Origin of the sequence: Psychrobacillus sp. NPDC093180 (genome assembly GCF_044754065.1) — a bacterium.
In the GTDB taxonomy this organism is placed as follows: domain Bacteria; phylum Bacillota; class Bacilli; order Bacillales_A; family Planococcaceae; genus Psychrobacillus.
This window is the reverse complement of the sequence record NZ_JBIVOJ010000006.1, coordinates 173,015-230,685: the sequence shown is the minus strand read 5'-3', so window position 1 is coordinate 230,685 and position 57,671 is coordinate 173,015. Positions and strand designations below refer to the sequence as shown.

At 38.1% G+C, this 57,671-nt stretch carries 57 protein-coding genes, 1 tRNA gene and 1 other RNA gene (2 of these 59 running past the window's edge); 50 read left to right on the top strand and 9 right to left on the bottom strand.

Going from position 1 to position 57,671, the window contains the following annotated elements; all coding sequences use genetic code 11:
• The 6 genes in view from ACIP9W_RS11180 to ACIP9W_RS11155 are tightly spaced (at most 56 nt apart) and all read left to right on the top strand, a layout consistent with a single transcriptional unit that may run on beyond the window.
• Nucleotides 1–177 carry the 3' end of a serine hydrolase domain-containing protein gene (locus ACIP9W_RS11180; protein ID WP_400789225.1) on the top strand. 840 nt of this gene lie to the left of the window's left edge, so only the last 177 of its 1,017 coding nucleotides appear in the window; its start codon lies beyond the left edge, outside the window; it ends in the stop codon at nucleotides 175–177.
• A 35-nt stretch (nucleotides 178–212) separates the two neighbouring features.
• On the top strand, nucleotides 213–650 hold the full coding sequence (locus ACIP9W_RS11175) for a GNAT family N-acetyltransferase (protein ID WP_400789222.1): 438 nt from the start codon (nucleotides 213–215) through the stop codon (nucleotides 648–650).
• Nucleotides 651–706: 56 nt separating this feature from the next.
• Complete coding sequence (locus ACIP9W_RS11170) at nucleotides 707–1,270, top strand: DJ-1/PfpI family protein (RefSeq protein WP_400789221.1); 564 nt, start codon at nucleotides 707–709, stop codon at nucleotides 1,268–1,270.
• A gap of 15 nt (nucleotides 1,271–1,285) precedes the next feature.
• Nucleotides 1,286–2,083: an aminoglycoside adenylyltransferase domain-containing protein gene (locus ACIP9W_RS11165; protein ID WP_400789219.1), complete on the top strand. Its 798-nt coding sequence runs from the start codon at nucleotides 1,286–1,288 to the stop codon at nucleotides 2,081–2,083.
• A complete protein-coding gene (locus ACIP9W_RS11160; RefSeq protein WP_400789216.1) occupies nucleotides 2,074–2,514 on the top strand; it encodes a GNAT family N-acetyltransferase in 441 nt (146 codons plus the stop codon). Before ACIP9W_RS11165 ends, ACIP9W_RS11160 begins: the two co-directional genes overlap by 10 nt.
• A gap of 10 nt (nucleotides 2,515–2,524) precedes the next feature.
• Nucleotides 2,525–3,325, top strand: a complete 801-nt coding sequence (locus tag ACIP9W_RS11155; protein ID WP_400789214.1) for a class I SAM-dependent methyltransferase — start codon at nucleotides 2,525–2,527, stop codon at nucleotides 3,323–3,325.
• A gap of 135 nt (nucleotides 3,326–3,460) precedes the next feature.
• Here the strand turns inward: ACIP9W_RS11155 and ACIP9W_RS11150 are convergent, their stop codons facing one another.
• Nucleotides 3,461–3,991: an MFS transporter gene (locus tag ACIP9W_RS11150; protein ID WP_400789211.1), complete on the bottom strand. Its 531-nt coding sequence runs from the start codon at nucleotides 3,989–3,991 to the stop codon at nucleotides 3,461–3,463.
• On the bottom strand, nucleotides 3,988–5,424 hold the full coding sequence (locus tag ACIP9W_RS11145) for an FAD-binding protein (protein ID WP_400789209.1): 1,437 nt from the start codon (nucleotides 5,422–5,424) through the stop codon (nucleotides 3,988–3,990). Before ACIP9W_RS11145 ends, ACIP9W_RS11150 begins: the two co-directional genes overlap by 4 nt.
• Nucleotides 5,425–5,708: 284 nt before the next feature.
• Between ACIP9W_RS11145 and ACIP9W_RS11140 the strand changes: the two genes are divergently transcribed.
• Together ACIP9W_RS11140 and ACIP9W_RS11135 are read left to right on the top strand one after the other, a co-directional pair.
• The gene (locus ACIP9W_RS11140; protein ID WP_400789206.1) at nucleotides 5,709–6,938 is read left to right on the top strand and encodes an EAL and HDOD domain-containing protein; all 1,230 of its coding nucleotides are present in this window, start codon (nucleotides 5,709–5,711) and stop codon (nucleotides 6,936–6,938) included.
• 257 nt (nucleotides 6,939–7,195) lie between these two features.
• On the top strand, nucleotides 7,196–7,561 hold the full coding sequence (locus ACIP9W_RS11135) for a YhjD family protein (RefSeq protein ID WP_400789204.1): 366 nt from the start codon (nucleotides 7,196–7,198) through the stop codon (nucleotides 7,559–7,561).
• Here ACIP9W_RS11135 and ACIP9W_RS11130 read toward each other — a convergent pair.
• Nucleotides 7,558–8,100 carry a competence protein ComK gene (locus tag ACIP9W_RS11130; protein ID WP_282241934.1) on the bottom strand — a complete coding sequence of 181 codons (543 nt, stop codon included), beginning with the start codon at nucleotides 8,098–8,100 and terminating at the stop codon, nucleotides 7,558–7,560. The genes ACIP9W_RS11135 and ACIP9W_RS11130 overlap by 4 nt on opposite strands.
• Before the next feature lie 178 nt (nucleotides 8,101–8,278).
• On the opposite strand from ACIP9W_RS11130, the gene ACIP9W_RS11125 reads away from it, so the two are divergent.
• From ACIP9W_RS11125 to ACIP9W_RS11015, 23 genes are all read left to right on the top strand, one after another.
• The gene (locus ACIP9W_RS11125; RefSeq protein ID WP_282241933.1) at nucleotides 8,279–8,518 is read left to right on the top strand and encodes an IDEAL domain-containing protein; all 240 of its coding nucleotides are present in this window, start codon (nucleotides 8,279–8,281) and stop codon (nucleotides 8,516–8,518) included.
• A 133-nt stretch (nucleotides 8,519–8,651) separates the two neighbouring features.
• Nucleotides 8,652–10,634 carry an excinuclease ABC subunit UvrB gene (gene uvrB, locus ACIP9W_RS11120; RefSeq protein WP_400789201.1) on the top strand — a complete coding sequence of 661 codons (1,983 nt, stop codon included), beginning with the start codon at nucleotides 8,652–8,654 and terminating at the stop codon, nucleotides 10,632–10,634.
• Between the two features lie 5 nt (nucleotides 10,635–10,639).
• Nucleotides 10,640–13,507 (top strand): excinuclease ABC subunit UvrA, encoded by a 2,868-nt coding sequence (uvrA, locus tag ACIP9W_RS11115; protein WP_400789198.1) that lies wholly within the window; start codon nucleotides 10,640–10,642, stop codon nucleotides 13,505–13,507.
• Nucleotides 13,508–13,609: 102 nt separating this feature from the next.
• Complete coding sequence (locus ACIP9W_RS11110) at nucleotides 13,610–14,731, top strand: DUF4097 family beta strand repeat-containing protein (protein WP_400789195.1); 1,122 nt, start codon at nucleotides 13,610–13,612, stop codon at nucleotides 14,729–14,731.
• A 1,103-nt stretch (nucleotides 14,732–15,834) separates the two neighbouring features.
• Nucleotides 15,835–16,770 carry an HPr(Ser) kinase/phosphatase gene (gene hprK, locus ACIP9W_RS11105; protein ID WP_400789193.1) on the top strand — a complete coding sequence of 312 codons (936 nt, stop codon included), beginning with the start codon at nucleotides 15,835–15,837 and terminating at the stop codon, nucleotides 16,768–16,770.
• Between the two features lie 24 nt (nucleotides 16,771–16,794).
• Complete coding sequence (lgt, locus tag ACIP9W_RS11100) at nucleotides 16,795–17,604, top strand: prolipoprotein diacylglyceryl transferase (RefSeq protein WP_282241928.1); 810 nt, start codon at nucleotides 16,795–16,797, stop codon at nucleotides 17,602–17,604.
• 18 nt (nucleotides 17,605–17,622) lie between these two features.
• Nucleotides 17,623–18,561, top strand: coding sequence for a nucleoside recognition domain-containing protein (locus ACIP9W_RS11095; protein ID WP_282241927.1), 939 nt, complete (start codon nucleotides 17,623–17,625; stop codon nucleotides 18,559–18,561).
• Complete coding sequence (gene ppaX / locus ACIP9W_RS11090; RefSeq protein WP_400789190.1) at nucleotides 18,558–19,214, top strand: pyrophosphatase PpaX; 657 nt, start codon at nucleotides 18,558–18,560, stop codon at nucleotides 19,212–19,214. Before ACIP9W_RS11095 ends, ppaX begins: the two co-directional genes overlap by 4 nt.
• Nucleotides 19,211–19,720 carry an acyltransferase gene (locus ACIP9W_RS11085; RefSeq protein ID WP_400789188.1) on the top strand — a complete coding sequence of 170 codons (510 nt, stop codon included), beginning with the start codon at nucleotides 19,211–19,213 and terminating at the stop codon, nucleotides 19,718–19,720. The genes ppaX and ACIP9W_RS11085 overlap by 4 nt, the downstream gene beginning before the upstream one ends.
• A gap of 179 nt (nucleotides 19,721–19,899) precedes the next feature.
• Nucleotides 19,900–21,078 (top strand): ATP phosphoribosyltransferase regulatory subunit, encoded by a 1,179-nt coding sequence (locus ACIP9W_RS11080; protein ID WP_400789185.1) that lies wholly within the window; start codon nucleotides 19,900–19,902, stop codon nucleotides 21,076–21,078.
• Nucleotides 21,071–21,700 (top strand): ATP phosphoribosyltransferase, encoded by a 630-nt coding sequence (gene hisG / locus ACIP9W_RS11075; protein ID WP_400789183.1) that lies wholly within the window; start codon nucleotides 21,071–21,073, stop codon nucleotides 21,698–21,700. The genes ACIP9W_RS11080 and hisG overlap by 8 nt, the downstream gene beginning before the upstream one ends.
• Before the next feature lie 9 nt (nucleotides 21,701–21,709).
• Nucleotides 21,710–22,993 (top strand): histidinol dehydrogenase, encoded by a 1,284-nt coding sequence (gene hisD / locus ACIP9W_RS11070; RefSeq protein WP_400789181.1) that lies wholly within the window; start codon nucleotides 21,710–21,712, stop codon nucleotides 22,991–22,993.
• On the top strand, nucleotides 22,990–23,586 hold the full coding sequence (hisB, locus tag ACIP9W_RS11065) for an imidazoleglycerol-phosphate dehydratase HisB (RefSeq protein ID WP_282241922.1): 597 nt from the start codon (nucleotides 22,990–22,992) through the stop codon (nucleotides 23,584–23,586). The genes hisD and hisB overlap by 4 nt, the downstream gene beginning before the upstream one ends.
• A 271-nt stretch (nucleotides 23,587–23,857) precedes the next feature.
• On the top strand, nucleotides 23,858–24,601 hold the full coding sequence (gene hisA, locus ACIP9W_RS11060; RefSeq protein ID WP_400789178.1) for a 1-(5-phosphoribosyl)-5-[(5-phosphoribosylamino)methylideneamino]imidazole-4-carboxamide isomerase: 744 nt from the start codon (nucleotides 23,858–23,860) through the stop codon (nucleotides 24,599–24,601).
• Nucleotides 24,595–25,350: an imidazole glycerol phosphate synthase subunit HisF gene (gene hisF / locus ACIP9W_RS11055; RefSeq protein WP_400789175.1), complete on the top strand. Its 756-nt coding sequence runs from the start codon at nucleotides 24,595–24,597 to the stop codon at nucleotides 25,348–25,350. The genes hisA and hisF overlap by 7 nt, the downstream gene beginning before the upstream one ends.
• The gene (gene hisIE / locus ACIP9W_RS11050) at nucleotides 25,347–25,973 is read left to right on the top strand and encodes a bifunctional phosphoribosyl-AMP cyclohydrolase/phosphoribosyl-ATP diphosphatase HisIE (RefSeq protein WP_400789172.1); all 627 of its coding nucleotides are present in this window, start codon (nucleotides 25,347–25,349) and stop codon (nucleotides 25,971–25,973) included. The genes hisF and hisIE overlap by 4 nt, the downstream gene beginning before the upstream one ends.
• A gap of 75 nt (nucleotides 25,974–26,048) precedes the next feature.
• Nucleotides 26,049–27,575, top strand: coding sequence for a tetratricopeptide repeat protein (locus ACIP9W_RS11045; RefSeq protein WP_400789169.1), 1,527 nt, complete (start codon nucleotides 26,049–26,051; stop codon nucleotides 27,573–27,575).
• Nucleotides 27,576–27,644: 69 nt separating this feature from the next.
• Nucleotides 27,645–28,595, top strand: a complete 951-nt coding sequence (trxB, locus tag ACIP9W_RS11040) for a thioredoxin-disulfide reductase (protein ID WP_400789166.1) — start codon at nucleotides 27,645–27,647, stop codon at nucleotides 28,593–28,595.
• Between the two features lie 198 nt (nucleotides 28,596–28,793).
• On the top strand, nucleotides 28,794–29,276 hold the full coding sequence (locus tag ACIP9W_RS11035) for an NUDIX domain-containing protein (protein ID WP_400789163.1): 483 nt from the start codon (nucleotides 28,794–28,796) through the stop codon (nucleotides 29,274–29,276).
• Nucleotides 29,269–30,153 (top strand): RNase adapter RapZ, encoded by an 885-nt coding sequence (gene rapZ, locus ACIP9W_RS11030; protein ID WP_142539983.1) that lies wholly within the window; start codon nucleotides 29,269–29,271, stop codon nucleotides 30,151–30,153. The genes ACIP9W_RS11035 and rapZ overlap by 8 nt, the downstream gene beginning before the upstream one ends.
• A gap of 4 nt (nucleotides 30,154–30,157) precedes the next feature.
• A complete protein-coding gene (locus ACIP9W_RS11025) occupies nucleotides 30,158–31,114 on the top strand; it encodes a gluconeogenesis factor YvcK family protein (protein ID WP_282241914.1) in 957 nt (318 codons plus the stop codon).
• A 63-nt stretch (nucleotides 31,115–31,177) separates the two neighbouring features.
• Complete coding sequence (whiA, locus tag ACIP9W_RS11020; RefSeq protein WP_142539985.1) at nucleotides 31,178–32,119, top strand: DNA-binding protein WhiA; 942 nt, start codon at nucleotides 31,178–31,180, stop codon at nucleotides 32,117–32,119.
• A 19-nt stretch (nucleotides 32,120–32,138) separates the two neighbouring features.
• Entirely contained in the window at nucleotides 32,139–32,396 is a 258-nt protein-coding gene (locus tag ACIP9W_RS11015; RefSeq protein ID WP_282241912.1) for an HPr family phosphocarrier protein, read from the top strand.
• Nucleotides 32,397–32,673: 277 nt separating this feature from the next.
• Here the strand turns inward: ACIP9W_RS11015 and clpP are convergent, their stop codons facing one another.
• Nucleotides 32,674–33,270, bottom strand: coding sequence for an ATP-dependent Clp endopeptidase proteolytic subunit ClpP (gene clpP, locus ACIP9W_RS11010; protein ID WP_400789158.1), 597 nt, complete (start codon nucleotides 33,268–33,270; stop codon nucleotides 32,674–32,676).
• Between the two features lie 165 nt (nucleotides 33,271–33,435).
• Between clpP and ACIP9W_RS11005 the strand changes: the two genes are divergently transcribed.
• A tRNA-Arg gene (locus ACIP9W_RS11005) sits at nucleotides 33,436–33,507 on the top strand.
• A gap of 70 nt (nucleotides 33,508–33,577) precedes the next feature.
• Here the strand turns inward: ACIP9W_RS11005 and ACIP9W_RS11000 are convergent.
• Both ACIP9W_RS11000 and ACIP9W_RS10995 read right to left on the bottom strand, forming a co-directional pair.
• Nucleotides 33,578–34,354, bottom strand: a complete 777-nt coding sequence (locus ACIP9W_RS11000) for a catalase (RefSeq protein WP_400789359.1) — start codon at nucleotides 34,352–34,354, stop codon at nucleotides 33,578–33,580.
• Nucleotides 34,269–34,523 (bottom strand): hypothetical protein, encoded by a 255-nt coding sequence (locus ACIP9W_RS10995; RefSeq protein ID WP_400789155.1) that lies wholly within the window; start codon nucleotides 34,521–34,523, stop codon nucleotides 34,269–34,271. Before ACIP9W_RS10995 ends, ACIP9W_RS11000 begins: the two co-directional genes overlap by 86 nt.
• Nucleotides 34,524–34,669: 146 nt before the next feature.
• Between ACIP9W_RS10995 and ACIP9W_RS10990 the strand changes: the two genes are divergently transcribed.
• From ACIP9W_RS10990 to ACIP9W_RS10980, 3 genes are all read left to right on the top strand, one after another.
• Entirely contained in the window at nucleotides 34,670–35,248 is a 579-nt protein-coding gene (locus ACIP9W_RS10990) for a LemA family protein (protein WP_400789152.1), read from the top strand.
• Complete coding sequence (locus tag ACIP9W_RS10985) at nucleotides 35,248–36,069, top strand: TPM domain-containing protein (RefSeq protein WP_400789149.1); 822 nt, start codon at nucleotides 35,248–35,250, stop codon at nucleotides 36,067–36,069. Before ACIP9W_RS10990 ends, ACIP9W_RS10985 begins: the two co-directional genes overlap by 1 nt.
• 105 nt (nucleotides 36,070–36,174) lie before the next feature.
• Nucleotides 36,175–36,651, top strand: coding sequence for a GNAT family N-acetyltransferase (locus ACIP9W_RS10980; protein ID WP_400789146.1), 477 nt, complete (start codon nucleotides 36,175–36,177; stop codon nucleotides 36,649–36,651).
• Nucleotides 36,652–36,663: 12 nt separating this feature from the next.
• Here ACIP9W_RS10980 and ACIP9W_RS10975 read toward each other — a convergent pair whose 3' ends face one another.
• Both ACIP9W_RS10975 and ACIP9W_RS10970 read right to left on the bottom strand, forming a co-directional pair.
• Nucleotides 36,664–37,824 (bottom strand): hypothetical protein, encoded by a 1,161-nt coding sequence (locus tag ACIP9W_RS10975; protein WP_400789143.1) that lies wholly within the window; start codon nucleotides 37,822–37,824, stop codon nucleotides 36,664–36,666.
• Nucleotides 37,799–38,323 (bottom strand): RNA polymerase sigma factor, encoded by a 525-nt coding sequence (locus tag ACIP9W_RS10970; RefSeq protein WP_400789140.1) that lies wholly within the window; start codon nucleotides 38,321–38,323, stop codon nucleotides 37,799–37,801. Before ACIP9W_RS10970 ends, ACIP9W_RS10975 begins: the two co-directional genes overlap by 26 nt.
• Before the next feature lie 109 nt (nucleotides 38,324–38,432).
• Between ACIP9W_RS10970 and ACIP9W_RS10965 the strand changes: the two genes are divergently transcribed.
• The 8 genes from ACIP9W_RS10965 (at nucleotide 38,433) to ACIP9W_RS10930 (ending at nucleotide 46,874) form a co-directional block, all read left to right on the top strand.
• On the top strand, nucleotides 38,433–38,663 hold the full coding sequence (locus ACIP9W_RS10965; protein WP_400789137.1) for a glutaredoxin family protein: 231 nt from the start codon (nucleotides 38,433–38,435) through the stop codon (nucleotides 38,661–38,663).
• Between the two features lie 289 nt (nucleotides 38,664–38,952).
• Complete coding sequence (locus ACIP9W_RS10960; RefSeq protein WP_400789134.1) at nucleotides 38,953–39,990, top strand: sugar-binding transcriptional regulator; 1,038 nt, start codon at nucleotides 38,953–38,955, stop codon at nucleotides 39,988–39,990.
• A 12-nt stretch (nucleotides 39,991–40,002) separates the two neighbouring features.
• The gene (gene gap / locus ACIP9W_RS10955) at nucleotides 40,003–41,010 is read left to right on the top strand and encodes a type I glyceraldehyde-3-phosphate dehydrogenase (RefSeq protein ID WP_400789131.1); all 1,008 of its coding nucleotides are present in this window, start codon (nucleotides 40,003–40,005) and stop codon (nucleotides 41,008–41,010) included.
• 103 nt (nucleotides 41,011–41,113) lie between these two features.
• The gene (locus tag ACIP9W_RS10950) at nucleotides 41,114–42,298 is read left to right on the top strand and encodes a phosphoglycerate kinase (protein WP_400789128.1); all 1,185 of its coding nucleotides are present in this window, start codon (nucleotides 41,114–41,116) and stop codon (nucleotides 42,296–42,298) included.
• Nucleotides 42,299–42,313: 15 nt separating this feature from the next.
• Nucleotides 42,314–43,075, top strand: a complete 762-nt coding sequence (gene tpiA, locus ACIP9W_RS10945) for a triose-phosphate isomerase (protein ID WP_400789125.1) — start codon at nucleotides 42,314–42,316, stop codon at nucleotides 43,073–43,075.
• Nucleotides 43,068–44,606: a 2,3-bisphosphoglycerate-independent phosphoglycerate mutase gene (gene gpmI, locus ACIP9W_RS10940; protein WP_400789122.1), complete on the top strand. Its 1,539-nt coding sequence runs from the start codon at nucleotides 43,068–43,070 to the stop codon at nucleotides 44,604–44,606. Before tpiA ends, gpmI begins: the two co-directional genes overlap by 8 nt.
• Before the next feature lie 2 nt (nucleotides 44,607–44,608).
• Nucleotides 44,609–45,901: a phosphopyruvate hydratase gene (eno, locus tag ACIP9W_RS10935; RefSeq protein WP_400789120.1), complete on the top strand. Its 1,293-nt coding sequence runs from the start codon at nucleotides 44,609–44,611 to the stop codon at nucleotides 45,899–45,901.
• A gap of 169 nt (nucleotides 45,902–46,070) precedes the next feature.
• On the top strand, nucleotides 46,071–46,874 hold the full coding sequence (locus tag ACIP9W_RS10930) for an alpha/beta fold hydrolase (protein WP_400789117.1): 804 nt from the start codon (nucleotides 46,071–46,073) through the stop codon (nucleotides 46,872–46,874).
• A 94-nt stretch (nucleotides 46,875–46,968) separates the two neighbouring features.
• Here ACIP9W_RS10930 and ACIP9W_RS10925 read toward each other — a convergent pair whose 3' ends face one another.
• The gene (locus ACIP9W_RS10925; protein ID WP_400789114.1) at nucleotides 46,969–48,507 is read right to left on the bottom strand and encodes a hypothetical protein; all 1,539 of its coding nucleotides are present in this window, start codon (nucleotides 48,505–48,507) and stop codon (nucleotides 46,969–46,971) included.
• A 271-nt stretch (nucleotides 48,508–48,778) separates the two neighbouring features.
• Here ACIP9W_RS10925 and secG point away from each other — a divergent pair, with 271 nt between their 5' ends.
• The 7 genes from secG to ACIP9W_RS10890 form a co-directional block, all read left to right on the top strand.
• The gene (gene secG / locus ACIP9W_RS10920) at nucleotides 48,779–49,006 is read left to right on the top strand and encodes a preprotein translocase subunit SecG (protein WP_400789111.1); all 228 of its coding nucleotides are present in this window, start codon (nucleotides 48,779–48,781) and stop codon (nucleotides 49,004–49,006) included.
• 96 nt (nucleotides 49,007–49,102) lie between these two features.
• The gene (locus ACIP9W_RS10915) at nucleotides 49,103–49,849 is read left to right on the top strand and encodes an alpha/beta hydrolase (RefSeq protein WP_400789108.1); all 747 of its coding nucleotides are present in this window, start codon (nucleotides 49,103–49,105) and stop codon (nucleotides 49,847–49,849) included.
• Between the two features lie 42 nt (nucleotides 49,850–49,891).
• On the top strand, nucleotides 49,892–52,198 hold the full coding sequence (rnr, locus tag ACIP9W_RS10910; RefSeq protein ID WP_400789105.1) for a ribonuclease R: 2,307 nt from the start codon (nucleotides 49,892–49,894) through the stop codon (nucleotides 52,196–52,198).
• A gap of 45 nt (nucleotides 52,199–52,243) precedes the next feature.
• Complete coding sequence (smpB, locus tag ACIP9W_RS10905) at nucleotides 52,244–52,714, top strand: SsrA-binding protein SmpB (RefSeq protein WP_142540004.1); 471 nt, start codon at nucleotides 52,244–52,246, stop codon at nucleotides 52,712–52,714.
• A 94-nt stretch (nucleotides 52,715–52,808) separates the two neighbouring features.
• Nucleotides 52,809–53,162, top strand: a transfer-messenger RNA (tmRNA) gene (ssrA, locus tag ACIP9W_RS10900).
• A 751-nt stretch (nucleotides 53,163–53,913) separates the two neighbouring features.
• Nucleotides 53,914–57,045, top strand: coding sequence for a Z1 domain-containing protein (locus tag ACIP9W_RS10895; RefSeq protein WP_400789101.1), 3,132 nt, complete (start codon nucleotides 53,914–53,916; stop codon nucleotides 57,043–57,045).
• Between the two features lie 160 nt (nucleotides 57,046–57,205).
• Nucleotides 57,206–57,671 carry the 5' portion of a PD-(D/E)XK motif protein gene (locus ACIP9W_RS10890; RefSeq protein WP_400789357.1) on the top strand. It continues 395 nt past the right edge of the window, so 466 of the gene's 861 nt are visible here — the first part of the coding sequence; it begins with the start codon at nucleotides 57,206–57,208; its stop codon lies beyond the right edge, outside the window.

Below are 57,671 nucleotides of genomic sequence, written 5' to 3'. Positions count from 1 at the left end.
TTTGTACCGAAGAGCTCCTATCAAATTTTGGGGTATACAGGTGTCGCAGTATTAGTTATTCCTGAGCATGATGTGGTAGCAGTTAGAATGTTTAATAGTTTTGGTTCCCCAGATGGATTTGACTATTTAGCGGATATAAGAGCATTTGGAGATACAGTGATGGAGTGCTTGTCATAAGACAAAATATAATGGAAATAAGGAGTTTATCATACATGAACATTCATCAAGCAACGAGTAATGATCTTGATTCCCTAGTGGAACTTTTCGACTTATACAGAAAATTTTACAAACAAGCATCAGATCTTAAAGGCGCAAGAGAGTTTTTAGAAGAAAGATTAATAAAAAATGAATCCGTTATTTTCCTAGCCTTCGATGAAGGGAATCCTGTTGGCTTTACACAATTATTTCCATCTTTTTCATCAGTGAGCATGCAAAAGTCTTGGGTGCTAAATGATTTATATGTGAAAGAAACGGCACGAAGAAAAGGAGTAGCTGAAAAGTTAATAAGAAAGGCAATTGCATTCGCTGAAGAAACCGGTTCAAAAGGTATTTTACTGGAGACGGCTGCAGATAATGTGAATGCGCAAAAGCTATATGAGAAAATCGGATTTATAAAAGAGTCCACTTACTTTTATTATTTTTCGATTTGATGAGTGTAAGTCAATATTTCAAAGCTAGAAATATTATTGTAGGAGGAGTTTTATAAATGAAAAAGATATTATTCTTTGCCTATCCTCAATATGCAGATTTTGAAATTGCACATGCTCTATTTTTACTAAGAAAGATCGGTAAATATACGGTTACTACAGTATCCGTTGATGGAGAAGATGTAGAAAGTGTTGGTGGACTATGGACAAAAGCAGAGGGAGCTTTGTCGGATATCAATGTATCTGATTTTTCATTAATTCTTATTCCAGGGGGAGATGGCGTCCCCGATATTATAAATGAAGAGAGTATTACTGCTAAATTAGTAGAAGCATTTAATTTATCTATTCCTATCGCTTCCATATGTGGTTCTGCAGTATTACTAGGTAAAGCAGGGGTTTTGGAAGGACGAGAATTCACATGTAACCAGAGCACCTTTGATTATAATGAAAACATTTTTTCACGCTCCCTTTATACTGGAAAAGATATAGAAGTTAGTGATCAGATTATTACAGCTAAAGGTACAGCATTTGCTGAGTTTGCAGTTTCGGTAGGACAAATGCTTGACCTATTCCAGGATGAAAAGCAATATGATTCGCTTTTGAAGTTTTGCAAAGGTATGTAAGAAGGGGAATTATACATGGGCTATAATTGGGAAACTTGTACAAAGGAAACGAGAGGGTTTGTTTATCATTTACTTAAGAGAACAAAGGAAATTGTTGCAGAGGAATTAGTAGGATTCTATATACACGGTTCACTAGCGCTAGGAGGATTTAATCCTAAAAGTAGTGATATAGATATATTAGTTGTGACTACAACGCCCCTCTCCATAGAAAGAAAAAAACTGCTAGCAAAGATGTTTCTAAAATGCTCCAATCATCCATTTCCTGTGGAAGTCAGCTTTTTAAACGAAGCACAACTGAAAGATTGGGAATATCCTACTCCATTTGATTTTCATTTTAGTGAATATTGGAGAAGTAGTTATGAAGAAGAAACGGTTTTATTGAACGAGATGCCAAAGAATGATGCTGATTTAGCTGCCCATATTATGATTACGAATTATTGTGGAATATGTATATGGGGAAAGCCGATTAACAAAGTATTTCCCACCGTTCCAAAAGCCGATTATCTTTCATCCATCCTTACTGACTATGAATACTGTCTAAATAACATCACGCTAAATCCTGTTTACTGTACGTTAAATTTGATTAGAGTCTATTGGTATTTAAAAGAAGATAAAATTTCCTCTAAAGAAGAAGCGGGAAAATGGGGTCTTCGTCATCTTCCGCAAGAGTTTAACTGGACAATTCGACAAGTTGTCGCAGCGTATGCTAGTACCGAACAAAATCCTCTTATTCAATCAACACATTTATTACTTATAAGAGATTATTTGAAAAGAGAAGTGGAAGAGCTGTTGGGGGGAGCGAATTGGAAGTAAAACAAATAGAGAACTTGTTAGCTGTGGATCTAATCCCTTTAGTAAAAGAGAGTAAGGAAGAAGGTTTTCGATTTCTAGAAAGGCTTACCAATGAGTATAAGGAGGGTACAAATACTTTTGAGAAGCCAGGGGAATGTTTATACGGAGTTTATAACCGAGATAAAATTCTTGTAGCTATCGGAGGACTTACGATAGATCCATATACGGTAGATCAAAAAATTGGTAGGCTGAGAAGGTTTTATGTTGCGACCGATTATCGGCGGAAGGGATTAGGAGCGCTTTTATTAAACGAGATTATTTCCAATGCAAGGCGCTATTTTGATGTATTGGTATTGCATACAGATACGGAAAGAGCAGATAGGTTTTATACTTCATTGGGATTTAGCAAAGAAGGAAAATATAAAAAATCTACTCATTATTTATATTTATAGGAGGTGTAAAATGGAACAAAAAACAATTAGTCATGTAAACCAAATAGGGTGGAACCAATCTGCCTATCAAGCTTGGACAAACCGCCATGGCACCCCAAAAGAATATGCTAAAAAGTTAATAGCAAACCCTACGAATGCAGTAGCACACTATTTAAAGTTCATAGGTGAGGTAAAAGGTAAAAAAATTGCTAATCTTTTAGGGTCAAAAGGAAATAAAGCAGTATCTTTTGCTTTATTAGGAGCAGAGGTTACGGTCGTAGATATTTCGCAAGAGAATAAGAAATATGCGATGGAATTGGCGAATGAAGCAAAAGTGAATATAAAATACATAGTTTCGGATATATTAGAAGTTCCTGACGATGAAGCGCTAATCGATTTTGATGTCGTTCTTTTAGAATTAGGAGTATTACATTATTTTGTAGATTTATTTCCTTTATTTAAAGTAGTTTATGATTCACTAAAACCTGGTGGACAATTCATCTTAAGAGATTATCATCCTTTTGTTTCGAAGTTGGTGAACATTGAAGAAGGTAAGATGATTGCGAACGGCGATTATTTTAGTGAAGAAGTTGTGGAAGAAGATGTTGCTTATAGTTTTCTGCTGTCAGAGGAAGAGCGGGCTAATTTGAAGAAAGTGACTATTCGAAGATGGACTTTAGGTGAAATTGTTACGGCCATTTCAAATGCTGGATTCCATATTAATTATCTGGAGGAAGAAGCGGGGGTGAGGTGGGCATTTCCAGCTGATTCAGCTGAAGGAATTGAGAACAAGATGCCAGGGTTATATACGTTAATTGCTAAAAAGGTCTGAGTACCACATAACTGTACCTGAATGCCACATAAACCTATTTGAGTACCACATAAACCTATTTGAGTACCACATAACTATATTTGACCACCGCATAACTTCATAGTTCTAACAGGAAAGAGGGATGAAATCATTAGATCACCCCTCTTTCCATATATAAAACCCGCTCCAAGCAAATACAATCGAAGCTAAATAAAAAATACTGCCGATTGTTAAAAAATCTACTAAATACCCCGTTCCTATAATAGCGATTGCAGCACTGACAGACGTCCAAATATGATACTGCCCGATTTCCCTTCCGGCCGTTTCCTTTTGAACATTTCGGGCTAGGACTGTTTTTTCCGAGTTTTTTTGAACGGCACCGAGCAATCCCATCACCACTTGAAGGATATAAACATGCCAAATCTCAAAAGCGAGCGGAAAAATGAGTAAAATCAGCGCCATTCCCCAAGAATAAATAATCAATAGAACTTTATCACCTGTTTTATCTGCGAGCTTACCGATTATTGGGTAGCTCACAGCCGCTGTAAGGGCAAATAGTCCATATGCCCAACCAAACTGTGAATAACTGTGACCGACATTTTTTAGAAGCAGCACATAAAATGGAAATATCATACTGGATGCCATTCCGATGCTGCCTTGATAGATAATAAATCTTCTGTAATTCATTTATGATACTCCTCATAGAAAAGATTCATGAACCGACCATCAGGATCATATTCTTTCTTCATGTTAAAGAACTCCTCTGTTCTAGGGTACGCTTCTTCCAATTGTTCTTGAGTAGGAAAGTGATAGTAGGGAAGATAATAACTCCCATCGTGATCTAAAGTGATATCAATCATTTTGCGAATAATTCTACCAGATTCTTCGATGCTTTCTTCACTTGATCCTTGATTGATAAGCATTACAAGTCCAAACATATCCTCTTTTGCGTAGGACATGACCGCTTCTTCATTTTTCTTTACATAGCGCACGGTAATATTCAATAAATTAAAATCTTCTTCCTGTTCAAGGGTCTGTCTTAAATCGTCAATATAAGAAGTAAATTGATCGACTGGCACAAAATATTCTTGTAATACTTCCGTTTTGTTTACATTTTCATACTCCATAAAGGTAGACTCAGAACGCATAACATTATTCCTCGATATATAGGAATCATCTATTCGGTGATTGTATGCTTCTTGCGTCTTCCAAAGTAGATTTTTCCCCCAGCCGTTTAATCTGGATAAACCAAGAAAGAATTTTGGGATGGCAATTAGACTTTCCCGTTTTAATGTGCTATTAAATTCCAGCTGTCCTGGATCATCGGCCCTGTAGTAATCGGTTGTATACATTTCGGTTAGAAAGCCTTCTGGTGCAACAGAGATTCTTGCTAAATGCATTTTAACAGCCTCATCTTGAAGGACATTCGTTTTAAAATAAGCACTGTATTCATCATAAGCTAGGGATGTTGTCCGAATTTGATAAAGTTCATCGTCTGTTAATTGCAAACTAACATCAAGAATGACTCCAAATAATCCATAACCACCAATGACGAGCTTGAAGAGCTCAGGATTTTCTTGTCGACTGACATGCAAAATATTGCCTTCCGCATTCAATAATCTAAAAGATTCTACAGACTCAATCAAAGAGGTATATGCAATATCCCGACCATGTACATTCACACTTAAGGAACCGCCAACAGTGAAAATATTTTGAGACTGACTTACCTTTAATGCAAGGCCATATGGATTGATATAAGACTGAATATCGGCCCAAGTTGTGCCACTTTGTACAGTGATAAGCTTTTTCTCTTGATCAAGCTCTAAAATGTTATTATAGCTTTTCATATCGAGGAGAATTCCATTTGGGTAGAGTGTTTGCCCGCCTTGGCTATGCTGCATCCCGCCAATAGAAATCGGATCATTATTTTTATTAGCATCTAGTATAACTTTTCGTAACTTCTCTTCATCATTACTTGATTTTATTGCTTTCATTTTAACAGGCAAAAGACGTCCGTGATCTTCTATAATTGGATTGGACAGTTGGATTTGAAATAAGTGATAAGAGCCAATAAATATCGTGACATATAAAATAATCGCAAAATAGCGATATTTATACATTTGCCTCTCCTCCTTTTCAAATAAAACTTTACTTTACCATTTTAATAAATCTACTAAATTAGTAAAAGCTACCAATTAACTATTTGGTAGCTTTTACTAGATGATAATTAAGCCAAGAACACCCGTGACTTAATTCCATAGGATACAAGCGGTTCCCCCTACACAACATATCGTTTTAGTAATAGTCTGTCATATTCCATTAATCCTTCTAACTGTTGATCGATTTTCATATTCTGATTTGTTACAATTATATTAATGAAATTTAAAGGATTAGAGGTATTCACTTGGACATTTTCGTTGCAAGACAGCCGATTTTTACTCAAGATGAACATATATTTGCATATGAACTATTGTATAGAAATGGACAGGACAATTCTTTTCCTACGATAGCAGGGGATGAAGCAACTTTAGATGTTCTAACGCATTCCTTTTTAACAATAGGTATTAATGAACTAGCAGGGGAAAAATTATGTTTTATTAACTTTACGGAGAATTTATTAAAAAAAGAAGTGTTTTCTAAATTTCCGGCGAATCGAATTGTGGTTGAAATTTTGGAGGATATTCCGATTACGACAGCTTTAATTGAGGATCTGCGAGAGATTAAATCCCTTGGCTTTTTGATCGCCTTGGATGATTTTGTCCTACAAAAGAACGTGAATTTATACGGAGAATTATTTTCTCTTGTAGACTATATTAAAGTAGATTTTCTATTAAGCACTCGAACGGAACGATATGCCATTGAACGAATCGTCAAAGCCAATTATCCGAACATCGTGTTGCTAGCTGAAAAAGTGGAAACAAGAGAACAGTTTCATGAAGCGAGGGCTGCCGGTTATAAACTTTTTCAAGGTTACTTCTTTGCAAAGCCTGAAGTGATAAAAGGATCAGAGATTCCAGCAAATTTAGCGCAATATTTTCGGATTATCAATTTGCTGCGGAATAACTCTGTTTCCGTAGAAGAAATTTCTAATGAAATCGAACGAGATGTATCACTTTCTTTCAAAGTATTAAAAATGATTAATTCCCCTGCAGTCCGTTCCAAATCTAAAGTCCGTTCCATCAAGCAAGGTGTGCTCATCCTTGGACTGGAGGAATTGAACCATTGGTTATATGTTTTATTACTACGTGAATCTAAAAAGAATCATTCAGGTGATGGTATGGCTCTTATTGAAGCATCATTGTTTCGAGCAAAACTCTGTGAATTATTAGCAAGGCGTAAATTTTTACAAAATGCTTCTGAGTATTTCCTAGTAGGTATGTTTTCTTTAATAGACACATTATTACATCGGCCGATGATTCATTTACTGCAAGATCTACCACTTTCGGATGAAGTGGCAGAAACACTTTCTGGAACTAAAACGGAAATGACTCCTTTTCTGGAACTTGCGATTGCATGTGATGAGGTCCGCTGGAATGATATGATCGTTGGAGCAGCCTTGCTTAGCATCGATCATTCCACATTAAATGCTCTCTATCTAGAAGCAAGACGCTTTGCAACTGAAATCACAAACTAACTCCCAGTCATGTTGGCTAGGAGTTTTTTTGTTGTACTCAAATAAATATGTTAAGACATATTAACAAGGACCGTACCGTATAGAAATAACATGCCTTATTAAATTTATCATCAAGATTTAGGGAGGCGGCTTACGAATACTCTACTAGTAATCGTTATTCATTTTTTCCAAAAAGTAACGTTTTTAAATTGTTGCATTTTCTTCTAAAAGTAGTACAATATAATGAGAACAAATGTTCCTTAAAAGGAGAATGCGATATGCCATTGATACCGGAAGAGGCCATCCCTTATTTAGAAAACATGATTTATCTCCCAATGGTATTAACTATTTTAGAAAAGGATCGAATGATTTTTGAAAGAGGCCCCTTTAAGTTAAAACGTCCATATGTAGCTATGGTAGAAGGAGCCACAAAGCATGTTCAAAGTGAATTAAAAAAGACGCATATTTATATGAAAAGGCACAGTATGAAAGTTCTTCGCGGAGAAGGTGATGATATGTTCACCGAATATGTATTTTTTCATGGAGGCTATGAAGAACATCGTCGTTACTTAAATGTCCGACTCCGCAATCGGGTGGAAGAACTACTCACCGTGTATTTGGCGATTGTAGAGACTGCACATTAATTAAAAAAGTTTTTTTGAAATAAAGGTCCGCGAGAAGGAACAAGTCCATTATTCACCAGGTGACTCATTCTTCTTAACAAGTGCATATTTAGTAGGTTAGCAAATCCAACTTGTCGGCTAATCGTATGTGGAGAAGAAGGTACTTGGATTGTTTGTCCATTTGTTAAAACGATTGTAGAGCCTCCTTCAGAAGGATAAAATGATTCGATGGCTCCAAGAGAAAACCATACGTTTAAATCAGATTTTGGAGAAAGAATGGGAAGTAAAATGCAGGGATTTCCATAGTCATATGCGATAAGAATTGGTAATTTTAAATAGTTTCCAATAGCTTGTTTCGATAATTTAGTGGATAGTTGAATGTTAGAACCATAATGGGAACAGGAAGAGCGGACAATATCATATGGCCTTTTACCTATTATTTTGGTTTCGCCCGAATAGCTAATGGCTTTGGTAAAAACTTTGTTATTAATTACAACTGGTTGAAGTACAGCGGTATCAAATGAAACTAGGAAAGGTTTTTCGTCTTTTTTATTGAACATATACATTCACTCCTTAGGCTGTTATAACTCGATTATAGATAAATATGGGAAAAAATCAAGTAAATTTGTCGAATTTTTAAAATTGTTATTTTTGGCTATAAAATCTAAATTTTCTAAAAATGATTGCAACTCACGTTCAGCTTTTATATAATGGAAAAAAGGCATCGGGGTGATGGAAATGGACAAACAATATTCATATGCAGAATTTTTAAGAGCAATGGGTCAGCCTGGGAAAGAAAGCTCTGCAGAAAAACTGTTGAACGAAATTTATCTTGATATGTTTTTGAACATTATCCACCGGGAACAAAGTAGTAATCGATTATTGAGATTGATAGACGAGGCGCTGGATCAGAAAGACAAAAAAGCATTTATGCAATATACAAATGCTTTGCAGCAGTTAAATAATCCAAAGCAATAGAAGGAAGCCGCTTACACTTAAGCGGCTTTTATTCTGCGCAAATAATAAAGTGAAAAAACATACGTTCGTTTTATTAGTGTTCAAAAAAAGAGTATGTTAAACTGAAAATATTCAAATCGTGGGAGGCTTATGTATGGAACAAATTTTTGATTTGCAAGCTCCGTATGAGCCAGCAGGGGATCAAATAGAAGCAATAAAAGAATTAGTAAAAGGTGTACAAGAAGGAAAAAAACATCAAACATTGCTCGGGGCAACGGGTACTGGGAAAACATTTACGATTTCAAATGTCATCCAGCAAACAAATAAGCCAACCCTTATAATGGCGCATAATAAAACACTTGCAGGACAGCTATATAGCGAGTTTAAAGAGTTCTTTCCTAATAATGCTGTCGAATACTTTGTTAGTTATTACGACTATTTCCAACCGGAAGCATACGTACCTCAAACAGATACGTATATTGAAAAGGATTCCAGCATTAACGAGGAAATTGATAAACTTCGACACTCTGCTACATCATCTTTATTTGAAAGAAAAGATGTCATCATTATTGCATCTGTTTCTTGTATATATGGGCTCGGGAATCCAGAGGAATACAGAGAACTGGTCGTTTCTTTGCGGACAGGAATGGAAATTGAGCGAAACCAACTGCTTAGAAAACTAGTCGACATCCAATATGAACGAAACGACATTAATTTTACAAGAGGAACTTTCCGTGTACGTGGGGATGTTGTCGAAATCTTCCCAGCATCCAGAGATGAAAAATGTCTTCGTGTCGAGTTTTTTGGTGATGAAATTGATCGAATTCGTGAAGTAGACGCACTCACAGGAGAAATAATGGCAGAGCGTGAACATGTAGCCATATTCCCGGCATCTCACTTCGTTACAAGAGAAGAAAAGATGAAGATTGCAATAGAGAATATTGAAAAAGAATTAGAAGAACAATTAAAAATCCTACGTGATGAGGATAAATTACTAGAAGCGCAGCGACTAGAGCAGCGTACACGCTATGATTTAGAAATGATGCAGGAGATGGGATTTTGTTCGGGGATCGAAAACTATTCTCGCCATCTTACTTTAAGAGAAGCAGGCGCAACTCCATATACATTATTAGACTATTTTCCAAAAGACTTTTTATTAGTAGTGGATGAGAGCCATGTTTCGTTACCACAAGTAAGAGGAATGTTTAATGGAGACCAAGCAAGGAAATCAGTATTAGTAAACCATGGTTTTCGCTTGCCGTCAGCACTTGATAACAGACCACTTACTTTTAGTGAATTTGAAGACCATATCCATCAAGCAGTGTATGTATCTGCAACCCCAGGTCCTTATGAGCTAGAACATACACCTGAAATGGTCGAACAAATCATTCGCCCGACTGGGTTATTGGATCCGATTATTACATTGAAGCCGATTGAAGGACAAATTGATGATCTGATCAATGAAATTCAGGAACGCACGGCAAAAGATGAGCGTGTCTTAATTACGACATTAACGAAGAAAATGTCAGAAGATTTGACGGACTATCTAAAAGAAATCGGCATAAAAGTACAGTACTTACATTCCGAAGTAAAAACATTAGAGCGAATTGAAATAATAAGGGATCTTCGTTTAGGAACATATGATGTCCTCATCGGAATCAACTTGTTAAGGGAAGGGCTCGACCTACCAGAAGTGTCTCTAGTGGCAATTTTAGATGCAGATAAAGAAGGGTTCCTACGCTCGGAGCGTTCATTAATCCAAACAATCGGGCGTGCGGCGAGAAATTCAAATGGTGAAGTAATCATGTATGCAGATAAAATAACAGATTCTATGCAAAAAGCGATGGATGAAACGACACGACGTCGTACAATTCAAATGGAATATAACGAAAAGCATGGGATCACACCGAAAACAATTCAGAAAAAAATTCGTGAGGTTATTCGTGCAACGCAAGTGGCGGAAGAGAAAGCGAGTTATGCACAGCAGTTAACAAGTGGAAAACCTCTAACGAAAGAAGAAAAAAATACATTGCTACAAAATTTAGAAAAAGAAATGAAAGATGCTGCTAAAGCACTTAATTTTGAACGGGCAGCACAATTACGTGATGCAATCCTTGAACTGAAGTTGGAAGGGTGAACCAAGTGAAAAACCAAGAAATTATTATAGAAGGTGCTCGGGCACATAATTTAAAAAATATCAGCTTAAAAATACCAAGAGATAAGCTAGTTGTTATGACAGGATTGTCGGGATCTGGTAAATCGTCTTTAGCATTTGACACTATTTACGCTGAGGGTCAACGCCGATATGTAGAATCACTATCGGCCTATGCAAGACAATTTTTAGGCCAAATGGATAAACCGGATGTCGACGTCATTGAAGGTCTATCTCCAGCTATTTCTATCGACCAAAAGACAACAAGTAAAAACCCACGCTCTACTGTAGCGACAGTAACGGAAATCTACGATTATTTACGTTTGTTATTTGCGCGTGTCGGAAAGCCAATCTGTCCTACACACGGAATTGAAATATCATCTCAAACGATTGAACAGATGGTTGATCGACTAGGTGAGTATCCGGAAAGAACGAAAATGCAAGTACTGGCGCCAATTGTGTCCGGACGTAAAGGAACGCATGTAAAGTTATTGGAAGACATGAAAAAGCAAGGCTTTGTACGTGTTCGAATAGATGGGAAAATCACTGACCTAGATGATGATATAAATTTAGATAAAAACAAAAAACATAATATTGAAGTAGTAATAGATAGAATCGTTCTGAAAGAGGGAGTAGAGGCAAGGTTAAGCGATTCGCTTGAATCAGCACTTCGACTTGCGGACGGTCGTGTATTAATTGATGTAATGGAGCATGAAGAAATTTTATTTAGCGAACATCATGCATGCCCGATTTGTGGATTTTCGATAGGTGAGCTGGAACCAAGGATGTTTTCATTCAACAGCCCATTTGGTGCATGTCCCGATTGTGATGGTTTAGGATCGAAGCTGGAAGTAGACCCAGAACTCGTTGTACCTGATAAAAGTATGACGTTGGAAGAGGGTGCCATTGTTGCATGGCAGCCAACAAGCTCACAATATTATCCCAAATTATTAGAAGCTGTGTGTAAACATTACAAAATCAAAATGAATGTGCCGGTAGAAAAATTGCCGATAGATCAGTGGAAGAAAATTATGTACGGATCAGGCGGAGATAAGATTCGTTTCCGCTATGAAAATGAATTTGGTCAAGTACGCGACAGTCTTATTCAATTTGAGGGCGTTTTAGCTAATATCGAACGCAGATATAAGGACACATCCTCTGACTATATCCGCGAGCAAATGGAAAAATATATGGGACAACATGATTGTCCAACCTGTAAAGGATACCGTTTGAAAAAAGAAACATTAGCAGTAAAAGTAGACTCTTTGCATATAGGTCAAATAACGCGATTTTCTATTGAAGAAGCAAATAAATTCTTTCACGAATTAACTTTGTCTGAAAAAGATATGCAAATTGCTCGTTTAGTATTAAGAGAAATTAATGAGCGCCTTGGATTTTTAGAAAATGTCGGACTCGATTATCTAACATTGAACCGAGCTTCTGGAACATTATCTGGGGGGGAAGCCCAACGGATTCGTCTAGCTACACAAATAGGTTCAAGGCTAACAGGTGTATTATACATTCTGGATGAGCCATCGATTGGTTTGCATCAACGTGATAATGATCGATTAATCGAGACATTAAAAAGTATGCGTGACATTGGGAATACCTTAATCGTTGTAGAGCATGACGAAGATACAATGATGGCGGCGGATTACTTAATCGATGTTGGGCCTGGCGCCGGTATTCGCGGCGGAGAAATCGTTGCTGCAGGTACACCAGAACAAGTTATGAAAAACAAAAATTCGCTTACTGGTCAATACTTAAGCGGTAAAAAGTTTATCCCTCTTCCAACGGAGCGCAGAAAGCCCGATGGACGATATATTAAAATTAAAGGTGCAAATGAAAATAACTTAAAAAATGTCAATGTAGATATTCCATTAGGTGTATTTACAGCAGTAACAGGTGTATCTGGTTCTGGGAAAAGTACATTAGTGAATGAAATTCTGTATAAATCGCTTGCTTCTAAGCTAAATCGTTCCAAGGTAAAACCAGGAGCAAATAAAAGTGTAGAAGGCATCGACCAACTGGAAAAGGTGATTGATATTGACCAATCTCCAATTGGCCGTACACCGAGGTCCAATCCGGCAACCTATACAGGCGTTTTTGACGATATAAGAGATTTATATGCAGCGACTAATGAAGCAAAGGTAAGAGGATATAAAAAAGGTAGATTCAGTTTTAATGTAAAAGGTGGACGCTGTGAAGCTTGCCGCGGAGATGGAATCATTAAAATTGAGATGCACTTTTTACCGGACGTTTATGTGCCTTGTGAAGTTTGCCATGGGAAACGCTATAATCGAGAAACATTAGAAGTACAATACAAAGGGAAAAATATTGCAGAAGTTTTGAAAATGACAGTGGAAGATGGCTTAGTATTTTTTGAAAACCATCCTAAAATAAGTCGAAAACTGCAAACACTAGTCGATGTTGGACTAGGTTATGTGGAGTTGGGTCAACCAGCAACTACTCTTTCCGGAGGAGAAGCACAGCGCGTAAAGCTAGCCTCTGAATTGCATAAACGATCCAACGGAAAAACATTTTATATTTTAGATGAACCAACTACAGGTTTACATGTCGATGATATTGCTCGTTTACTTATCGTCCTGCAACGCCTCGTGGAAAATGGTGATTCTGTACTCGTTATCGAGCATAACTTAGATGTGATTAAAACCGCCGATTATATGATTGATTTAGGACCTGAAGGTGGAGACAAAGGCGGGACGATAGTAGCGGTTGGACCACCAGAGAAAATTATCGAAGCAAAAGATTCTTATACTGGTAGATATCTAAAACCTATTCTTGAGCGTGATCGAAAACGAATGGATGAAGTTATTACCGTAGCTTCTACGAAGTAAAAATAACTGTTCAATCTAAATGAAACCTTATTGAAGTTTAAACGTAATTAATAGGGTAAGTAACTCGTTTTATATTTTAAACTTATGAGGAGGCCTTTCACTATGCAAGAAGAACGTAAACGTATTTTAGATATGGTTGAAAATGGCACGATTACTGCACAAGAAGCATTGGCACTACTAGAGGAACTTGGAAAACAGTCAACACCTATCGTTTCATTAGACAAAGAAGAACCAAAACAAGAACAAACACATGCACAAAACAAGCACCAAAGCGCCGATTTTATAGAAGACTTAAAACGTGATTTCACCGTAATGGGTGAACGTTTTATGCAGTTTATGCAAGGAACTGTGGATAAGATGAAAGAGTTTGACTTCGAGATGCCTTTTGGTGAGCCGGTTATTTTTGAAGAAAACTTAGTTAAAGACCAAGCGTCTTTCGATGATATTTCTGTGAATATAGCGAATGGTAAAATAGAAATTTATCCAACAGAAGAAACTTACGCGCATGCGACGGTAAAAGTAAAATCTTTCAGAAACTCAACAGAAGAGGAAGCGAAAGCACGCTTTGCGGAAGAATTTATTTTCACTACTGAGGGAAATAAACTGCGTGTATACAGCGATATGAAAACAACTTCAGTTCAAGTAATGCTCTATGTACCGAAAAAAGCATATAATCATGTTTCAGCTCGATTGTTCAATGGTGAATTTGTCGCAAAGAACTTGGAAGCAAACTCGTTTAAGCTAAAAACAACGAACGGAAAAATAACATTAGATGCATTGAAGTTTAAAAGCGCAGACCTTGAAACTGTAAACGGAGCCGTACAAGTCCAAGATGTTGTTGGTGATTCAATCGAAGTAGAAACGATGAATGGTCGTATTTATGTAGATGGAAAACTGAAGGAATTGGAAGGTTCTTCGGTAAGTGGGCATGTCATTTTAACGACAAAAGACAAGGAAGCACGTAAAATCGAAGGTACTGCTGTTGCAGGAACTGTTGAATTGTACGTACCGAAAGATGTATCGTTAAAAGGAGAAACAACTACGCAAATTGGAAAAATTGATGTGCAACTTTCAGATGTCACGCAACTTAACCAATTCGAACAATTGTTAAATAAAAGAGTAGGATTCACTAAAATAGTGGATGCTGAAGCAGAACCGCTAAAAGTATACGGAGATGCAAAAACAGGATCCGTGCTTGTACGATATACAGTAGACAGCGAATAATAACAACCATTCAAAAGCCGTAAGAAGCATAACGCTTCTTGCGGCTTTTATTTTTGGGAAGAAGCAAAACTTTTAGGGATACGGATTGATAATTATCGGCTTTTCACTTCAAGTCAATTTGTTATTTTAATAACTGGTTGCTTCAGCAGCAATTTGGTTGATTTGGGACGTGAACTGGTTGCTTACCATGATCGATTGATTGCTCTCAGTAGTAAACTGGTTGCCCTAAGCCATTTACTGGATAACCACTCTTCCATATCCACTGCTTATATAGATAATCAGCCTTATCTATCCTCGTCTCACTCCAAGTTAACTTGCTATATTAAGAAATGGTTGCTTTCAGCAGCAATTTGGTTGCTCTCGAGCTAATTTAGTTGCTTTGGGACCCGAACTGGTTGCTTATCATGATCGATTGATTGCTCTCAGTAGTAATCTGGTTGCCCTAAGCCATTTACTGGATAACCAATCTTCCATATCCACTGTTTATATAGATAATCAGCCTTATCTATCCTCGTCTCACTTCAAGTAAACTTGCTATATTAAGAAATGGTTGCTTTCAGCAGCAATTTGGTTGCTCTCGAGCTAACTTAGTTGCTTTGGGACGCGAACTGGTTGCTTACTATGAACGATTGATTGCTCTCCTCCATAAACTGGTTGCCCTAAGCCATTTACTGGATAACCAATCTTCCATATCCACTGCTTATTTAGATAATCAGCCTTATCTATCCTCGTCTCACTTCAAGTACACTTGTTATATTAAGAACTGGTTGCTTTCAGTAGCAATTTGGTTGCTCTCGAGCTAATTTAGTTGCTTTGGGACGTGAACTAGTTGCTTACCAGGGCCGGTTGATTGCTCTCCTCCATAATCTGGTTGCCCTAAGCCATTTACTGGATACCCAATCTTCCATATCTATCGCTTATTTAGACAAAGGGCTACATAGTATTACTTACTTTTCTGCTATACAAAGGGAGTCCTGTACTATTCCGGTAAGCCATCCGCTAATAAATAGGGGAGCATAAGATAAATGAATACAAATAAGATCACTAATCATGCTAAAATAAGAACTATGTGCGGAAAAGATGCATGAAAGGAGTGGAGAGATATGCCTCATGTGACGACAAAGGATATAAAAGAAAAGTTCAATCTTTCATTAGTAAGCGGGGAGGAAGGGATTGGACGCCACGTTGCAATTAGCGATATTTCTCGACCAGGAATTGAAATGGCGGGTTACTTCACACATTATCCATCCAATCGTATTCAACTAATGGGGAAAACAGAGATTTCGTTTTTTGCATTATTACCAGCAAAAGAAAAAAGCGAGCGAATGATGAAGCTGTGTGCATCAGATACTCCAGTGATTATCGTTTCACATGGAATGGAAGTACCAGAAGAGTTAATCTTTGCTTCCAATGCAAACTCAGTTCCTGTTTTAACCACAACTATGCCTACTACAAGATTTTCTAGTATGCTAACTAACTTTTTAGAAAGCATGCTTGCTCCTACGACGGCAGTACATGGAGTTTTAGTAGATATATATGGAGTCGGAGTCCTAATTACTGGTAAAAGCGGTGTTGGTAAAAGTGAAACTGCTTTGGAATTGGTGAAAAAGGGACATCGTTTAGTAGCGGATGATTGTGTGGAAATTAGACAAGAAGGGGAAGATACGTTAGTTGGGAGTGCGCCGGCGTTAATCGAGCATCTTCTTGAAATTCGAGGGTTAGGCATTATTGATATTATGACGCTTTTTGGCGCGAGTGCCATTCGAAAATTTAAACGTATCACATTAGTTATCGAGCTTGAAATATGGGATGAGAAAAAGAAGTATGATCGATTAGGGCTTGAAGAAGAGAAAATAGAAATTATAAATACAGCTATTACAAAGCTAACTATTCCCGTTCGACCGGGTCGAAACTTGTCTGTAATTATTGAGGTAGCGGCGATGAATCATCGATTAAAACGTATGGGCATTAACGCTGCAGAAGATTTTGCAAAACGATTAGATGATGTGATAGGTCAAAACGGTGAATCAAATTACTGAGGAGTCAGTTGAAGGGAGTTACATATGAATTTATTACAAGCGATAGATCCGGTGGCTTTCTCATTAGGGTCATTAGAAGTGCGTTGGTACGGTATAATTATTGCGTTCGGAATAATTATAGCTTTTTTAGTAGCACAAAAAGAAATGGTGAAACGTGGATTTCATCCTGATTATTTAACTGATTTACTAATTTGGGCTGTACCAATCGCGATTATTAGTGCTCGAATTTATTATGTTATTTTTAAGTGGGATTATTACGGGCAGAATCCTGGCAAAATCATTGAGATTTGGAATGGTGGAATCGCGATTCACGGAGCTTTAATTGGAGCGTTTATCACTGCCTACATTTTTACGAAAAAGAGGGGTACTTCTTTTTGGAAAGTTACGGATATTGTTGCTCCGAGTATTTTAATCGGACAAACAGTTGGGCGCTGGGGAAATTTCATGAACCAAGAAGCACATGGTGGGGAAGTAACGAGAAGCTTTTTAGAAAACTTAAAGCTTCCCGAATGGATTATTAATCAAATGTATATTGATGGTAAGTATTATCATCCTACTTTTTTATATGAATCGGTATGGAATTTAATCGGAGTTATCATTCTAATTCTTCTACGTAAAGTAAATTTACGTCGCGGAGAAATGGTCCTATTTTATTTGACCTGGTATTCAGTAGGTCGATTCTTTATTGAAGGAATGCGTACAGATAGCCTTTATTTAATAGGAGATTTACGACAAGCTCAGGTTATTTCTTTAGTAACGATTGCGATTGCAATTATTTTGTTTGTATATAGAAGAATGACGGTTAAACCAGTCGTTCGATATCAGGACAAGTAAGGGAAAGAAGGGAATTGTGTGGGGACATTAAAAAGGGGACTTTTAGCAGGGCTAAAAACTACATGGACATTAAGTAAAGTGATTTTTCCGATTACTTTAATCGTAGTTATTTTGCAGTATACTCCAGTTCTCCCGTGGATCATCGATTTAATCTCGCCTTTTATGGGTCTGCTCGGGCTTAGAGGGGAAGCAGCTATCCCACTCGTTTTAGGAAATGCATTGAACCTCTATGCGGGTATAGCAGGAATTCTTTCACTGGATTTGACGGTGAAAGAAGTATTTATATTAGCGACGATGTTGTCATTTTCACATAATATCTTTATCGAAACAGGCGTTGCGCTGCGTGTAGGAGTAAAACTTTGGGTTGTTTTAGTCGTTCGTTTTGGATTAGCTATTTTATCCGCCGTGGTTATCAATTTAGTTTGGCATGGTGGTGGAGAAATCGCTAAGTATGGTGCAATTGCAAGTACGGAAAAAATTCCTGATGGTTGGGGAGAGATTATTTTACTTGGCTTACAAAAAGCGACTTTTGGGGTCTTACAACTTGCACTAATTGTTATCCCATTAATGATTATTATCCAAGTGTTAAAGGACCGTAATTATTTGCAGAAGTTTTCCGAGAAGATTGCCCCATTTACGAAAGTTATTGGCATTCAGCAAAATGCCTCTTTAACACTTGTTGCGGGGCTTACAATAGGGCTTGCATATGGCGCTGGAGTGATGATACAGGCAGTGCAGGAGGATGGAGTAAGTAAAAAGGATGCGACACTTGCCTTTATCTTTTTAGTGGCATGTCATGCTGTCGTTGAGGATACGTTAATCTTTATACCATTAGGCGTGCCAATTCTGCCTTTATTTTTAATACGTCTCGTGACAGCGTTTGTATTGACGATAATTGTCGCTTACATATGGCGTAAAGCGGAGCAAAGAAAGCAAGAGGAGGTGGTTACACTATGAAGGGAAAAGCTTATAAAGCACTATTGTTTGATTTCGATGGAACACTGCTAGATACGAATGAGCTTATTATTCAATCTTTTTTACATGTTTTGGGAGAAAAATTTCCTGGGAAATATGATAGAGATAGTGTTTTACCATTTCTCGGACCAACGCTACAAGAAACGTTCCATGCCATAAATCCAGAACTAACGGAATCACTTATGGCAGCTTATCGTGAATGGAATGTTCAGCATCATGATGATATGGTTGTACCGTTTGATGGGGTTGTCGAAACATTGTACAAATTAAAAGAAGAAGGCTACAAACTAGCGGTCGTATCGACAAAAAGAAAAGAAATGATTGGTAGAGGGATTAACCTGATGAAATGTGAGAATTTATTTGACACAATCATTGGACTAGATGATGTTAAAAATGCGAAGCCAGATCCCGAGCCAATTGAGCTTGCGCTTGAAAGACTTGGCGTTGGAAAAGAAGACGCCTTAATGATCGGTGATAATTTACATGATATCGTAGGTGGACAAAGAGCGGGAGTAGATACAGCTGCAGTCGCATGGTCTGTGAAAGGAGAAGCTTTCTTAGCAACTTACCTGCCAACTTATATGATTCATCATATAAGTGAACTTCTCGAAATTGCCAAAGGGCAGACCGTATGAGGAGAACGGAAAGATATCCTGTAAGTGGTGCGAATTCGTTATGGCATGTATATGATACAGTTCCTTTTTGGAAAGTAGTGAAAAACTTTATTTTCATACAAGCAGCGAGATACTCTCCATTTTTAAGCTGGAAAAACTTTTTTTATCGTGTGTTTCTTAGAATGAAAGTAGGAAAAGAAACGTCTTTTGCGTTGATGGTGATGGTAGATGTCATGTTTCCTGAACGAATCAAAGTAGGGGATAACACAATAGTCGGATATAATACAACGATATTAGCGCATGAATATTTGATTGATGAGTATCGAATTGGTGATGTAATTATCGGAGATCGTGTGTTAATCGGAGCGAATTCTACAATCTTACCTGGTGTTACGATTGGGAATGACGCAGTCGTTTCCGCAGCTACTCTAGTTAATGCGGACGTTCCCGAAGGATGTTTTGTCGGAGGAAATCCGATGCGCATTATTTATACGAAGGAACAAATGATGGAAAGAAATAATAAATAACAACAAAGCTATTCTTCATGTGGAGGATAGCTTTTTTCTATAGAGCAAATAGATAGTTTTTCTTAATATTCTAAAAGGAACTAACGGATAGATTGACGAAATGAGTAATATAGGATAAAATTTATATAATTTAACATATTAGTACTCTAGCATGATGAAGTGATATAAGGAGTGGTGAAATGGGTAAAATTCAAATGTTCGAGAAACCGCTAGGAATGAGAGATTCATTTCCGGAAGTAAACGAGCAAAAAGAATATATACGTTCAACGGCAAGAAACTTTATACGAAACAAAGGTTACGATTTTATCAAAACGCCATCTGTTGAATATTTTGAAACAATCGGAAAAGCTTCAGCTATTGACGAATCTTCACTTTTTAAACTAGTAGACAATCAAGGAGAAACGCTTGTATTGCGTCCAGACATGACGACTCCTATTGCAAGAATTGCAGCATCGAAGCTACTAAAAGAAAAAAATCCGTTGCGTCTTGCTTATTATGCAAATGTTTTCCGGGCACAGCAAAGAGAAGGTGGTCGTCCAGCAGAGTTCGAACAGCTAGGACTAGAGCTAATCGGTGATTTTAGTGCATATGGAGATAGTGAAATTATTCATACAGCAGTAGAGCTTGTGAAGGCGCTTGGTGTAGAGAGCTTTCGAATTACGATAGGACATGCAGGATTATTAACGGCCTTTCTAACGAATAATACGAATACAGTGCAACAGGTAGACGCGCTAAGACAGCTATTAGTAGAAAAAAACTTCGTAGGTTTCGAGCAGGAGTTAGACAATCTAGGACTATTACAAGAACAAAAAGAGAATCTCACAAAGTTAATAGATTATACGATTGACTTTAAAGTATTTGAAAACTTCCGAGCCTATTTAACGAATGAACAGCAATATTTGATCGATCAGCTGGAGCAGTTAAAGCGCTTATTGGAACTTCAATTAAAAGATCCATCCATTGTCTCCTTCGATTTCTCACTTGCTAGTCATATGAGTTATTACACAGGCATGTTGTTTGAAATTTATGCGGCTGGAAGTGGTTTCCCGATTGGAAACGGTGGAAGATACGATGAATTATTCAAGCAGTTCGATGAGCAAGTAGGGGCTACGGGATTTGGTATACGAGTAGACAGACTTTTGGAAGTGTTGCCGAAAAGGGATGTCGAAGAAAAGCATACGCTTCTATTATTTACAGAAGGTGCTTATTTGAAGGCCAATGTACTTGCGGAAGCAAGAAGAAACAATGCGGAACGTGTAACGCTTCAATATATAGAAAGTGTTCATGATTTGGATGTGTATAAACAAAGTTTTGATGAAGTACTAATTGTCTCAGAAGGTGGTTCTTTACGTGAATGAGTTAACAATTGCAATGCCGAAAGGGCGTATTTTCGAAGAAGCATATGAATTATTTGTAGAAGCTGGGTTTGATCTTCCAAAAGAGATTAATGACTCTAGAAAGCTGATTGTCGAGGCACCAGAGGAAAGAATACAATTTATACTAGCGAAGCCAATGGATGTTCCAGTTTATGTGGAACATGGAGTTGCTGACATCGGTATTGCTGGGAAAGACGTGCTATTAGAGCAGCTACGCGATGTTCATGAATTACTCGATTTGCATATTAGTAATTGTTATATTGCAACAGCAGGACTACCTAATACGATGATGAACGAAATAGCACCAAGAGTTGCGACGAAATATCCGACTATTGCGACGAACTTTTATAAAGAAAAGGGAGAGCAAGTGGAAATTATTGAACTTAATGGTTCTATTGAATTGGCGCCGATGATTGGATTAGCCGATCGCATCGTTGACATTGTCTCCACTGGTCAAACATTAAAAGAAAATGGGTTAGTCGAATATGAAAAAATTGTCGATATATCTTCTCGCTTAATCGTCAATCCTGTAAGTTATCGAGTGAAAAGTGAACGGATTCGTGCATTTGTTGCACAATTAAAAAACGAATTGGTCAAAAGGTAGGGGAGCCCTATGAAAATAGAAAAGCTTACAAATGCAATTTCCTTGCAACGTTCTGTGGAACAGGCAAATGAAAATCACTTAGAGACGGTGCGTGAGGTAATTGAGCAAGTGAAACAAAAGGGAGACGAAGCCCTTTTTGCTTATACAGAAAAATGGGATGGTGCTAAGCTAGCTTCTTTACAAGTAACCAAAGAAGAAGTGGATGAGGCATTCGCTAGCTTCGACCCGCAATTGATTGAAGATTTAGAAGAAGCGGCTAACAATATCCGTTTATTTCACTCACAGCAAGCACGACCAAATATAGATTTCCCATTAGCTAAGAACTCTTATATTCAATATAAAATTTCAGCCCTTGATGCGGTAGGGCTCTATGTTCCTGGAGGCACAGCAGCGTATCCTTCGTCCGTGTTGATGAATGCAATCCCAGCACTTGTAGCAGGGGTGAAACGGGTAGTGATTGTTTCACCACCATCAAAAGATGGTAAGCTACCAGCATCTGTATTAGTAGCAGCTCGTATTGCTGGTGTGTCAGAAATCTATAAGGTAGGTGGAGCGCAAGCAATTGCAGCTCTAGCTTACGGAACTGAAACAATTAAAGCGGTGGATAAAATTACAGGTCCAGGGAATAGCTTCGTGGCACTTGCAAAAAGGGAAGTGTTTGGAAAAGTTGCGATCGATATGATTGCAGGACCAAGTGAAATAGCGGTACTTGCGGATGATACGGCTTATGCAGACGAGGTAGCTTCGGATTTATTGGCGCAGGCGGAGCATGACCGATTTGCGTGTTCAGTGCTAGTGACAACGAGTGAAAAACTAGCACAGCAAGTTGCAATAGAAGTGGAAAACCAATTGAAACAACTTCCTAGAGAAGAAATAGCTAGAGCTTCTATTGAAAACTTCGGATGTATTTATATTGCCGAGACATTAGAACAAGCTATATCAGCAATTAACGAGCTTGCACCAGAGCATTTAGAAATTATGACGGAGCATGCAGAAGCAGTTTCAGAAAAAATCAATCATGCCGGCGCCATTTTTATCGGTAGATTTAGCAGTGAACCAGTTGGAGATTATTTTGCTGGTACGAATCATGTGTTACCTACTAATAGCACAGCACGCTTTTCAAGCGGACTATGCGTCGATGATTTTGTAAAGAAAACGAGCGTTGTCTATTATTCAGAAGAAATGTGGCAAGCGCAATATCCAAAAATAGCACGCCTTGCAAGACTGGAACAATTAGAAGGACATGCACGCTCGGTCGAATCGAGAAGTTGGGAGAAGGGGGATTTAAATTGACAAATAAAAGAACGGCGAAAATAGACAGAATGACCAATGAAACAAAAGTGTGGGTGGAAATCGATTTAGATGGGGAAGGAAAAGCGGAAATTGATACGGGCGTTCCATTCATGGATCATATGCTTGATTTATTTACAAAGCATGGCTTATTTGACGCAACGATCAAAGCAAATGGCGATACACACATCGATGACCACCATACAACAGAGGATATCGGAATCGTACTTGGTCAAGCAGTAAAAGAAGCGCTAGGAGATAAAAAAAGCATTAAACGATACGGAAACGCATTTGTGCCAATGGATGATGCATTAGCACAAGTAGTAATTGATATTTCAAACCGACCACACTTAGAATTCCGCGCTCAATTTCCTACGCAAAAAGTTGGGAATTTTGATACGGAGCTTGTACATGAATTTTTATGGAAATTTGCACTGGAAGCACGGATGAATGTACACGTAATCGTTCACTACGGAGTCAATACACATCATATGATTGAAGCTATTTTCAAGGCACTAGCTCGTGCAATTGATGATGCGATTACAAAAGATGAACGAGTGAAGGGTGTACCTTCGACAAAAGGACTGCTTACATAAGAAAAGCGGAATCGCCTATGTCTGCCCTGACAGGCAAATGTGGACGGGGTAGGTCTGCCAAGTGCGCCACATCGTGTGGCAAGGCAGACATAACCCGCATCGTGCGGGCCAAGGAGGTAGCTCCCCAGCCACCACAAGCTATTTTGTTTGCGACGAGCTTGCGCAGGAGCAGCTTTTTCACATTTGACCCCGAGGGGCAACGTTCTTCTGCGACGAGCTGTGCGCAGGAGCAAGGCGCTGAAGACTAGACAGATTAATAGGGGGAAATAAAATGACGTCCATTCAAGTCTATCCAGCAATTGATATGAAAGGTGGAAAATGTGTCCGTTTATATCAAGGAGATTATGAGCAAGAAACAATTTATGGTGATTCGCCATTTGATATGGCTAAAAAATTTGCAGATGAAGGAGCGACTTGGATTCATCTAGTCGATTTGGATGGTGCAAAAGATGGAGAGAAGATCCATGCAAACGAAGTTATCCGAATCGCTAAGGAGCTTCCTGTCAGCGTGCAAATTGGTGGAGGTATTCGTTCAAAGGAAGATGTGAGTTTTTATTTAACGAACGGAGTAACGCGTGTCATTATCGGAAGTCTTGCAATAGCAAAGCCAGAGCTAGTAGTAGAATTGTTAGAAGAGTTTGGCGGTGACCGAATCGTCATCGGTTTAGACGCAAAAGACGGCATGGTAGCGACTCATGGTTGGCTTGAGACATCTTCTCAATCTGCTATAGAAGTAGGTCAGTATTTTGCTTCCAAAGGTGCTAAGCATGTTATTTTTACAGATATCGCAACCGATGGAACACTTCAAGGGCCAAATTTAAAAGCAAACAAAGAGCTTGCACAGGCAACAGGGTTATCCGTAATCGTTTCAGGTGGAATAAGCTCACTAGAAGATTTAGGAGAAGTAGCAAAACTGGCAAAGGATACGACTGTGCGTGGGGTCATTACAGGAAAAGCATTATACAATAACCGTTTCACATTGACAGAAGCATTACAGGAGGTTACAAAATGGTAAAGAAAATTATCCCATGTCTAGATGTGAAAGATGGGCGTGTTGTAAAAGGAATTCAATTCGTCGGACTAAGAGACGCTGGAGATCCAGCGGAGTTAGCTGCATTCTACGATAAAGAAGGAGCAGATGAACTCGTATTTTTAGATATTTCTGCGTCTGTGGAAGGTCGTGATACGATGCTAGAAGCAGTGAAAAAAACAGTAGCTCAAATTTCTATCCCATTAATCGTCGGTGGGGGAATTCGTACTACGGAAAATATGCAACAGCTACTGGATGCTGGTGCAAACAAAGTATCCATCAATAGTGCGGCAATAAGCAATCCTGCTGTTATTACAGAAGGTGCAAAAGCTTTCGGTTCCAATAAAATTATCGTTGCTATTGACGTGAAGTGGTCGGAGGAAGAGCAGGACTGGTTCGTCTACACACATGGCGGTCAAAAGAAAACGGACTGGAAAGCGGTAGACTGGGCGAAAGAAGTAGAGAAGCTTGGGGCAGGGGAAATCTTACTGACAAGCATGGATCGTGACGGGGAAAAGGATGGCTATGATATCGAGATTACGAAACAAGTGAAGGAAGCTGTTTCCATTCCTGTTACTGCCAGTGGTGGAGCTGGAAATGTCGAACATATACTGGCGGCTTTTACAGAAGCAAATGCGGATGCAGCGCTTGCAGCCTCCATTTTTCATTTCAAAGAAACGAGTGTAGCTGAAGTGAAAAATTACATACGTGAAAGAGGAGTCGAAGTGAAATGACCAACTTAAAATATGATGACAATGGACTTATCCCAGTAATTGTACAGCATGCCGTAACACGTGAAGTACTAACGCTCGCTTATATGAACGAGGAATCGTATAACAAAACAGTAGAAACAAAAGAAACATGGTTCTTCAGCAGAAGTAGACAAGAATTATGGCATAAAGGAGAAACATCGGGAAATACACAAAAAGTAGTATCTATTCGTACGGACTGTGACTCAGATGCTTTAGTGGTAGAAGTTTTACCTACTGGACCTGCTTGCCATACTGGGGAGGATACTTGCTTCCATAACAGTTTAGAAAAGTTTGACGAGACAGTTGGATATAATGTGGTCACTTCACTTATTAATACGATTAAGGAAAGACAGCAAACAATGCCAGAAGGAGCGTATACGACGTATCTATTCGAAAAAGGCGTAGATAAAATCTGTAAAAAAGTGGGGGAAGAGTCTGCCGAAGTTATTATTGCTTCTAAAAACGATGATGCAGAAGAGTTGAAATGGGAAGCGGCAGATCTAATTTATCACCTGCTCGTCCTATTACAAAATCAACAAGTCAACTTTTATGATTTGCTACAAGTACTCCAAAAAAGACATGAAGAGAAAGCCGATAAAAAATAATACTTTATGATATACTGAAGATTATACTAATAAGGAACGCTTTCGACGTTCCTTATTATTTTTCGGAGGATTATCTTGGATAAAAAAAGTAAAAAGGTTTTTAAGGAAAATATTATTTCATTTTTGCCTACGGGCGATTATTACTATAAAAAAGCTTTAGATGAGCTACAAAAAGAAAAATATGAGAAAGCTCATAAATATTTAAAAAGAGCGGTAGATTTAAGCCCTGATGACCCAGTTATTTTAATGCAATATGCCATTTTACAAATGGAATTAGATAAATTCGATGTAGCGCATGAACTTTTGAGACATGCTTATACGATCAACCCAAGTGACCCAGAAATCGTTTTCTTTTTGGCAGAGGTGAACGCTCATATAGGAAATTTTATGGATGCGAATCGTTTTGCCAAAAAATATTTAGAGATGAATATAAACGGAGAATATACAGAGGATGCGATGGAAATAGTAGATTTCACGGAGCAGGAAGATGTTCTTTCTCTTCAAGTGGATGCACCGTCCTCGGAAGCTCTTTTTTTACAGGAAAAATCTCGTCGGTTAATGGAACAAGGGAAATTTCCAGAAGCGGTTGAATTGCTAGAAGACATTATTACGCAATATCCTGATTTTTGGGCAGCATTTAATAATTTGGCGCTTGCCTATTTTTATATTGGGGAAGAGGAGCAAGCAAAGGCGCTACTTCATGAAGTATTAAGGGAAAACAGAGGTAATATTCACGCGCTCTGTAATTTAGCCGTTATTTATTATTATGAAAAAAATACGGAAGAGTTAGAAGAAATCACTGAATTTTTATCTAAAATTAATCCTTATTTCATCGAGCATCGTTATAAATTAGGTGCTACATTTGCACTTATCGGCAAATACGAACAAGCATTTAAATGGTTAAGAAGTTTGCAACGCAAAGGATTTGAAGGGGATCCAGGTTTTTATTTTTGGTTATCTCATTCTGCCTATTTTTCGGGACATGAAGAAGTTGCGAAAAGCGCTTGGAATACATTATTAAAATTAGATCCAGAAAAAGCAGGATTTGAACCTTGGTTACCACATATAAAAGATCTAGATGAATCACAGATGGAGAACCAAAAGGAATTCATTTTAGAAAAGCTACAAAACCAACATGTGAGTGAGCGAATATTAGGTTTTTATCTGTTGGGAAAATCAGCGCACCGTCAAGAAATTATTTCCCATCCAAAATGGATTGTAGTAGAAGAATTGACGACAATGGAAAAATTATTTTTGGCAAATTCTTTAGGGCATTCATTTAACGAAAAATCTGTAGCGGAGAAAGCTTTTTTAAGAGCCATTGCTGCTACGGACTTACTTTATGAAAAACACAAGCCTTTAGAACAATCTGCTACATTTTTATTTCAAATGTGGTTTGTGTTAGTGGAACGTGCGTTAAAAAAGGCGTACGGCTTTAAAAATCCACGAGCACTTGCGGCTGCAACGGAATATATGTTTGAATCATCCAGAAAGAAAAATGTAACAAAAAAGCAATATGCAGAAGAATACGGAATTACAACTTCTACCCTAACGAAATATGTAAATGAACTTATGCAATTTTTGCCATTATTTGACGCATAGGCATAAAAGTTGAAGCAGGTATAAAAATCCTATAGATTGATGGTAGAAGCAATGTAGGAGGAATGTCAGATGACTGATGAAAAAATTTATGATGTGATAATAATTGGAGCAGGTCCTGCAGGGATGACTGCCGCTGTTTATACTTCTCGTGCGAATCTTTCTACTTTAATGATAGAACGTGGTATTCCAGGTGGACAAATGGCAAATACAGAAGAGGTCGAAAACTATCCAGGTTTTGAAACGATTTTAGGTCCGGAGCTTTCCACAAAAATGTTCGACCATGCGAAAAAATTCGGTGCAGAATATGCATATGGAGACGTATCTGAAATCGTCGATGGAGAAGTTTATAAAACAGTAAAAGTGAGCGGTAAAGAATATAAAGCACTTGCAGTTATTATTTCATCCGGTGCAGAGTATAAAAAAATGGGTATTCCCGGAGAAACTGAACTTGGTGGACGCGGTGTAAGTTATTGCGCAGTTTGTGATGGTGCATTCTTTAAAGGGAAAAACCTCGTAGTAGTAGGTGGAGGAGATTCCGCTGTTGAGGAAGGTGCATTTTTAACTAAATTTGCGGATAAAGTAACGATTGTTCACCGTCGTGATCAGTTACGTGCACAGAAAATTTTACAAGACCGAGCATTTGCAAACGAAAAAATCGACTTTATCTGGAATACAACGTTAAAAGAAATTCACGGTAAAGAAGGTAAAGTAGGAAGCGTAACATTAGTTTCAACTGTAGATGGCTCTGAAAGAGAATTCCAAACAGATGGAGTTTTTGTATATGTTGGAATGCTTCCATTAACAAAACCATTTTCGAATTTAGGAATTTTAAACGAAAACGGATATATCGTAACGAACGAAAGAATGGAAACAGCTGTACCTGGAATTTTTGGTGCAGGAGATGTGCGTGATAAAATGCTACGTCAAATTGTTACGGCTACTGGGGATGGAAGTATCGCGGCACAAGCGGCACAACATTATATTGAAAATGTAAAAGAAAAGACAGCGACGAACGCTTGATTTAATTATTTCTTAATCGATTTGTAACCTGCTTGAAACAATTATAGCGTATAGTTAGAAATATAAATTGACCCCCCTTTTTATATAAGAAATAGTTGAACAGGCTGTTTCGCGATTTTAATCGTGAAGCAGCCTCTTTTTGTGAAAATTAATGTATAATAAAATTATTAACACATGATAGATGTGGAGTGACAATTCGTGCAAAGAATCGCAAATTTACTAATATGCAAAGATGGCAAAGTTCTTTTATTAAAAAAGCCTAGGAGAAACTGGTACGTTGCTCCGGGCGGGAAGATGGAATCAGGAGAATCCATCCTCGTTTCTGCAATTCGAGAGTTTACCGAGGAAACGAATGCTAAACCTATTAAACCGCATTTAAAAGGGATATACACGATGGTGATCGAAGAGGATGGCAAACAAATAGATGAGTGGATGTTATTCACATTTGTTGCGAAGGATTTGGAAGGTACACCATTTCATGAAACAAGAGAAGGTCTTTTAGAATGGCATCCAGTAGAAGCTTTACACACGCTTCCAATGGCTGAAGGCGATCGAACAAATTTGTTATTTGCTGTGCAAGAAAAAGGTATGCAATATGGAACATTCGTTTACACACCTGATTTTTCATTGATAACAGAAACGATTCAGCAATCATCGGAGGGAGAAATATACAATGGATAGTACGCAAAAGCCAGAAACTGAAGTGGTCATTATTACAGGAATGTCTGGAGCAGGTAAGACAGTTGCCATTCAGAGTTTTGAAGATCTTGGGTATTATTGTATTGATAATTTGCCACCAGAGCTTTTAAGTACATTCATTAAGCTAATGATCGATTCCAATAAACAGCCTCGAAATATCGCAGCAGTAATGGATTTACGAGGGGGAGAAATGTTCCATTCTTTAGTGGAATCGGTCAATCAGCTGCAAGAAGCTACAACGATAACTCCAAAAGTATTATTCTTAGATGCAAAAGATGAAGTATTAGTTAGAAGATATAAAGAGACTAGACGCTCTCATCCACTAGCAGATTCCGGGCTACCGCTAGATGGTATAAAAAAAGAAAGAGAGTTACTTTCTGAGTTAAGAGGAAGAGCTCAATTTATTTATAATACATCTACGATGAAACCCCGCCAGTTAAGGGAAAAAATACAAGATGAATTTTCGTCAAAAGGTAGTAAAGTATTTACTGTGAATATAATGTCATTTGGATTTAAACATGGTATCCCGATCGATGCCGATTTAGTGTTTGATGTTCGATTTCTTCCCAATCCGTTCTATATAGAAGAACTAAAACCGAAATCAGGGCTGGATGAAGAGGTATCTAGCTATGTATTAAAATGGGCAGATACAAAGACATTAATCGAGAAGTTAACGGATTTGTTTTTATTTATGATTCCGCAGTATAAACGAGAAGGTAAAACGCAGCTAATTATCGCTTTTGGTTGTACAGGTGGTCAACATCGTTCCGTTACTTTAGCTGAATACTTTGGTAAACTATTAAAAGCAGATGATAAAACGGTTATTACACATAGAGATGTAACGATAAGAAAGGAATGAAGGAATGGAGCGTACAAAACACCGTAAGAAAATAGTTATTATTGGTGGTGGTACGGGACTATCTACATTGCTTCGTGGTTTAAAGAAATTCCCACTCGACATTACAGCAATTGTCACTGTAGCAGATGATGGTGGAAGTTCTGGTCGATTACGGGATGATTATGATATTCCACCACCTGGAGATGTTCGAAATGTATTGGCAGCACTATCGGATGTAGAACCTTTAGTGGAAGAAATGTTCCAGTATCGTTTTTCTAAATCAGAAGAGCTGAAAGGCCATTCTTTAGGTAACTTAATGCTAGCAGCGTTAACTTCTATTACAGGTGATTTTGCTAATGCCATTAGTGAGATGAGCCGTGTATTAAAGGTTCACGGGAAGGTTCTTCCTGCAGCCAATCAAATAGTGACTCTTCATGCACAATTTGAAGATCAAAAAATTGTAAGTGGAGAATCTAAAATTCCATCATATGGAAAGAGAATAGAGAAGGTCTTTATTTCGCCATCTGATGTGAAACCGTTACCAGAAACAATTAATACAATACGGGAAGCCGATATTATCGCAATTGGACCTGGAAGTCTATATACTAGTATTTTACCGAATTTATTGGTGGAAGGTATAAAAGAGGCAATTATCTGTTCAAAAGCGAAGAAGGTTTATATTTGTAATTTAATGACACAGGCCGGGGAAACGAGTGACTATACTGCATTTGATCATGTTCATGCTTTAATAGATCATGTTGGTGAGAATTTCTTAGATGTGGTTTTAATAAGTAATGAAGAGATCCCTGAAAATGTACAATATTTATACAAGCAGGAAAAAGCATCACCTGTCAAAATAGATATAGAGCAACTAGAAACATTAAACTTAGAAGTTGTGAAAAAAGACATTTCCATCGTCCATAGTGGCGCAGTGCGTCATGATGCGATGAAAGTAGCGAAATGGCTAGTAGAATATGCGTAAATGATTATAGTTGAATTCTCAACAAGTGAAAGTAATCATTAGCAAGAAAGGGGGAAACGGATTATGTCGTTTGCTTCTGAAACAAAAAAAGAAATGACGCAGGAAGAGTCCAAACCATGTTGTGCAAAAGCTGAACTATCCGCACTTATTCGAATGAACGGATCGCTTTCATTTAGCAATAAATCGCTTAGTTTAGATGTACAAACTGAAAATGCAGCAATTGCTAGAAGGTTATACACACTGATAAAATCGTTATATCCATATCAAGTAGAGTTGCTTGTTCGAAAAAAAATGAGATTGAAAAAAAATAATGTGTATATTTGTCGTATCCGAGATGGAGCGAAAGAGTTATTAGAGGATTTACAAATATTGAAGGACCATTTTCAATTTGAATATTCTATTTCAAAAGAGTTAGTGAAAAAGAATTGCTGTAAGCGCGCTTATTTAAGAGGTGCGTTTTTAGCTGGAGGTTCTGTTAATAATCCGGAAACGTCTTCATATCATTTAGAAATTTATTCGTTATACAAAACGCATAGTGACGCACTAGTAGATTTGATGAATGGATTTGAGTTGAATGCGAAAACGATTGAACGGAAAAAAGGCTTCGTTGCATATTTAAAGGAAGCAGAAAAAATTTCTGATTTCTTAAGCATCGCAGGAGCCCACAGTGCCTTATTGAAATTTGAGGATGTCCGCATTATCAGAGATATGCGAAATAGCGTAAATCGTTTAGTTAACTGTGAAACGGCTAATCTAAACAAGACAATTAGTGCAGCTATTCGCCAAGTAGAGAATATCCGTTATATAGAAAGTTCGATCGGTCTCGATCAATTACCAGACAAACTTCGGGAAATTGCACGTTTACGTGTTGAATATCAAGATGTAACATTAAAAGAATTAGGGGAAATGGTTTCCACTGGAAATGTTAGTAAATCCGGTATTAACCATCGATTACGAAAAATAGATGAAATCGCAGATGCACTTCGTAGAGGCGAAACAATTTAGTGAAATGGAGCGTATATTGATGACAGAAAAACAAGTCGAAGTGAAATTACCCTCGGGATTACAAGCAAGACAAGCAGCGTTATTTGTACAAGAGGCAAATCGTTATATTGCAGATGTATACTTAGAAAAAGATGAGAAAAAAGTAAACGCTAAAAGTATCATGGGAATCATGAGCTTAGCAATAAGCAAAGGAATAACGGTAAACTTAAGCGCAGAAGGCTCAGACGAGGATGAAGCGGTAGAAACATTAGCAAAATTTATCGCCAATGAAGAATAAAAACAAAGGGCTGTCCCATTCGGTCAAGTTGGACTCGGGGATGGCTTTTTTTGTGGCTTGGCTACCAATACGTTGCGCATTTGAAGGGGAATGTTGCGCGTATGTGCTATAACGTTGCGAGTAGCGATAATAACGTTGCGTGTTCGAAGAGGAACATTGCGCAAATGGACTTCAACGTTGCGCGTATTTAAATTATGCTTTTCCACATAAGAGGCTTTAAGTCTCACCCAATAAAAAATACCCAAGGAAAGTAAAATTCCCTTGGGTACAATTTTCATTATGATTTTTTCATTTCGCTGCGTTCGATGATGTGGTCGATTAAACCATATTCTTTTGCACGTTCAGCAGTCATGAAGTTATCGCGATCTGTGTCTCTTGCAATTATTTCGATAGGTTGACCTGTGCGCTCCGAAATAATTTTATTCAATTTATCGCGTAAGAATAAAATACGTTTTGCAGCAATTTCGATTTCTGTTGCTTGCCCTTGAGCTCCACCAAGTGGTTGGTGAATCATTACTTCAGCATTTGGAAGCGCATAGCGTTTTCCAGGTGTTCCAGCTGTAAGAAGGAATGCTCCCATAGAAGCAGCCATACCAATACAAATTGTTTGTACATCTGGTTTGATGAACTGCATTGTATCGTAGATTGCCATACCAGCTGTAATGCTACCGCCTGGGCTGTTAATGTAGATAGAAATATCTTTATCTGGATCTTCTGCTTCTAGAAATAGAAGCTGTGCAACGATTGAGTTAGCTACATTGTCATCAATGCCACTTCCAAGCATAATAATTCGGTCTTTTAATAATCGTGAATAAATATCATACGCACGTTCTCCACGATTTGTTTGTTCGATTACTGTAGGAATTAAATTCATCCTGATTGCCTCCTTCAAAGGTGGTATTGTCTATTTTGATTACTGAAAAGTATATCTCAGCTGTAACTTTATCATACACATTAAGGTCAAGGAAGGTCAAATATTAAGCATTAAAAAGTTAAGTTGAAATATTTATAAATCATTTGTATAATAGATTAGTCGCTTGCCTCCGTAGTTTAATGGATATGACGTAAGATTCCGGTTCTTGAGATGGGGGTTCGATTCCCTCCGGGGGCGTTTTATCAATTTTATAAAATGCAATACAGAAACACTTGAAGTATGATTTCCATGCTTCAGGTGTTTTTTTCTATTCATTTTTCTTACGGCGATCATAAGAGACCGCATAGGCATCATGACGAAAGTGAAGAATAGGATCTGCAGTGAGCTCGATTCCTTCTGTCACTATAGTCGGATCAAACAAAATGGGCTCATTCGGAAACAGAGCTTTGTTTAATGTTAATTGACCAACTATTATTTGTTGCCTGTCTTCTGGCCAATCAACTGTTGGGTCATCCGTAGCATCATCCTCTGTGCCTAAACGAATGACTAAGTTAAAAGAGATTGGTCCATTTTTAAATTTCTCGTGAAGATCTTCCTCGAGATAATCGGGAGATGTTATTTTTGCTGCTGGTTTCTCCAGCCAAGCTTCTTTTTCTTGTACAGGCTGCCATTCATATTTTATCGCTTGGCGTTTTCCATCTTGATTGACAAAATAGAATGCGTGTATTGGGTAATAGTGGAGCAACGCATAGCTTATGGGTGGCTGTTTAAATTGTTCTTGCAGAGCAAGCAAGATATTTTTTCTCTCTGGGTACTTTTTTATAATATTCAGCACACCTATTCCTAAATCCACTTTGTCCAATCCGGTTTTAGTTGCCGTTAAAATTTTCAACATATCTATAAAGGTTTTTGGATCTTTTGTTATGAAAATAGGTATGGTGGTGCTAATTAGATGACTTGCAGTTCCATCTGGTAAATGAAATTGCACAGACATACCTTTAAAAGGTGAAAGAAAATCGGATGCTGTCGGGTTTGGTGGACTGTTCGAAAACCGGACAGTTGGATACGGCTTCTTTTTGCAAATGTGCAGCCGTTGTATAGGCTATGGCATTCCCATTAGGTGTAAACGTTGCCTCGAAAAACAACCCTTTCGCATGTGCGCGACGTGCTCCCGGAAACCTTCCTTGAATCTTTTCCAGTGTATCGATTACATCTTTTGGCATGGAATCATTCGGATTGTTAATACTATTCATGTGAATCACCTCCGATTATTGATCGGTCTATTCATCCTTACCCTAAATTTTTTATATTAATCAAAAGAAATGAACAAGTTAAGGTATGTTTCGCAATAGCTTTTTAAAGGTAAATGAATATTAAACTTAAGTTAGAGGTGAATAGAATGAAAAAATTATTAGGACCGCTTGTCATCATTATCGTGATTATAGCGATCATTGCAGTGGTTTTATTCTCAAGTAAAAACAGCTTTGTAGATGCTGAAGAAGATGTGAATAAAGCATACGCACAAGTAGAAAATCAGCTGCAACGTCGTTTGGATTTAATTCCAAACCTAGTGAATACAGTGAAAGGCTTTGCTTCTCATGAAAAAGAAGTACTCAGCAATATCGCAGATGCTCGTTCGAAATTAGCAGGTGCGTCTACTCCAGAAGATCAAGCAGCTGCCAATGACCAATTATCTGGCGCTTTAAGCAGATTATTAGTAGTGGTAGAAAATTATCCAGAGTTAAAAGCGGATGCAAACTTCCGTCAATTAATGGATGAGCTTGCGGGAACAGAAAATCGATTGTCTGTAGCAAGGCAAGACTATAATGCTGTAGTATCGGATTACAATAAGAAAGTAAAACGTATGCCTGGAAGTATTGTAGCTTCTATTTTTGGCTTTGATGAAAAGGAATATTTTAAAGCAGATGCAGCTGCACAGGATGCTCCAGTAGTGGACTTTGAAGGAGATGGAGAATAATGAAAAAAGTTGCGCGTCTGCTCCTAGCTGCGCTACTTTTATTTCTTTTCGTTCCAATCGTAGCTGTAGCAGCAACGGATATACCTAAGCCGATACCTGGAGAGTCCTATGTACAGGATTATGAAGGCTTTTTATCAGAGACGACTAAGCAGGAAGTAGAAGCGCTTGGGTTGAAATTAGATAAGGCGACAGGCTCACAAATTGTCGTTATGATTATCAACTCTTTAAATGGGCAAGATGTCAATCAGTTTAGCGTGGATGTTATCCGAGAGTTTGGGATAGGAGATCCTGAAAAGAATAATGGTGTGTTACTTGTAATTGAAACAGATCCAACAAAGAAAGGGAATCGAGATGTTTATATTACTGTAGGTCAGGGACTCGAAGGAGCTTTACCTGATGGAAAAATTGGAAGAATTTTAGATGACTATACGAAACCCTTTCTAAACGAGGGAGCTGTTGATGATGCAGTTCTTTCCACATACCAAGTTTTATACAATGAAGTTGCAACAGAATACGGTTGGGACGGGGAGCTAGAAGATCCGAAAGATCCAGCAGCTTCCGGTGGAGGCTTTTCGTTTTCCACAATTATTATCGTTATCTTCGTGATTTATATGATTATCACCATTATGTCTGGTGGTCGCGGAGGCGGTGGTGGAAGACCTGGCTCCGGTGGTAGACGCTCTACACGCATGTTTGGGCCAGGAAGCTTCGGAGGAGGCTTTGGCGGGTTCGGAGGCTCTGGAGGAAGAAGTTCAGGCGGAGGTTTCGGCGGCTTCGGTGGTGGTAGCTCCGGAGGTGGTGGAGCAGGTCGCAAATGGTAAATCATGAATAAAAAGCCCTTTTGGGGGCTTTTTTTCGTGTAGTTATATGTTTGATTTGCCATTCCTGATAAAATAATCTGGATGAGAGGAATGGGGGATTTGGGATTGAAACTTGTAGAGATTAATAAAGATAATTGGTTAAGAACCGTTCTTTTAACGACGAACGAGAACGGAAAAGCAACCGTAATAGAAAAATTTGTAGCCTCCAATGCGTTATCAATCGTGCAATCGATTTACGAAAATGGATGGATTGTTAAAGGCATTGAAGTAGATGACAAGGTAATTGGGTTTGCGATGTATGGGTTAGATGAGGATACGAAGAATTACTGGATCTGTCGCTTAATGATTGATCATACATGTCAGGGAAAAGGCTACGGCAGAGAGGCTATACAATTGATCTTGGACGAAATGAAACAGCTAGACGGCTGTGAAACAATTTATCTATCGACAGAACCAGATAATGAAGTTGCTATCAAGTTATACGAAAGCTACGGATTCCAAAAAACAGGCAACATGAATGAAGGGGAAGTAGAGTTTATTTTAAAATCAGCAAGTGTTCAACAAGAAAAAACCAACGATTAGTTGGTTTTTTGTTTATTCGTTATCGGCAAATTCATCTAGTCTTTGCTTGATCTCCTCATAAAAGAAAACTTTCGATTCAGTAGTAATGTCACCAGTAATTCCAAAGCTAAAGCCTGGAGAGAACGTGAAAACTCCATCCTCGTATAACGTAATAGTATATAATATTGTTTCTTTATCTACTGCATTAGTTAAGTGAATATGATAATTTTCTATTTCAGGAAGAGCTGCTGCCCTTTCCCCACTTTCTTTTTCTGATACTTCTTTAACAAAAAAATTCTCCATGATAGTCATGACAGAATTGATTTGGGATCTATCGGATGTACAACCTGACTTAAATTCTACTGTACCGTCTGGGTCGGGCATACTACCATTGAAGCAAAGGGTGTCAAAGGAAACATCAATCGATGGGGTTCGCACATCCTCTTTATTTTCAACATAAGCTTGAAAGTTTTCTATTTTTTCTCGAAGTTCTATACCACCGCCAGCTTTCACTCCATTATAGCCACCGATTTTTCCGGGCTCTGTTTTAGAAAAGATAAATTCTTCTCGCACTGTATGATAAATTTTCTGTCCTTTGTTATTTGTTAAGGAAACCTCTATGATGGGGCGATAGATATTTGGGTGATCTTTTTCCTGAGTAATTTTGACTTTCTCTAGCTGCATTTCTATGTCGTTATCTATTAGATAGTGATTATATTTGAATACTAAATTTGCCCGGATCGCATTTGTCAGCATATTCTCTGTAAAGTATTCACCAAAAGTGGCTGGATAATAATTCATGAAATCTTTGTATTCCTTTGATTCCAGTAGTTGATTGTAGTCCTCTTGATTTTGCGTTTCGGTTTCGCTTTGTAAGTCCATCCAATCGTTCAGTAACTGGGAAATTTCCATATTTGGACCGTTATATTCTCTTTCTAAAACTGCTTTTATTACCTCTTCATTGGAAAGAGGTTCTGCCGACTTCTCCGTCTCCGAGGGATTCAAAAAAGTAATGAAGAGAAAAGAGGCGATTGCTATAATTGCTAATGATATGAACGCTGGAAATATCGTGCGTTTTCTCTTTGTTTCTATTTTATCCTTCAAGGCAAGCCATGTATTTTGCTTTGCTTTATCTGAACGCTTTACCTCTTTCATTTCCTCAAAAAGCTTATCGAATTCTTTTGATGGTTCCATCTGCATGACCTCCTTCCTGGTGGAATTCCTTTTTTAGTGCCTCAAATGCTCGGGCCATTTTCATCTTTACTTTTGCCTCGGTCCAGCCAAGTATATAGGCTGTTTCTTGAATCGAACATTCTTGTACCTTGCGCAGCAGCAGGACTTCCTGATAGTCTTTTTTTAGCTTGCTTAAGGAATCATACATTTTCACAAGTTGCTCCTTTTGTTCCAACTGGTTCTCTGGCGTTAATGCATTTGTCTCCAAATCATGCGCTTTTTCAAAAGAGAAAAATTTGATAATTCTTTTCCTTCGAAAGTAGTCATAGGTCACATTACGTGCTATTTTTAATAGCCAAGTGGCAGTAGAAGCCTGTTTCTGAAAAGAAGCCATTCCTTTATATGCTCTATAAAAGGTTTCTTGCGTAAGATCCTCGGCACATTCTTTATGACGGACAAGAAAGTATATATAGCTGTAAACTCGATCGCTGTACTCTTTGTATAGCTGTTCCATTTCCATCTCTTGACCTCCCCTTACTGCTATAGACGAAGGAACGAATAAAAAGTATCGCTTTAATTGTAACCTTTTATTAAAATGGAATAAATGCTATTGGGGAGGATGTTATAAAATGATTGTCCATTTCTACACAAGACCAGGCTGTCATTTATGTGAGGATGCAAGAATAGTACTGAAACTAGTGCAAGAGGATGTACCGTTTGAAATAAAGGAGTATAACATCGAAGAAGATGATGCGCTTCATGAAAAATATATGCTGATGATTCCTGTCGTGGAATTTGAAAATGAAATAATTCAATATGGGCAAGTGGATTACCCAACTATTCTGGATGCATTACTTTAATAATGCACCAGATTTTTTTGTAGTTTTTGGGAATCGCAAGATAGGAGTATGGCATCGCAAGATACAACCTCCGAACCGCAAGATACCCCATTCGAATCGCAAGATACATGCTCAAAATCGCAAGATCCCCATTCAGCGGAGGATTTCCCTCAACAGGTAATGCACTATTATTGCAAAATTGCATAGTATATTATATGATGAATTATAGAAATTCACTTTTTTTTTAACTAAGTGGGACATTTTTTAACTAAGTGGGACAAAAACGTCATAACCAATGAGGAAGTGAAAAATGGAATCATTGCTCACTGCTCAGCTAAAGCTAATACCGGAAATGAGTGAGTTGTTGCAAAAGAGGTATCGAATACTTCAAACGATACAACTTACAAAAGGGATTGGCAGGCGAGTTTTAGGAGAACAGCTAGGTTTGTCCGAAAGAGACACTCGAAAAGAATTAGATACTTTGAGAAATCAAGGGTTAATCGATATTTCAAGAGACGGAGCTGCAATAACTTCTAAAGGCACACAATTATTAATCGACTTAAAAGAAGTTGTAAGAGTATGGTCAGGAAGATTACAACTTGAACAACAACTGGCAAAACATTTACACATAAAAGAAGTAATTATTGTTCCCGGAGATGTAGATACTAATACGAATGCGACCATGCTTTTGTCACAGGAAGCAGCGAAGTATTTGGAAAGTATTTTGACGGACGAAAAAATAGTCGCTGTCACGGGCGGTTCTACGATTGCTTCCATTACGAATTTTGTACAAGAAACAACCAAGTGGAAACAATTATTGTTTATCGCTGCTCGAGGCGGAGTTGGAAGAGACGTTTCGTTTCAAGCTAATACCATTGCGTCCTTGTTTGCGGGGAAAATGAATGGATCCTACCGAACCTTATATATGCCGGATAGTTTGAGTGAAGAAGCGTACACTACGATGAAGAAAGAGCCTTTCATACAAGAAATGATGGATCTCTACGAAAGAACGAATATTGTCATTCACGGCATTGGCGATGCGGAAGAAATGGCTCGCAGAAGAAACACAAACGAGCATGAAATCGAGCGTCTAAAAAAAGAAGGTTCAGTAAGTGAAGCATTTGGGTATTATTTTAATGAACAAGGTGAAGCAGTTCACCGGATTCGAACGATTGGTATTCAGTTAAAACAGCTACAACATATAGAGCATTTACTAGCAGTTGCTGGTGGTGCCAAAAAAGCAAAAGCATTATTGTCTTACTTTAAACAAGCACCAGAGCAAACTGTGCTAGTAACAGATGAAGGTGCAGCAAATGAAATGATGAAAATCATGAAACAAACCAATTAGGAGGAATTTAATATGACAGTAAAATTAGCGATTAATGGATTCGGACGTATCGGGCGTAAAGTATTTAGAGAAGCATTAGAAAAAAGTGAAATAGAAGTAGTAGCCATTAATGACTTAACGGATGCTGCAATGCTTGCACATCTATTGAAATATGATTCAGTGCACGGTATTTTAAATGCAGAAGTATCATCAGAAGGCGAATACTTAATTGTAAACGGTAATAAAATTCGCGTTCTTGCAGAGAAAGACCCAGCTGCACTTCCTTGGAAAGAGCTAGAAATCGATATCGTAATCGAATCTACAGGAATTTTCAGCACGAAAGACAAAGCTGGTAAACATATTGAAGCAGGTGCGAAAAAAGTTATTTTATCTGCTCCAGCTAAAGATGATATGCCGACATTTGTTATGGGTGTAAATGCGGACAAATACGATCCAACAACAGATCATATTGTGTCAAACGCTTCTTGTACGACAAACTGTCTATCTCCACTTGCAAAAGTGTTATCCGACAAATTTGGTATTAAACGTGGAATGATGACAACTGTACACTCATACACAAATGACCAACGTATTTTAGATTTACCACATAGTGATTACCGTCGTGCTCGTGCAGCAGCAGAATCGATGATCCCAACTACAACGGGAGCAGCTTCAGCAGTAGCGAAAGTACTTCCTGAGCTAAAAGGAAAATTAGATGGTATGGCAATCCGCGTACCTACACCTAATGTTTCATTAGTAGACTTTGTAGCGGAACTAGATAAAGAAGTAACAGTAGAAGAAATTAATAATGTTTTAAAAGAAGCATCAGAAAATGAATTAAAAGGAATTTTAGCATTCAGCGAGCTTCCATTAGTTTCAATTGACTATAATGGAAACACTGCTTCATCAACAGTAGATGGACTTTCTACAATGGTACTTGGAGATAATATGGTGAAAGTATTATCTTGGTATGATAACGAATCAGGTTACTCTGCTCGTTGTATCGACCTTGCATTACTGATGGCTGAGCGCGGACTTTAATTTGTAAGAGATAACCTCTATAATATAAGAGGGTAAAAGGAGCAAGGGTTACCCTTTGCTCCTTCTTTTTTTACATAATTGGCATAATTGGGAGGCTTAATTCATGAAGGAAAAACAATCATTAAGCGATGTAACTTTACAAGGAAAGCGTGTGTTTTGTCGAGTAGACTTTAACGTACCAATGGAAGATGGAGCTATTACAGATGATACTCGTATTCGAGCAGCGATACCGACGATTAACTATTTAATCGAGCAAGGCGCGAAAGTCATTTTAGCTAGTCACATGGGACGCCCAAAAGGGGAAGTAAAAGAAGAGCTACGTTTGACAAAAGTAGGAGAGCATTTAGCGACACTTTTGAATAAGCCTGTAACAAAATTAGATGAATCCATTGGACAAGCAGTGGAACAAGCGGTTTCTGCAATGACAGATGGGGATGTAGTGTTATTAGAAAACGTCCGCTTCCATGCAGGAGAAGAAAAAAATGATCCTGAACTTGCAAAAGCATTCGCAACTCTTGCAGATGTGTATGTCAATGATGCATTTGGTGCCGCACACCGTGCCCATGCAACCACAGAAGGTATTGCAAAATTATTGCCAGCTGTATCTGGATTATTGATGGAAAAGGAATTAGATGTTTTAGGAAAAGCTTTATCAACTCCTGAACGTCCATTTACTGCCATTATTGGTGGGGCAAAAGTAAAAGATAAAATCGGTGTTATTGATCACCTATTAGATAAAGTAGATAATATTATTATCGGTGGAGGTTTATCGTACACTTTCTCGAAAGCCCAAGGACATGATGTTGGAAACTCTCTATTAGAAGAGGATAAAATCGAATTGGCAAAAGGCTTCATTGAAAAGGCGAAAGAAAAAGGTGTTTCATTCTATATGCCGGTCGATGTAGTCGTGGCAGACAAATTTTCAAAAGATGCAAACACGAAAGTGGTAGAAATAGACCAAATTCCGTCTGACTGGATGGGATTAGATATTGGGCCGAAAACGGCTGCTCTATATGCCGATGTTATTAAAAATAGCAAGCTGATCATTTGGAATGGACCAATGGGTGTGTTTGAAATGTACGCTTTTGCGAATGGTACAAAAGCTGTAGCGGACGCAATGGCTGAAACGGCTGGATATACGATTATCGGTGGTGGAGATTCTGCAGCTGCTGTTGAAAAATTTGAGGTTGCCGATAAGATGGATCATATTTCTACTGGTGGAGGAGCTTCTCTTGAATTTATGGAAGGGAAAGACTTACCAGGCGTATCCGCTTTAAACGATAAGTAATGGAGGAGATTTTAGATGCGTAAACCGATCATTGCAGGAAACTGGAAAATGTATAAAACACTATACGAAGCGAAGGATTTTGTAGAACAGTTAAAAGACAAACAAGTAGATAGCAGCAAGGTAGATGCGGTTATTTGTGCACCGGCAATCTTTTTGGATCAGCTTGTACAAGCGACAAAAGATTCGTTTGTGGCAGTTGGTGCTCAAACAATGCATGAAGAAAAAGAAGGTGCATTTACTGGTGAAGTGAGTGGACACCAACTACAAGATCTTGGTGTTAGCTATGTCGTTATCGGACATTCGGAAAGACGCCAATATTTCAATGAAACAGATGAGTCTGTTCAACAAAAAGTAAAAGCTGCGTTTGAAAATAATTTAACTCCTATTATTTGCGTAGGTGAAACGTTAGAACAGCGTGAACAAAATGAAACCGTAAATATTGTCTCAGCTCAAGTAATGGCTGCTTTAGAAGGGCTTTCAGAGGAAAACGTGGAAGCTTCCGTTATCGCTTATGAGCCAATTTGGGCAATCGGCACTGGTAAAACAGCTACTGCGGATGATGCAAATGAGGTATGCCAAGCAATTCGTGAAACCATTCTCGATGGATTTGGAGAAGAAGTGGCAAACAGCGTACGCATTCAATATGGCGGCAGTGTGAAACCAGAAAATATTGAAGAGCTTCTTTCAAAAGAGCATATTGACGGCGCTTTAGTAGGTGGAGCAAGTTTACAGGTAGACTCTTTCGTAAAATTATTGGAGGCTGGACAAAATGTCTAAAAGTCCAGTAGCTTTAATCATTTTAGATGGATTCGGACTGCGCCACGAAGAATTCGGAAATGCAGTAGCACAGTCGAAAAAACCAAACTATGATCGTTATTGGAAAGACTTTTCGAATGCTACATTAATCGCCTCTGGAGAAGCTGTAGGATTACCTGAAGGACAAATGGGGAACTCCGAGGTTGGGCATTTGAATATTGGAGCGGGAAGAATTGTCTACCAAAACTTAACGCGCATTCACAAGTCTATTCGAGAAGGCGAATTCTTTTTAGAGCCGAAGCTATTAGCTGCAATCGAGCATGTCAAACAAACGGGAGGCAAGCTCCATTTAATGGGGCTCCTTTCGGACGGTGGCGTTCATAGTCATTATTCTCATTTATTTGCATTACTCAAGCTAGCAAAAGAGCAAGGGCTACAAGAAGCGTTTGTCCATGGATTTTTAGATGGCCGTGATGTTGGACCACAAACGGCAGTAGGTTTTGTAGAAGAAACCGAAAAACAAATGAAAGAAATCGGTATCGGGAAATTTGCCTCTATTAGTGGCCGCTATTATGCGATGGATCGTGATCGTCGCTGGGATCGTGTAGAGCTTACTTACCGAGCACTAGTAGACGGAATCGGAAGAACGGCCGAAACATCGACGGCTGGAATATTAAAATCGTATGAAGAAGATATTTTAGATGAGTTCGTTTTACCTTTTGTTGTGGAAGAAAATGCAAAACAAGCTGTCACGATCGATTCTGGGGATGCGGTTATTTTCTTTAATTTCCGTCCCGATCGTGCCATTCAATTATCGATGGCGCTGAACACACCTACATTCGACAGCTTTAGGCTTAGTGAAAAACATCCGACCAACTTGAAGTTCGTCACATTTACGCACTATAGTGATGATGTGGTATCCGATGTAGTGTTTGAAAAAAATGATTTGTATAACACAATCGGAGAAGTACTCGCAAAGCACGGGAAAACACAGCTTCGAATTGCGGAAACAGAAAAATACCCACATGTTACTTTTTTCATGAGCGGTGGCCGGGAAGAAACATTCCCTGGGGAAGAGCGTATTCTGATAAACTCTCCAAAAGTTGCAACATATGATTTGCAGCCGGAAATGAGCGCATATGAAGTAACGGATGCACTGCTTTCGGAAATTGCGAATGATAAGTTCGATGCCATTATTTTAAACTTTGCCAACCCAGATATGGTAGGTCATAGTGGAATGCTGGAACCGACGATTAAAGCGATTGAAGCAGTGGATGAATGTTTAGGAAAAGTAGTAGATGCTATTTTAGCAAAAGGTGGACGTGCTATTATAACAGCAGACCACGGAAATTCAGATGAGGTAACGACGTTAGAAGGGCAGCCAATGACAGCGCACACGACAAATCCTGTGCCAGTTATTGTCACCCAAAAAGAAATTTCGCTTCGTTCTGACGGAATTTTAGCCGATTTAGCACCAACCATGTTACACTTGTTAGGGATAGAAACACCACCTGAAATGACAGGTAAAACACTAATCGAAACGGAGAGTTAAAAATGCCAATTATTACACATTTACAAGCTCGTGAAGTATTAGATTCACGCGGGAACCCAACAGTAGAAGTAGAGGTTTTTACAGAAAGCGGAGCATTTGGTCGTGCAATCGTTCCATCTGGCGCATCTACTGGTGAATATGAAGCAGTAGAACTTCGTGATGGTGACAAAGCAAGATACCTAGGGAAAGGTGTTTTAAAAGCAGTAGATAACGTAAACAACATCATTGCAGCAGAATTAGAAGAGAACTTTTCCGTACTTGACCAAGTAGGAATCGATCACGCAATGATTGAACTAGATGGCACAGACAACAAAGTTAACCTTGGTGCAAACGCAATCTTAGGTGTATCGATTGCCGTTGCGCATGCAGCAGCAGATTACTTAGATATTCCGTTGTATCAATATTTAGGTGGCTTCAATGCGAAACAACTACCAGTTCCAATGATGAACATTGTAAATGGTGGAGAACACGCTGATAACAACGTGGACATTCAAGAATTCATGGTTATGCCAGTCGGAGCAGAATCTTTCCGTCACGCATTACGTATGGGAGCTGAAATTTTCCATAGCTTAAAGGCAGTATTAAAAGATGCAGGATTAAACACAGCAGTTGGAGACGAAGGTGGATTTGCGCCGAACTTAAAATCTAACGAAGAAGCACTTTCAACGATCATGACTGCGATTGAAAAAGCAGGTTATAGACCAGGGGAAGAAGTACTTCTTGCAATGGACGTTGCCGCTTCTGAATTATTCAATAAAGAAGACGGAAAATACCATTTAGCTGGTGAAGGCGTAGTAAAAACTTCAGAAGAAATGGTAGCTTGGTATGAAGAGCTTTGCGAAAAATACCCAATCGTTTCAATCGAAGACGGTTTAGATGAAAACGACTGGGCTGGACATAAATTACTTACTGAAAAATTAGGTAAAAAAGTGCAACTAGTTGGAGACGACTTATTCGTGACAAACACGAAAAAATTGTCACAAGGAATTGAGCAAGGCGTTGGAAACTCGATCCTTGTAAAAGTAAACCAAATTGGTACTTTAACAGAAACGTTCGACGCAATCGAAATGGCAAAACGCGCAGGCTATACAGCAGTTATTTCTCACCGCTCTGGTGAATCAGAAGACGTAACAATTGCAGATATCGCAGTTGCTACAAACGCTGGCCAAATTAAAACGGGTGCACCATCTCGTTCAGACCGCGTAGCAAAATACAACCAATTACTTCGTATTGAGGACCAACTAGATATTACTGCTCAATACTTAGGAAAAGATACTTTTTATAACTTAAAATAATGATCAAAAAAGCTACTTAACGGCATTTTGCTGTTAAGTAGCTTTTTGTAGTTAGCCTATTTTAAAGCGTGTAACCCTTACTCAACTTTGTTAAAATTGTAAGATAAGTATGAAATGATTAAATGTCCATGTTAATCATTTGGTTTACAGGGAGAGGGGAAATGAATATATGTCGATTTACCATAAAGTAATTGGAGAAGGATATCCCATCGTTATGTTGCATGGTTGGACACTTGACCATCAAGTGATGCTACATGCAATGGAACCGTTATTCGAGAAACGAAACGGTTGGAAGAGAATATACATAGACTTACCGGGTATGGGGCAATCCAAGTCACAACCATCTATTCAGAACTCTGATGATATTTTAAAAGCGGTATTGCGTCTCTTGGACGAGACTATCCCTGGTCAACCGTTTATTATTTGTGGTAATTCATATGGAGGGTACATTGCCAGAGGAATAGCCCGATTGCGTCAGGACACAGTTCGGGGATTACTGCTGATGGCACCAATGACTATACCCGACTTCGATGAAAGGGAAGTACCACAGCAGACCGTTCTAAAAAGAGACAACAACTTAATATCACAATTGTCTATAAATGATGCTGATGAATTTTGCTCCATGGGGGTAGTACAAGGTCAACCTGAATGGGAGAGGTTTCGAAATGAAATATTACTTCCTTCTAAACAAACAAATGATGAATTCGTAAACCGCATCCGTCAAAATGGATATGGCTTTACCTTTGATATTTCATCTAAACTTGAGTATCCCACGTTAATTATCACAGGGCGTCAGGACAATGTAGTTGGATACCACGATGCATGGCGATTAATAGAAGATTACCCAAGGGCAACTTTTGCAGTGCTTGATATGGCTGGTCACAACCTACAAATCGAACAAACTGATGTATTTAATGCATTAGTTCATAATTGGTTGAATAGACTGGAAGCGGAAAATCCTCGGATGGTATAAATTTTCATGAATGAGTATCAAGATATGAAGGAAACCCATTTTTTTAGGGTTTCCTTTAATTTTTATTATTTACAAAATATAACAGATGCTTCAGTTAAAACAGATAAGGTCCAATTAAGAAAAATAAAATGAGTAAGTTCATAAATGTAGTATAAACAACAAACATATTAAAATTATCTTCCGATACCTTTTCACGAAGCATCAATAAAGGAACAAAGGAAAGAATGCTTGAGACCAACAGTAAAATCACAAAATGCCAATTTTCCGTAATAAACGGAATACGGGTTATGAGATTTTCGATAGTCGTAAATTTAAATAATAAACATATTTGAATCACAAGCAATGCAATTATATGAACAAAGAATGCAATTCTATGGGATTGAGCAACTTTCATCTTCAGCATAGTAAGTAACGTCCCATAGGTTATGAGTAAGGTTATAATGATCCAAATTAATGAAAACAGGACAAGTATAACTCCATAAAATAACTTTTCTATTAATGTGTAGCCTGCTGCTGTATAATCTCCCTCCATAATCCCGCTACTCGCTTGTTTTATTTCCTCATCAGCAGACGAATAGGCAAGAGATCGATTTGTACCGGTCATTTTTAAATAAGCTACTGTTTGCTCATTCAAAAGAATAGGCCGTTCATATCGACTTTCTGATTTCGTAACAGCATTAGCTTGAATGATTTTTTCAGAAAAATCACCTACAAAAACTTTCGTAACTTTTTCACCAGAAGAATCATTGAATGTTGAGGAAAACGTGATAATTGGTCCTTGTTTTCCAGAAGAAATAGCCGGATTTTGAATATAGTTTAATGACAAATCTGTTTGCTTTTCAACAAAAGATAATTCGTTAAAAATAGGGGATTGATTCATAGTTAGATTAAAGGATGCAGTTTCGATATTCTTTGTACTTGTCCCACCAGCGGATACTTTTTTGTCCAATAATAAAAGGTAATTAGTAGCTGAGTGTTGGATAATTTGCAACGAGGAAAGAATTTCTGTTGCATTTAATTCAAATTGAAAAAGTTTGTTAGGTTGATTAGATAAGTTATGTAAAGTATAAAGCTGTGTTTTTTCATTTTTGGTTACTATGAAGATTTGATTGTCTATAATCTGAGCAAATTTTACAGGTTCACTCATTTGAAATTGGTGTTCTTCCTCAGGAGAAGGACTGTTTAAAACGAAGATCTTCTGATCATCGGACCAGTATACTAGTGTATCTTCTGTCTTAGCGAAATCTATAACATGTTGAGCTATTGTTTTTTCTCCGTCTAAGTTATTCCAATGTATAAGTGAGTGATCTTTCATGTAATAAGAGTTTGTTTCATCACTCCAACTGTTTGCATTTGTATTTAGCTTGTCTATAGTCCATTTTTCTTTGCAATCCAACTCCCTATTACAAGATAGCACGATTAGCTTTTTCAAATCTCTCAAGCTCAATGTATAGCCATTTTCAGTCGGAACGCTTTGCAGCTTGGAGAAATTACTTTCCATGGTGTCAATGGGAATAGACCGACTCCACTGTTCAGACGGTAGTTGCGTTTGGATGTGTAGCGTGATCCAATATTGGAATCCTGCTAAGCATAATGTGATTAGTGTACTGATGATGATTAGTTTGTTTTTCACAATGAACATTCCTTTTAGTTTAATCAATTCTAATATATGTATATTCGATGTGATGGACCTTATATCCTCTATGGATATATGGGTGTACACATCTTAAGAAAATAGATAGTTGGAAATTTGGACTGGTTAGTTGGAATTTTGAAGCATTTAGTTGGAATAGCCAGTAAAATGGAAAATATCAGATAGATTAATTTACTTAAAGAGTTGTAACTTCACACACTTTTTGGTAAAATTATTTATGTTGTGAACGTTTTATCAGGAGGTGGAACAAATGCATACGTTACTAATGGTTTTACTTGTCATTGTATCGCTCGCATTAATCGTTGTTGTATTGTTACAATCGGGGAAAAGTGCTGGTCTTTCAGGAGCCATCTCTGGTGGAGCGGAACAACTTTTTGGAAAACAAAAAGCCCGAGGCATGGACCTTGTGTTACATAGAATAACGATTGCACTTGCAGTGTTATTTTTTATTTTGACAATTGCTGTTACAAAGTTTTAATAATTGAGTTGAACCGAACCGCCTGACCGACATCTGATTGGTTAGGCGTTTTCTTTTACATACTAAGTTTGGATAGTTGATTGGAGGTATTTTAATATGAAAATTACAACACCAAAACCATTTTTCTTTGAAGCTGGAAAACGTGCAGTATTACTTCTACATGGTTTCACGGGGAATTCATCGGACGTTCGCATGCTGGGACGTTTCTTGGAGAAAAACGGATACACATCTCTTGCCCCGCACTATAAAGGGCATGGAGTTCCACCGGAGGAGCTACTTGAAACCGGTCCGAAAGATTGGTGGAAAGATGTTATGCGTGGATACGACCGTTTAAAAGCAGAAGGCTATGAAGAGATTGCGGTAGCTGGACTTTCACTTGGAGGCGTATTTTCACTTAAATTGGGGTATACAGTTCCTGTTAAGGGAATTGTCACGATGTGTTCCCCAATGACGATGAAAACAACAGACGTCATGTTCGAAGGTGTCGTAAAATATGCCAAAGAATATAAGAAATATGAAGGAAAAACAGAAGCACAAATAGAAGAAGAAGTAGAGGCGATTCGCCAAACTCCAATGGAGACGCTGGCAGAGCTAAGAGAGTTTGTATATAATGTTCGAGATCATGTCGATCATATTTACGCACCACTACTTGTCACCCAAGGCAAGAAAGATACGGTAATAGATATTGAATCGGCAAATACCATTTTTGAGCAAGCAGAATCATTAGAGAAAAAACTCAATTGGTATGAAAACTCAGGGCATGTCATTACACTTGGTCCTGAAAAAGAACAATTACATGAAGATATATTAAACTTTTTAGAGTCGCTTGATTGGAATGTGTAAAACACACCAAATGTGCACACGCTGAAAAAGGAGGGATGTAACATGGAAAATATGAAAGAAAAATTATTAGAACTAATGCGAGATGAAGAATATAAACCACTAACTACCAAAGAGCTAGAGGAGCACTTTGGATTAGTGGATGCGGATGATTTTAAAGAATTAGTGAAAACACTTGTTCAAATGGAAGATGCGGGGCTCGTTGTCCGCTCCAGATCCAATCGTTATGGTACCCCGGCTCGAATGAATTTAGTCGTTGGGAAATTTATCGGTCATGCGAAAGGATTCGGCTTTGTTGCACCAGAAGAGGGTGGAGATGATATCTTTATTCCACCGACGGAAGTGAATGGTGCAGTGAACGGAGACAAGGTACTCGTTCGTGTATCCCGTGAATCACATGGTGACCGAAGTGAAGGTTCCATTATTAAAATTACCCAAAGAGGTACTACCCAAGTCGTTGGAACATTCCAGGACAATCGTGGGTTTGGCTTTGTTATTCCAGATGATAAAAAAGTACCGATGGACGTGTTTATCGCAAAAGGCGATACGTTAGGTGCAATCGAAGGGCATAAAGTCGTCGTAGAAATTACGGAATGGCCAAATGAAAGAAAATCCGCAACTGGTATGGTTACGAAAATTCTTGGACATAAAAATGACCCAGGAGTCGATATTCTATCTATTATTTATAAGCATGGTATTACCATCGACTTCCCACAAGAAGTGATTGACCAAGCAGAATCAGTTCCAGATGAGATTGATGAGCAAGATTTGGAGAATCGCAGAGATTTACGAGATGAAGTAATCGTCACAATTGATGGAGCAGATGCAAAAGACTTAGATGATGCCGTTACTGTAACGAAACTTCCGGATGGTACCTATAAACTAGGCGTACATATTGCGGATGTTAGTCATTATGTAACGGAAGGCTCTCCACTTGATCGCGAAGCATATGACCGCGGTACGAGTGTGTATTTAGCAGACCGAGTTATCCCAATGATTCCGCATCGTCTATCAAACGGTATTTGTTCATTGAACCCGCAAGTAGACCGTTTAACATTATCCTGTGAGATGATCATTAACGGCTCTGGTACGGTTGTATCGCATGAAATTTTCCAAAGTGTGATTCGCACAACCGAACGAATGACTTACCATGATGTATTTAAAATATTAGAAGAAAAAGATGCAGCGTTAATCGAGCGTTACGAGCCATTGGTGCCAATGTTTGAACTAATGGGTGAGCTTGCTGCGATCCTAAGAGAAAAACGTCAAGAACGTGGTGCAATCGACTTTGACTTCCAAGAAGCGAAAATTATCATAGATGAAGATGGCTGGCCAACGGATGTTGCCACTCGCGAGCGTACTGTTGCAGAACGTCTCATTGAAGAATTCATGCTTGTTGCCAATGAAACAGTAGCCGAGCATTTTAAATGGATGGACGTTCCGTTTATTTATCGTATTCACGAAGATCCTAAGCCGGAAAAACTGCAACGCTTTTTCGCATTCCTAACGAATTTTGGACTTGTTGTTAAAGGTACGGGCAATGAAGTGCATCCAAAAGCATTACAAGAAATTATTGAAAATATTGAAGGTATGCCGGAAGAGCCAGTCATTTCTACGATGCTATTACGCTCTCTACAACAAGCAAAATACTACGGGGAATGTTTAGGGCATTTTGGATTATCTACCGAATTCTATACACATTTTACATCACCAATTCGACGTTATCCCGATTTAATCGTTCACCGATTAATCCGAACGTATTTAGTAAATGGAGATGTAAGCTCCGCAACAATCAATCATTGGGGAGCAATTATCGATGATATCGCAGAGCATACATCGAAACGTGAACGTCGTGCTGTAGATGCAGAACGTGATACAGATGCACTGAAGAAAGCCCAATTCATGTCCGATAAGATCGGGGAAGAATTCGAAGGTATTATAAGCTCTGTTACAAACTTCGGTATATTCGTCGAGCTGCCAAATACGATTGAAGGACTTGTGCACGTAACGAATATGACCGATGACTATTATCGATTCGATGATCGTCAAATGATCATGATCGGTGAGCGTTCAGGCAAGCAATTCCGAATCGGGGATGAAGTAACGGTTCGCGTATCTGAAGTAAAACCAGAGGAATCAGCAATCGATTTTGAAATCGTCGGCATGAAAAAAGCATTCCACCGCACGAGAAAAGAAGCACCTAAAGTAATTCATGCAAAGAAAAAAGAAGGCGCAGGAAGAAGAAGCTCTTCTCAGCCAGGTCCGAAAAAAGAAGTAAAACAGAAAAAGAAATTTTACGAATCCGTTGCCAAAAAATCGCAACGCCGTAAACGACCAAAAAAGAAAAAATAAAAGGAGCGCTTAGTCGCTCCTCGTAAGCTTTAAGAGGTGAATGAGATGGCAGCAAAAAAGCATGACGATAAAGTGCTCGCACAGAACAAAAAAGCAAGCCATGATTACTTTATCGAAGAAACAATCGAAGCAGGTATCGTATTACAAGGAACCGAAATAAAATCGATCCGTAACGGAAAAGTACAACTGAAAGATGCATTCGTACGTATTCGTAATAACGAAGCATGGATTTCCAATATGCATATTAGTCCATACGAGCAAGGAAACCGTTTCAACCATGACCCATTGCGATCTCGAAAACTACTTTTACATAAAAAGCAGATCAATACATTAATCGGCGAAACAAAACGAGAAGGCTACACAATCGTTCCTTTAAAAATGTATGTGAAAAACGGCTATGCAAAAGTATTGATTGGCCTAGGTAAAGGGAAGAAAGATTACGATAAACGAGATGTGTTGAAGAAAAAAGAAGCGAAGCGTGATATGGAAAGAGCGTTCAAGGAGCGCAACCAATAAGGGGTATCCATTATTGGAAAGATGTATCACTTGAAAATTGACCATTTTTGATGTATAGTTAGCTATGTAACAAAGCTTACATTATTCCATAAACGGGGACGTTATGGATTCGACAGGGATAGTCTGAGCTTGAGTTGCGCGTCGGAGGCTCGGCTCCGCAAAAACGGACTTTATAATAACAGGCAAAACAAACAACAACTTAGCATTCGCAGCGTAAGCTCGGATCTGCTTTATCTATCCATCGCCCATGTGGCTAGGTAGAGCTCACTCTTAGTGGGATACGGTTGGCAGTGCCACTTGAGCTGTCAGCAAGAGATTTCCAAGTTAGCGTACATGACGCCCGCTTGTCGGCATAGTGCTACGCGAAATCTAAATAGGCAAGATACACGCGTAGAAGCTTAAGTGTTAGAGTTTCTGGACGCGGGTTCAAATCCCGCCGTCTCCATAATTATTTTTAACGGTAGAAATGCTGTTAAATCAATGTTTAAAAAATGTTAGGGGTATTTGATAGGAGTTGAACTCTTATTGAATATCCCTTTTTTGTTACTAGGGTAAATTACTCATTATTTATATGAACTTCGTTTATAAACTAAACCTTCTGATTCCAATTTGGATTAGAAGGTTTTTTATGTCCAATATTAGAAAACATGGTATTTATGCTATTGAAGAAACACAGTTTGAAGACAGTAAAGGGGGAGTTAAAAGTAAAGCCAGAATTGAGGACTATGGCTAGGTGATTAAAGTATAATCTGAGAAACCAAAAAGTACCCAACACATGTGAAGTGCTGTTCACTATTTACATCTGAAGGTAAGTAAAAGATTTTAAAGTGAGTTTAGAGCCTTTCTAATATGAGAGACTCTTTTATTTAATCTTCTGGAATAGGTAATGAGTTTGCTAACAACTTGAGAATTTAGGTTATTGAAGAAAAATAGCCAGATAATTTTATTAGAAATAAACTTAGTTTCTGATTGTCCCCTATAAAAGCACAATAAAGACCCCTTATGTATCTACGATTTATAATATTTATGTATATATACATAAATATTATAAATATTTTAGGTCCTGCCAAGAATTTTTGAAGGACATATATGGCCTTTTAGATTCTATCGAGGGTTTTCGGCCTAAAAAAATTCAAAGTATATTTTAGGCCGAAAAGTAAATAATGACATTAATTAATAAAAAAGGGGAGATTCAACCTATGAGTGCAACAAAAATTAAGAAGTATCATGACATAGTTTCAAAAGTTGTGGATGAAACAAAATCATGGGCACGAAAAGAACAAGGGGGGGTTACCTATGAGTTTCTTCACGAAGTGATTCAAACTATTCTTGATTATGTGTGTAGGATGAGTGGTGTTTCAAACGAAGAGGTGTTAAAGGAAAATCCTCATCTTTTTGATTATGTCATTGATCTCTTAAAAGGCCCAAGAAGTGTCATATCAAAAAAGGACATAGGCATTTCATTATTATCGGATGAGATCGTAGAAGAGTTACATGATAATGTCGAAGAGTATGAACGGTTAGAAAAGCAGGAATTTTATATGTGGCAATCATTGTGTGAGCACCTCATTTTTGATAAAGGCTATGATAAAGAGGAAATCATTGGTGAAGAGAATGATGATGATTTAACACTCGATCGACTAACAGACAAACTTGTCACATTATTGGCACTAGGAAGTACAAAACGAAGAAAAAAAAGAAAAGGTTTATTAATGTCGGATGTACAATCCGGGAAAACTTTAAAATATACGGCCTTGTCTGCCAAGGCAATAGATCTTGCTACAAAAATTGTTATCATTATAGCTGGGGCAACTTCATTTGTCAGAGATCAAACGCAGGAAAGACAAGAATATGGGGTTATAGGGCTGACTACTGACCGTAAAATGCTTGAGCGAATGAAGAAAACTAATGGTAGAATTACACCTATTGGCTCAGGAAAGTATTTACGTGACAAACGACCCTTTGTCAAACCGATCACAACAATGGACGATGGGAAAAGGAACGGTGATTTGACTCCTGAAAATCTGAGTAAGTCATATGAAACTGGAAATGAACCATTAGTTTTTGTTGTAAAAAGCACGAAGACAAATTTGGAAGCACTTCTTGACTTTTTAAAGACGAATATTCTTGATTCATTTGGTAACCCATCAGGCAATAAACTGCCGGCATTAATCGTTCATGATGAATGTGATCACAGCTCATTGAATACAAACGGAGGGAAACGTAAGTCAAAAAGGAAAAAAGAAGAGGATGGACCATCAACCTGTAATCGTTTAATTCGCGAAGTTGTTGATTTTTTTGATGATTGTGGATACTTAGCGGTATCTGCTACCCCTTTTGCCAATGTTCTTATCAACCCCTTTTGCCCTACGGTACAAGAGTTTAAACCAGAATTGTTTACAGAAGATTTTATTTTATACTCAAAGCCGCGGAAGAAATATATATCGCAGTTTGATTTCTTTGGCCTTCCATTGGAGGGGGGATCTGCTGAGCCCTTACCTTTGACTGAAATTACGAATAAGATTGATCAGTTTGATGAAGAGTCCATTACGAGTAAGGCTTTTTATAAAAACCGAAAATTTGCAACTGAAGGTAGGCCAAAATCATTAGAGGAAGCCATTGATCTTTTTATATTAACCGGAGGATTACGGCTTTGTAGAGAACTGGATGTTGCGTTACTTCGAGAATTGGGCTTGGATAAATGGTCAAATCCACATTCTATGTTAATTCATATAAGTGAAAGCATTAGCCAGCAAAAGGAAATTCATAAATTGGTTGTAGAATACATTGATGAGAAAAAAGCTGAAATAAAGAGTGGAAAGAAAGAATTTTACAAGCGATGTAAAATAATATGGAAACAAGTAAAGGAAAAAACAAAGAGAGTACAAGAGTTAGAAATGAAAGAAAATGGATCTGAAAATCCTCATTATAAAGTAGATTATACCTTTCCTCAACTTTGGAAAAAAATTGTTGCTTTCTTAGATGATTTCCATACGAAAGAAGAAAAGGATGCCACAACAGGTGATGTGATTCATGAAGTCAATATTCGTATCCTAAACTCAGACAGCAAAGAAACGATTAGCTATCAAAAATATCTCGATACCCACCGTAAACCACTGAAGGTAATTGTTATCGGAGCAAATGTTATTGCTAGGGGTGCTAGTTTAGAGGGGCTTTGCGTAACGTATTACACGAGAGATTCCGTTGTATACGACACAACGATCCAATCCGGTCGCTTTTTTGGATATTATGATGATTGGAAAGACCTAATCCGCGTGTACTTAACGAAACAAAGCTATGATATCTTTTGGAAGGCAACATATACAATCAGAAGTTTGATTCAGCAAATAGAGGAAATGAATGAGCAAGGAAAAACACCAATGGATTTTGGAATTCGAATGGAAATGCTTTGTGATGATTTATACAAAGGTGAAAAAATTACTAATAAAGGAACAAAAAATGCATACCGATATAGCAAAGATCAACTTGACATCGGTAAGGAAATCGCTACGTTTTATGCTAATGATGAGATATTGAAGCAAAACCTTATGCACATTCAATCGGCATTAACACAAATGGTGAATAATCCAAAACAAAAAGTATATGAAGATCAATTTCAAGTTTGGATACAGGACGTTCAACTGGAGGTTATTAAGAATCTTATGGATGGCTTGCGCATTTGTGCTCATTCACGTTTAAAATCAATTCCAACAGTTCTTAAGGTAATGGAGGAACATAGGAAAGGCTTTGACGTAATTATTCCTAAATTACTTACGAATGAATCGCAAGATGGTGATACCTTTGAATTTGGTACAGGAGAGAATACAAGAAAAACCTATCTATCCAAACGTTGTTCGTTAGATATAAGACAGGATGGTGTTGGTACTTACTTTCAACCAAGAAGTGGAAGGGTTTTTACTACACGTCATCTAACCTATGGACTAGAACCAAGTATTCTTGCTCTCCTACAAGCAGAAAATGAAGGGGAGAATGCGAGTGAAAGGCGAATAGATCAACTTAAAGCGCAGATCGCTAAACAGATGGAAATGGGGACATTAAAACATGATATGATTTATCGTGAAGTAGATGTTTTAAGTAAACGTGAAAGAGGTGTTATCTACTTTTATCCATTAGAGATTGAACCTATCAATAATAAACTAGAGGAACTTGGTTATAGTGAAAGAATATCGGTGTCACCAATTGGGCTCTATATAGCGTTTCCCGGCCAAGCACAAGCTCGTGAGAAAGAAAGTCTTTACTTAGGAAATACGATTGATCGTCTTATTAATTACTTTGGTGATCATGTAATTGAGGGTGGTAAAGTTTGTTAGAATCAATTTTCGAAAAATTACGTGAAGACTTACGGGAGAGTAAATTAGAGAGAGAAAAAGGAACAATCGAAAGAAAACCCACGACAAAGCATCATGAATTTTACACTGGAATTCACTATGAAAACGAATTGCCGTTTATTAGGGTTGTGTTAGAAAAAAAATCACTATTTCACAACAACTCCCTTCTTGTAAAGGGTTTGAGGTGAAACTTACAGAGGTAAAAGATAAATTTGGTAATATCTTACCCAATCTCACGATAGTCGGAAAACAAAATAAGCAAAATGAGTTTCATCTTTATGTAATGAATGATTTTATTATGTTTGCAGATGGCATTTCTAGTAATAGTGAAATGGCAATTCGTGCGATTGAACGATTACATGAGTGGAGTGAATATTTTGATCGTTGTTCAGATACCTTGTTTAAAATGGATGGGAACGCTCAGAGGGGATTATATGGCGAACTTCGCTTTCTCGAGAAATTGTTAATGTATGCAGAACATATGGCTGTAATTGTTGCCTGGAGAGGGCCAGAAAAGCAATCTCATGATTTTAAATTTCCAACCGTTCATTATGAAGTGAAGACTCTTACAGTCGATCAGGCTGATAAAGTGAGTATTAATGGAATGG

Coding starts and splice junctions, on each gene's coding strand:
- ACIP9W_RS11175 (WP_400789222.1), top strand. CDS start 213: ATGAACATTCATCAAGCAACGAGTAATGATCTTGATTCCCTAGTGGAA.
- ACIP9W_RS11170 (WP_400789221.1), top strand. CDS start 707: ATGAAAAAGATATTATTCTTTGCCTATCCTCAATATGCAGATTTTGAA.
- ACIP9W_RS11165 (WP_400789219.1), top strand. CDS start 1,286: ATGGGCTATAATTGGGAAACTTGTACAAAGGAAACGAGAGGGTTTGTT.
- ACIP9W_RS11155 (WP_400789214.1), top strand. CDS start 2,525: ATGGAACAAAAAACAATTAGTCATGTAAACCAAATAGGGTGGAACCAA.
- ACIP9W_RS11150 (WP_400789211.1), bottom strand. CDS start 3,991: ATGAATTACAGAAGATTTATTATCTATCAAGGCAGCATCGGAATGGCA.
- ACIP9W_RS11145 (WP_400789209.1), bottom strand. CDS start 5,424: ATGTATAAATATCGCTATTTTGCGATTATTTTATATGTCACGATATTT.
- ACIP9W_RS11135 (WP_400789204.1), top strand. CDS start 7,196: ATGCCATTGATACCGGAAGAGGCCATCCCTTATTTAGAAAACATGATT.
- ACIP9W_RS11130 (WP_282241934.1), bottom strand. CDS start 8,100: ATGTTCAATAAAAAAGACGAAAAACCTTTCCTAGTTTCATTTGATACC.
- ACIP9W_RS11125 (WP_282241933.1), top strand. CDS start 8,279: ATGGACAAACAATATTCATATGCAGAATTTTTAAGAGCAATGGGTCAG.
- uvrB (WP_400789201.1), top strand. CDS start 8,652: ATGGAACAAATTTTTGATTTGCAAGCTCCGTATGAGCCAGCAGGGGAT.
- ACIP9W_RS11110 (WP_400789195.1), top strand. CDS start 13,610: ATGCAAGAAGAACGTAAACGTATTTTAGATATGGTTGAAAATGGCACG.
- hprK (WP_400789193.1), top strand. CDS start 15,835: ATGCCTCATGTGACGACAAAGGATATAAAAGAAAAGTTCAATCTTTCA.
- lgt (WP_282241928.1), top strand. CDS start 16,795: ATGAATTTATTACAAGCGATAGATCCGGTGGCTTTCTCATTAGGGTCA.
- ppaX (WP_400789190.1), top strand. CDS start 18,558: ATGAAGGGAAAAGCTTATAAAGCACTATTGTTTGATTTCGATGGAACA.
- ACIP9W_RS11085 (WP_400789188.1), top strand. CDS start 19,211: ATGAGGAGAACGGAAAGATATCCTGTAAGTGGTGCGAATTCGTTATGG.
- ACIP9W_RS11080 (WP_400789185.1), top strand. CDS start 19,900: ATGGGTAAAATTCAAATGTTCGAGAAACCGCTAGGAATGAGAGATTCA.
- hisD (WP_400789181.1), top strand. CDS start 21,710: ATGAAAATAGAAAAGCTTACAAATGCAATTTCCTTGCAACGTTCTGTG.
- hisA (WP_400789178.1), top strand. CDS start 23,858: ATGACGTCCATTCAAGTCTATCCAGCAATTGATATGAAAGGTGGAAAA.
- hisF (WP_400789175.1), top strand. CDS start 24,595: ATGGTAAAGAAAATTATCCCATGTCTAGATGTGAAAGATGGGCGTGTT.
- hisIE (WP_400789172.1), top strand. CDS start 25,347: ATGACCAACTTAAAATATGATGACAATGGACTTATCCCAGTAATTGTA.
- trxB (WP_400789166.1), top strand. CDS start 27,645: ATGACTGATGAAAAAATTTATGATGTGATAATAATTGGAGCAGGTCCT.
- rapZ (WP_142539983.1), top strand. CDS start 29,269: ATGGATAGTACGCAAAAGCCAGAAACTGAAGTGGTCATTATTACAGGA.
- ACIP9W_RS11025 (WP_282241914.1), top strand. CDS start 30,158: ATGGAGCGTACAAAACACCGTAAGAAAATAGTTATTATTGGTGGTGGT.
- whiA (WP_142539985.1), top strand. CDS start 31,178: ATGTCGTTTGCTTCTGAAACAAAAAAAGAAATGACGCAGGAAGAGTCC.
- ACIP9W_RS11015 (WP_282241912.1), top strand. CDS start 32,139: ATGACAGAAAAACAAGTCGAAGTGAAATTACCCTCGGGATTACAAGCA.
- clpP (WP_400789158.1), bottom strand. CDS start 33,270: ATGAATTTAATTCCTACAGTAATCGAACAAACAAATCGTGGAGAACGT.
- ACIP9W_RS10995 (WP_400789155.1), bottom strand. CDS start 34,523: ATGAATAGTATTAACAATCCGAATGATTCCATGCCAAAAGATGTAATC.
- ACIP9W_RS10990 (WP_400789152.1), top strand. CDS start 34,670: ATGAAAAAATTATTAGGACCGCTTGTCATCATTATCGTGATTATAGCG.
- ACIP9W_RS10985 (WP_400789149.1), top strand. CDS start 35,248: ATGAAAAAAGTTGCGCGTCTGCTCCTAGCTGCGCTACTTTTATTTCTT.
- ACIP9W_RS10975 (WP_400789143.1), bottom strand. CDS start 37,824: ATGGAACCATCAAAAGAATTCGATAAGCTTTTTGAGGAAATGAAAGAG.
- ACIP9W_RS10970 (WP_400789140.1), bottom strand. CDS start 38,323: ATGGAAATGGAACAGCTATACAAAGAGTACAGCGATCGAGTTTACAGC.
- ACIP9W_RS10965 (WP_400789137.1), top strand. CDS start 38,433: ATGATTGTCCATTTCTACACAAGACCAGGCTGTCATTTATGTGAGGAT.
- ACIP9W_RS10960 (WP_400789134.1), top strand. CDS start 38,953: ATGGAATCATTGCTCACTGCTCAGCTAAAGCTAATACCGGAAATGAGT.
- gap (WP_400789131.1), top strand. CDS start 40,003: ATGACAGTAAAATTAGCGATTAATGGATTCGGACGTATCGGGCGTAAA.
- ACIP9W_RS10950 (WP_400789128.1), top strand. CDS start 41,114: ATGAAGGAAAAACAATCATTAAGCGATGTAACTTTACAAGGAAAGCGT.
- tpiA (WP_400789125.1), top strand. CDS start 42,314: ATGCGTAAACCGATCATTGCAGGAAACTGGAAAATGTATAAAACACTA.
- gpmI (WP_400789122.1), top strand. CDS start 43,068: ATGTCTAAAAGTCCAGTAGCTTTAATCATTTTAGATGGATTCGGACTG.
- eno (WP_400789120.1), top strand. CDS start 44,609: ATGCCAATTATTACACATTTACAAGCTCGTGAAGTATTAGATTCACGC.
- ACIP9W_RS10930 (WP_400789117.1), top strand. CDS start 46,071: ATGTCGATTTACCATAAAGTAATTGGAGAAGGATATCCCATCGTTATG.
- secG (WP_400789111.1), top strand. CDS start 48,779: ATGCATACGTTACTAATGGTTTTACTTGTCATTGTATCGCTCGCATTA.
- ACIP9W_RS10915 (WP_400789108.1), top strand. CDS start 49,103: ATGAAAATTACAACACCAAAACCATTTTTCTTTGAAGCTGGAAAACGT.
- rnr (WP_400789105.1), top strand. CDS start 49,892: ATGGAAAATATGAAAGAAAAATTATTAGAACTAATGCGAGATGAAGAA.
- smpB (WP_142540004.1), top strand. CDS start 52,244: ATGGCAGCAAAAAAGCATGACGATAAAGTGCTCGCACAGAACAAAAAA.
- ACIP9W_RS10895 (WP_400789101.1), top strand. CDS start 53,914: ATGAGTGCAACAAAAATTAAGAAGTATCATGACATAGTTTCAAAAGTT.